Annotated in this window: 37 protein-coding genes and 1 tRNA gene (1 of these 38 running past the window's edge); 15 read left to right on the top strand and 23 right to left on the bottom strand. The window is 70.4% G+C overall.

Features of this window, described 5'->3' with window-relative positions; all coding sequences use genetic code 11:
* Positions 1–920, top strand: the 3' portion of a protein-coding gene (locus ACP93_RS06490) for a TraB/GumN family protein (protein ID WP_082143385.1). It extends 148 nt beyond the left edge of the window; 920 of the gene's 1,068 nt are visible here — the last part of the coding sequence; the start codon falls outside the window, past its left edge; it ends in the stop codon at positions 918–920.
* A 123-nt stretch (positions 921–1,043) separates the two neighbouring features.
* Here the strand turns inward: ACP93_RS06490 and dxs are convergent, their stop codons facing one another.
* From dxs to ACP93_RS06530, 8 genes are all read right to left on the bottom strand, one after another.
* Positions 1,044–2,957: a 1-deoxy-D-xylulose-5-phosphate synthase gene (dxs, locus tag ACP93_RS06495; RefSeq protein WP_048489942.1), complete on the bottom strand. Its 1,914-nt coding sequence runs from the start codon at positions 2,955–2,957 to the stop codon at positions 1,044–1,046.
* 150 nt (positions 2,958–3,107) lie between these two features.
* A complete protein-coding gene (locus tag ACP93_RS06500; RefSeq protein ID WP_026143548.1) occupies positions 3,108–3,767 on the bottom strand; it encodes an HNH endonuclease in 660 nt (219 codons plus the stop codon).
* A 112-nt stretch (positions 3,768–3,879) separates the two neighbouring features.
* Positions 3,880–5,664 carry an acyl-CoA dehydrogenase C-terminal domain-containing protein gene (locus ACP93_RS06505; RefSeq protein WP_048489943.1) on the bottom strand — a complete coding sequence of 595 codons (1,785 nt, stop codon included), beginning with the start codon at positions 5,662–5,664 and terminating at the stop codon, positions 3,880–3,882.
* A gap of 103 nt (positions 5,665–5,767) precedes the next feature.
* A complete protein-coding gene (locus tag ACP93_RS06510; protein WP_048489944.1) occupies positions 5,768–6,415 on the bottom strand; it encodes a response regulator in 648 nt (215 codons plus the stop codon).
* Between the two features lie 88 nt (positions 6,416–6,503).
* Entirely contained in the window at positions 6,504–7,223 is a 720-nt protein-coding gene (locus ACP93_RS06515) for a sensor histidine kinase (RefSeq protein WP_048489945.1), read from the bottom strand.
* Positions 7,220–10,456 carry a serine/threonine-protein kinase gene (locus ACP93_RS06520; protein ID WP_048489946.1) on the bottom strand — a complete coding sequence of 1,079 codons (3,237 nt, stop codon included), beginning with the start codon at positions 10,454–10,456 and terminating at the stop codon, positions 7,220–7,222. Before ACP93_RS06520 ends, ACP93_RS06515 begins: the two co-directional genes overlap by 4 nt.
* Positions 10,453–11,304 carry an FHA domain-containing protein gene (locus ACP93_RS06525; RefSeq protein WP_053069701.1) on the bottom strand — a complete coding sequence of 284 codons (852 nt, stop codon included), beginning with the start codon at positions 11,302–11,304 and terminating at the stop codon, positions 10,453–10,455. Before ACP93_RS06525 ends, ACP93_RS06520 begins: the two co-directional genes overlap by 4 nt.
* A 46-nt stretch (positions 11,305–11,350) precedes the next feature.
* Positions 11,351–12,187, bottom strand: coding sequence for a DUF6689 family protein (locus ACP93_RS06530; protein ID WP_048489947.1), 837 nt, complete (start codon positions 12,185–12,187; stop codon positions 11,351–11,353).
* A gap of 231 nt (positions 12,188–12,418) precedes the next feature.
* Between ACP93_RS06530 and ACP93_RS06535 the strand changes: the two genes are divergently transcribed.
* Positions 12,419–13,819 (top strand): S8 family serine peptidase, encoded by a 1,401-nt coding sequence (locus tag ACP93_RS06535; protein ID WP_048489948.1) that lies wholly within the window; start codon positions 12,419–12,421, stop codon positions 13,817–13,819.
* 869 nt (positions 13,820–14,688) lie between these two features.
* A complete protein-coding gene (locus tag ACP93_RS06540; RefSeq protein ID WP_048489949.1) occupies positions 14,689–17,169 on the top strand; it encodes a S8 family serine peptidase in 2,481 nt (826 codons plus the stop codon).
* A gap of 238 nt (positions 17,170–17,407) precedes the next feature.
* On the opposite strand, the gene ACP93_RS06545 is transcribed toward ACP93_RS06540, so the two are convergent.
* The 5 genes from ACP93_RS06545 to ACP93_RS06565 form a co-directional block, all read right to left on the bottom strand.
* Positions 17,408–18,406, bottom strand: coding sequence for an HlyD family secretion protein (locus ACP93_RS06545; RefSeq protein ID WP_048489950.1), 999 nt, complete (start codon positions 18,404–18,406; stop codon positions 17,408–17,410).
* Between the two features lie 8 nt (positions 18,407–18,414).
* Positions 18,415–18,621 carry a DUF1656 domain-containing protein gene (locus tag ACP93_RS06550; protein WP_048489951.1) on the bottom strand — a complete coding sequence of 69 codons (207 nt, stop codon included), beginning with the start codon at positions 18,619–18,621 and terminating at the stop codon, positions 18,415–18,417.
* On the bottom strand, positions 18,605–20,776 hold the full coding sequence (locus ACP93_RS06555; RefSeq protein WP_048489952.1) for an FUSC family protein: 2,172 nt from the start codon (positions 20,774–20,776) through the stop codon (positions 18,605–18,607). Before ACP93_RS06555 ends, ACP93_RS06550 begins: the two co-directional genes overlap by 17 nt.
* Positions 20,773–21,270, bottom strand: a complete 498-nt coding sequence (locus tag ACP93_RS06560) for a MarR family winged helix-turn-helix transcriptional regulator (protein WP_048489953.1) — start codon at positions 21,268–21,270, stop codon at positions 20,773–20,775. The genes ACP93_RS06555 and ACP93_RS06560 overlap by 4 nt, the downstream gene beginning before the upstream one ends.
* Positions 21,271–21,542: 272 nt before the next feature.
* Positions 21,543–22,019 carry an LEA/WHy family protein gene (locus ACP93_RS06565; RefSeq protein ID WP_048489954.1) on the bottom strand — a complete coding sequence of 159 codons (477 nt, stop codon included), beginning with the start codon at positions 22,017–22,019 and terminating at the stop codon, positions 21,543–21,545.
* Between the two features lie 834 nt (positions 22,020–22,853).
* Here ACP93_RS06565 and ACP93_RS06575 point away from each other — a divergent pair.
* From ACP93_RS06575 to ACP93_RS06585, 3 genes are all read left to right on the top strand, one after another.
* Positions 22,854–22,929 (top strand) — tRNA-Phe (locus ACP93_RS06575).
* Positions 22,930–23,274: 345 nt separating this feature from the next.
* A complete protein-coding gene (locus tag ACP93_RS06580; protein WP_048489956.1) occupies positions 23,275–23,520 on the top strand; it encodes a hypothetical protein in 246 nt (81 codons plus the stop codon).
* Positions 23,521–23,616: 96 nt separating this feature from the next.
* Positions 23,617–24,162: a lipocalin family protein gene (locus ACP93_RS06585; RefSeq protein WP_048489957.1), complete on the top strand. Its 546-nt coding sequence runs from the start codon at positions 23,617–23,619 to the stop codon at positions 24,160–24,162.
* A 244-nt stretch (positions 24,163–24,406) separates the two neighbouring features.
* Here the strand turns inward: ACP93_RS06585 and ACP93_RS06590 are convergent, their stop codons facing one another.
* From ACP93_RS06590 to queG, 3 genes are read right to left on the bottom strand one after another with little or no spacing between them, the layout of a single operon-like run.
* Positions 24,407–24,793, bottom strand: coding sequence for a hypothetical protein (locus tag ACP93_RS06590; protein WP_048489958.1), 387 nt, complete (start codon positions 24,791–24,793; stop codon positions 24,407–24,409).
* A 28-nt stretch (positions 24,794–24,821) separates the two neighbouring features.
* Positions 24,822–26,162: an exodeoxyribonuclease VII large subunit gene (gene xseA, locus ACP93_RS06595; protein ID WP_048489959.1), complete on the bottom strand. Its 1,341-nt coding sequence runs from the start codon at positions 26,160–26,162 to the stop codon at positions 24,822–24,824.
* A gap of 26 nt (positions 26,163–26,188) precedes the next feature.
* Positions 26,189–27,313, bottom strand: coding sequence for a tRNA epoxyqueuosine(34) reductase QueG (gene queG / locus ACP93_RS06600; RefSeq protein WP_048489960.1), 1,125 nt, complete (start codon positions 27,311–27,313; stop codon positions 26,189–26,191).
* A 23-nt stretch (positions 27,314–27,336) separates the two neighbouring features.
* Between queG and ACP93_RS06605 the strand changes: the two genes are divergently transcribed.
* The 6 genes from ACP93_RS06605 (at position 27,337) to ACP93_RS06630 (ending at position 34,899) form a co-directional block, all read left to right on the top strand.
* Positions 27,337–28,824 carry an NAD(P)H-hydrate dehydratase gene (locus tag ACP93_RS06605; RefSeq protein ID WP_048489961.1) on the top strand — a complete coding sequence of 496 codons (1,488 nt, stop codon included), beginning with the start codon at positions 27,337–27,339 and terminating at the stop codon, positions 28,822–28,824.
* Positions 28,821–29,303 carry a tRNA (adenosine(37)-N6)-threonylcarbamoyltransferase complex ATPase subunit type 1 TsaE gene (gene tsaE / locus ACP93_RS06610; RefSeq protein WP_082143386.1) on the top strand — a complete coding sequence of 161 codons (483 nt, stop codon included), beginning with the start codon at positions 28,821–28,823 and terminating at the stop codon, positions 29,301–29,303. Before ACP93_RS06605 ends, tsaE begins: the two co-directional genes overlap by 4 nt.
* Positions 29,304–29,383: 80 nt before the next feature.
* Positions 29,384–30,964, top strand: a complete 1,581-nt coding sequence (locus ACP93_RS06615; protein ID WP_048489962.1) for an N-acetylmuramoyl-L-alanine amidase — start codon at positions 29,384–29,386, stop codon at positions 30,962–30,964.
* A gap of 134 nt (positions 30,965–31,098) precedes the next feature.
* Positions 31,099–32,979, top strand: coding sequence for a DNA mismatch repair endonuclease MutL (gene mutL / locus ACP93_RS06620; RefSeq protein ID WP_048489963.1), 1,881 nt, complete (start codon positions 31,099–31,101; stop codon positions 32,977–32,979).
* Positions 32,979–33,908, top strand: a complete 930-nt coding sequence (locus ACP93_RS06625; RefSeq protein ID WP_048489964.1) for a DUF1684 domain-containing protein — start codon at positions 32,979–32,981, stop codon at positions 33,906–33,908. Before mutL ends, ACP93_RS06625 begins: the two co-directional genes overlap by 1 nt.
* 13 nt (positions 33,909–33,921) lie before the next feature.
* Positions 33,922–34,899 carry a TraB/GumN family protein gene (locus tag ACP93_RS06630; RefSeq protein WP_082143387.1) on the top strand — a complete coding sequence of 326 codons (978 nt, stop codon included), beginning with the start codon at positions 33,922–33,924 and terminating at the stop codon, positions 34,897–34,899.
* Positions 34,900–35,349: 450 nt separating this feature from the next.
* Here ACP93_RS06630 and phaR read toward each other — a convergent pair whose 3' ends face one another.
* From phaR to gluQRS, 3 genes are all read right to left on the bottom strand, one after another.
* On the bottom strand, positions 35,350–35,868 hold the full coding sequence (phaR, locus tag ACP93_RS06635) for a polyhydroxyalkanoate synthesis repressor PhaR (RefSeq protein ID WP_048489965.1): 519 nt from the start codon (positions 35,866–35,868) through the stop codon (positions 35,350–35,352).
* 207 nt (positions 35,869–36,075) lie between these two features.
* Positions 36,076–36,816 carry a beta-ketoacyl-ACP reductase gene (locus ACP93_RS06640; RefSeq protein ID WP_048489966.1) on the bottom strand — a complete coding sequence of 247 codons (741 nt, stop codon included), beginning with the start codon at positions 36,814–36,816 and terminating at the stop codon, positions 36,076–36,078.
* A 59-nt stretch (positions 36,817–36,875) separates the two neighbouring features.
* A complete protein-coding gene (gene gluQRS, locus ACP93_RS06645; protein ID WP_048489967.1) occupies positions 36,876–37,802 on the bottom strand; it encodes a tRNA glutamyl-Q(34) synthetase GluQRS in 927 nt (308 codons plus the stop codon).
* A gap of 104 nt (positions 37,803–37,906) precedes the next feature.
* Here gluQRS and htpX point away from each other — a divergent pair, with 104 nt between their 5' ends.
* Positions 37,907–38,791, top strand: a complete 885-nt coding sequence (gene htpX, locus ACP93_RS06650) for a protease HtpX (RefSeq protein ID WP_048489968.1) — start codon at positions 37,907–37,909, stop codon at positions 38,789–38,791.
* A gap of 83 nt (positions 38,792–38,874) precedes the next feature.
* On the opposite strand, the gene ACP93_RS06655 is transcribed toward htpX, so the two are convergent.
* From ACP93_RS06655 to ACP93_RS06665, 3 genes are all read right to left on the bottom strand, one after another.
* On the bottom strand, positions 38,875–40,947 hold the full coding sequence (locus tag ACP93_RS06655; protein WP_048489969.1) for a GGDEF/EAL domain-containing response regulator: 2,073 nt from the start codon (positions 40,945–40,947) through the stop codon (positions 38,875–38,877).
* Positions 40,948–41,128: 181 nt separating this feature from the next.
* Positions 41,129–42,325, bottom strand: coding sequence for a BaiN/RdsA family NAD(P)/FAD-dependent oxidoreductase (locus ACP93_RS06660; protein ID WP_048489970.1), 1,197 nt, complete (start codon positions 42,323–42,325; stop codon positions 41,129–41,131).
* A complete protein-coding gene (locus ACP93_RS06665) occupies positions 42,322–42,867 on the bottom strand; it encodes a YaeQ family protein (protein ID WP_048489971.1) in 546 nt (181 codons plus the stop codon). Before ACP93_RS06665 ends, ACP93_RS06660 begins: the two co-directional genes overlap by 4 nt.
* Positions 42,868–43,349: 482 nt before the next feature.
* On the opposite strand from ACP93_RS06665, the gene ACP93_RS06670 reads away from it, so the two are divergent.
* A complete protein-coding gene (locus ACP93_RS06670; RefSeq protein WP_017909327.1) occupies positions 43,350–43,559 on the top strand; it encodes a cold-shock protein in 210 nt (69 codons plus the stop codon).
* 200 nt (positions 43,560–43,759) lie between these two features.
* Entirely contained in the window at positions 43,760–44,452 is a 693-nt protein-coding gene (locus ACP93_RS06675; RefSeq protein WP_048489972.1) for a glutathione S-transferase family protein, read from the top strand.
* A gap of 30 nt (positions 44,453–44,482) precedes the next feature.
* Here ACP93_RS06675 and ACP93_RS06680 read toward each other — a convergent pair whose 3' ends face one another.
* A complete protein-coding gene (locus ACP93_RS06680; RefSeq protein ID WP_048489973.1) occupies positions 44,483–45,376 on the bottom strand; it encodes an alpha/beta hydrolase in 894 nt (297 codons plus the stop codon).
* Positions 45,377–45,443 lie beyond the last annotated feature (67 nt).

Below are 45,443 nucleotides of genomic sequence, written 5' to 3' on the forward strand. Positions count from 1 at the left end.
ATCCGCCGGTGGTCGACCTGGAGGCGGTGCTGGTGAGCGGGCGCCAGCCCGGCCCGGGGCTGTGGCAGGTCCGCCGCGGCGATCACGTGCTGTGGATCCTCGGCACGGTGTCGCCGCTGCCCAAGCGCATGCAGTGGGAGTCGGGCGAAGTGGAGCGGGTGATCGCCCAATCGCAACAGGTGATCGCGGCGCCGACCCTCACCCTGGATTCGGGCCTGGGCATGTTCCGCAGCCTGATGCTGCTGCCGTCCTTGCTCAAGGCGCGGCGCAATCCCGACGACCGCACCCTGCAGCAGGTGCTGCCGCCGGAGCTGTATGCGCGTTGGCTGCCGCTGAAGGCGCGCTACCTGGGCCGCGACGGCAGCGTGGAACGCTGGCGGCCGGTGTTCGCGGCGCAGGAGCTGTACGAAGCGGCGATGCGCACCTCCGGCCTGAGCCTGGGCAGCGTCGTGCAGCCGGTGATCGAGCGTGCCGCCAAGCGCGCCAAGGTGCCGATCGTGCCGGTGGTGGTGGAGGTCAAGGTGCCCGATGCCAAGCGCGCGCTGCAGGAGTTCCGGGCGACCTCGCTCAACGACAGCGCCTGTTTCGCGCGCACCCTGCAGGTCATCGATCGCGACCTGGAGACGATGCGCCAGCGCGCCAATGCCTGGTCCGAAGGCGATCTGGACACGCTGGCCAGGCTGCCCGCCAACGATCAGTACCGGGTCTGCCTGGACGCGGTCGGCGAAGCGGCGATCGCGCGCAAGCTGGGCCTGGGCGATGTACGCCAGCGCGCGCAGGCGGCCTGGTTGCAGGCGGCCGAGCGGGCGCTGGCGCAAAACCGTTCCAGTTTCGCGGCGTTGCCGATGCAGACCCTGCAGGAGCCGGGCGGGCCGCTGGATCGGCTACGCGCCAGCGGCGCCGAGGTGATCGCGCCTTAGGTCACGCGCTGGAGACGCCCGGGCAATCAGAAGCGGCATGAGGCACATCAAGCATCGTGCGCAATGCCGCAAGCAGGCACGGCATGCGCCAACCGCCGTGCCGTTACCCGCAATCGCGGCGGGTCAGCCCGCCGCGGTACGCGGTGCGCTGGTGCTGGTGTCCAGTTGCGGCCAGCGCTTCAGCACCGCGGCGCGGATGCCGGCGGCGTCGATGCCGGCTTCGGCCAGCAGTTGCTCGCGGCTGGCGTGGTGCTGGAACGCATCGGGCAGGCCCAGGTGCAGCACCGGGCGCAGCACGCCTTCGGCGTTGAGCAACTCGGCCACGCCGGAACCGGCGCCACCAGCCACCACGTTGTCCTCGATGGTCACGAAGCCTTCGTGGCTCTGCGCAAGCTCCAGCAGCAGGGCGCGGTCCAGCGGCTTGACGAAGCGCATGTTGACCACGCTCAGGCCCAGCTCGCGGCCGACCTGTTCGGCCGCCGCCAGGGTCGCGCCGAACGCCAGCAGCGCCACCGTGTGGCCCTGCGCGCGCACTTGCGCCTTGCCGATCGGCAGGGGTTCCAGCGTGGTCCCGGGGGCGACCCCGGGGCCGGTGCCGCGCGGGTAGCGCACCGCGGCCGGGCCGGCATGGCGCAGGCCGGTGCTGAGCAGTTGCCGGCACTCGGCTTCGTCGGCCGGCGCCATCACCACCAAGTGCGGCACGCAGCGCAGGAAACTCAGGTCCAGGTTGCCGGCATGGGTGGCGCCATCCGGGCCGACCACACCGCCGCGGTCGATCGCGAACAGCACGTCGAGCTGCTGCACCGCCACGTCGTGCACCAACTGGTCGTAGCCGCGCTGCAGGAAGGTGGAATAGATCGCCACCACGGGCTTGGCGCCGTGCACGGCCATGCCCGCGGCCAGGGTCACCGCGTGCTGCTCGGCGATGGCCACGTCGAAGTAGCGCTGCGGGTATTCCTTGCTGAAGCGCACCAGGCCCGAGCCCTCGCGCATCGCCGGGGTGATCGCCAGCAGCGCCGGCTCGGCCGCGGCCATGTCGCAGATCCAGTCGCCGAACACGTCGGTGTAGGTCGGCGCCTTGGCGCCCGGCTTGGCCACCAGGCCCTTGCTCGGGTCGAACGGGCCCACGGCGTGGTAGCCGATCTGGTCGCCCTCGGCCAGTTCGTAGCCCTTGCCCTTGGTGGTGATGACGTGCAGCAGCTGCGGACCCTTCAGGGTCTTGAGCGTCTTCAGCGCGCCGAGCAGCGCCGGCAGGTCGTGGCCGTCGATCGGGCCGGTGTAGTGGAAGCCCATTTCCTCGAACAGCGTGGACGGCACGAACATGCCCTTCCAGTGCTCTTCCCAGCGCCGCACGAAGCGCGCGGTGGGGTTGCTCTTCTTGTCGCCGAGGATCTTCTTGCCGCCTTCGCGGATGGCGTTGAGGGTCTTGCTGCCGCTCATCCGCCCCAGCATCTTGGTGACCCCGCCGACCGCCTCGGAGATCGACATGCGGTTGTCGTTGAGGATCACCAGCAGGTTCGGTTCCGGGTCCATGCCGCCGGCGTGGTTCAGCGCCTCGTAGGCCATGCCGGCGGTCATCGCGCCGTCGCCGATCACCGCCACCACCTTGCGCTCGTCGCCCATGCGCTGCAGCGCCACCGCCATGCCCAGCGCGGCCGAGATCGAGGTGGAGGAATGGCCGACGCCGAAGGTGTCGTACTCGCTTTCTTCGCGCTTGGGGAACGGCGCCACGCCGTCGGCCTGCTTGACCGTGTGGATGCGGTCGCGGCGCCCGGTGAGGATCTTGTGCGGGTAGGTCTGGTGGCCGACGTCCCACACCAACTGATCGACCGGCGTGTCGTAGAGGTAGTGCAGGGCGACGGTGAGTTCGATCACGCCCAGCCCGGCGCCGAAATGGCCACCGCTCTTGCCGACGCACTCGATCAGAAAGGCGCGCAGTTCCTCAGCGATGGCCGGCAGCTCCGATTCATCGAAGCGACGCAGTTCTTCGGGGACCTGGATGCGCGAGAGGCGCGGATAGCGGGTGGGGTCGATCATCGGAATGGAGGTTCAGCGGACCTGTCATTTTCCTCTCCATTCCGGGCACGCGCAATCAACCCGTTCATCCGCGGGCGCGTGGATGGCCGGTTTCGGCCGGGGTGCGGCAATCCGTCGCAGCGGGCGTGAGGGCGGCGTGAGGCCGCGCGGCTACAACGAGAGCTTGGAGCGCTTCGGCAACTGCGCCTTCAGGAACGACATCTGGTCGGCCAGGATGTTGCGGTTGGACAGGATCAGGTGCTCGATCCAGCTCGGCCGGTACGGCACCGCCAGCAGCGGCATCGACGCCTGCTGCGGGGTGCGGTTGCCCTTGCGCGAATTGCAGTGGAAGCAGGCGGTGACCACGTTCTCCCAGATGTCGCGGCCGCCCTTGGACACCGGCAGCACATGGTCGCGGGTCAGTTGCGGGCGGCTGAACTGCTGGCCGCAGTACAGGCACAGCTGCGCGTCGCGGGCGAACAGCGCGGTGTTGGTCAGGGTCGGGGTGGGGTCGAGCGCACGCGCATGCGCGTGGCCGCGCGCGGCGATGATCGGATGCAGCTCCAGCACGCTGCGCTCGCCGCTGGCGCGGCAGATGCCGCCGTGGATGTGCAGGCACGGCTCGCCCAGGGTCCAGGCCACCGCGCCGCGTGCGTACAGGCAGGCGGCGTCCTGCCAGTTGATCCAGTCCAGTACGCGGCCATGCGCGTCCAGCGACAGCAGCCGGACCGAAGGCAGGTGGGAAGGGGACGCCGCAGGCGACGGGACCGCGGCCGAGGCGCCGCAGGCCCCGGTATCGATCAGACCAAGCGTTGTTGTGTCTGTCTCCATCGGGAAGACAGCTTATACCCGATTGGTGACGGTTTGTGTATCGGCCGCGGCGGGCCGTGCAACCCCGGCACGGCGTCCATGCCGGGGCTGCGTCCGGACCTGGATGTGCGACTCAGAACTGCGCGTCGGCCAGCGTCATCAGCGGTGCGGCGCCGCTGTCGATGGCCGCGGCGTGGGTCAGCGTGCGCGGCAGCAGGCGGGCGTAGTAGAAGCGCGCGGTCTCGCGCTTGGACTGCTTGAACGCCTCGCCATGCGCCGAGGCCTCGGCCGCGGCGACGCTGCGCGCCCACCAGTAGGCAAGCACCACGTAGCCGGAATAGAACACGTAGTCGTAGCTGGCCGCGCCCAGTTCCTCGGGATTGCCGGCGGCGCGCTGCAGGATGCGCTTGGTCAGCGCCGCCCACTCGGCGGCCTTCTCGCGCAGCGGCGCGACGAATTCGGCCACCGCCGGGTTGTCGGCGTGCTCGGCCAGGAAGGCCTCGATCTGCGCCAGGAACAGCTTCAGCCCCGCGCCCTGGCTGGACGCGGTCTTGCGACCGATCAGGTCCAGCGCCTGGATGCCGGTGGTGCCTTCGTACAGGGTGGTGATGCGCGCGTCGCGCGCCAGTTGCTCCATGCCGTGTTCGTGGATGTAGCCGTGGCCGCCGAAGCACTGCAGCGCGTGATAGGTGTTCTCCACCGCCCACTCGGTCTGGCAGGCCTTGGAGATCGGGGTGAGGAAGCTGACCAGCACGTCGGCCTGCTCGCGCTCGGCCGGGTCCTGCGCGCTGTGCGCGATGTCGATCAGGGTGGCGGCATGCAGCGCCAGCAGGCGGCTGCCTTCGGTCAGCGCCTTCACCGTCAGCAGCATGCGGCGCACGTCCGGGTGCACCAGGATCGGGTCGGCCGGCTTCTCCGGCAGCTTGGCGCCGCTCAGCGAACGTGACTGCAGGCGCTCGCGGGCGTAATGCAGCGCGTTCTGGTAGGCGCGTTCGGACAGGCCGATGCCCTGCAGGCCGACGCCCAGGCGCGCGGTGTTCATCATGGTGAACATGGCCTGCAGGCCCTTGTGCGGTTGCCCGACCAGGTAGCCCTCGGCGCCGTCGAAGTTCATCACGCAGGTGGCCGAGCCGTGGATGCCCATCTTGTGCTCTAGCGAGCCGCAGCGCAGCGCGTTGCGCTCGCCGACGCTGCCGTCGCGGGCGACCTTGAACTTCGGCACCACCAGCAGCGAGATACCCTTGGCGCCGGCCGGCGCGTCCGGCAGCCGCGCCAGCACCAGGTGCACGATGTTGTCGGTGAAGTCGTGCTCGCCGGCGGTGATGAAGATCTTGGTGCCGCTGACCGACCAACTGCCGTCGGCGTTGGGCTCGGCGCGGGTCTTGAGCAGGCCCAGGTCGGTGCCGCAGTGCGGCTCGGTCAGGCACATGGTGCCGGTCCAGCGGCCATTCACCAGCGGCTTCAGGAACACCTCCTGCTGCCAGGCCTCGCCGTGCTGCTTGAGCGCCTCGACCGCGCCGTGCGACAGCAGCGGGAAGTTGCCCCAGGCCAGGTTGGCGGCGTTGACCATTTCGTTGAGCGGCACGCCGAGGGTGTGCGGCAGGCCCTGGCCGCCGAACTCGGCGGCGGCGGTCAGCCCGGTCCAGCCGCCCTCGGCGAACTGCCGATAGGCCTCGCGGAAGCCGGGCGCGGTGGTCACCGCGCCGGTGGCCTTGTCCAGGGTGCAGCCGTGCTCGTCGCCGACCCGGTTCAGCGGCGCCAGCACGGTGCCGGTGAAGCGCGCCGCTTCCTCCAGCACCGCGTCGATCAGTTCGGCATTGGCGTCGGCATGGCCGAGGCGGGCGAACAAGGCCTCCACCTGCAGCACGTCGTGCAGCGCGAAGCGGAGATCGGTCAACGGGGCTTGATAGGTGCTCATGCGATCGCTCGTGACGAGGGCCGCGGTGCGGCCGAGGCGCCCAGGATACTATGGCGTATGGAGTATGCGCAGCCGCGCCGAACCCGCCGGTGCGCGGTGCCGTTCAGTCGAGCAGGCCGTGGCGGACCGCGTAGCGCACCAGTTCGGCGGTATTGCGCATGCCCAGCTTGTTGAGCACACGGAAGCGGTGGTTCTCGGCGGTCTTGACGCTGATCTGCAGCACCCGCGCGATTTCCTTGGTGGTGCGGCCCTCCACGATCAGGTGGAACACCTCGCGTTCGCGCGCGGTCAGGCTGCGGTAGGGATCGGGCGGCAGCGCCTGCGGCTGCTGCATCTGCGCCACCAGCGCCTGTGCGGCCTGCGGCGAGAAGTGGCCGCGGCCGGCGTGCAGGTTGCGCACCGCGGCGATCAGGTCGGCGCTGGCGCTGTCCTTGAGCAGATAGCCGGAGGCGCCGGCGCGCACCGCGTGCAGCACGTATTCGTGTTCCTCGTGCATGGTCAGCACCAGGATCCGCGCCAGCGGCACGGTCTCGCACAGCCGCCGGACCACGTCGATGCCGTTGAGCCGCGGCATCGAGATGTCCACGATCGCCACGTCCGGGCTGGTCGCCTCGGCCTTGGCCAGCGCTTCGATGCCGTCGGCGGCCTGCACCACCACCTGGATGCCGTCGATCGCGTCGAGCACGGCGACCAGGCTTTCGCGCACCAGGGTGTGGTCGTCGGCGATGAGGACTCGGATCGGCGCGCTCATGCCGGTGCGCTCCCGTCGCGCCGACAGGCGGGATCTCGCGGCGCGTGCAGCGCCGCGCGGGTGTCGGGGCGGGGCAGGGCGATCACCTTCAATCGGCCTCCAGCGGGACCCGGATCTGCACGCAGCAACCCTCGCCCGGGGACGATTGCAGGCGCAGGCTGCCGCCGCTCAGGCGCAGGCGTTCGCGCAGGCCGCTCAGGCCGCTGCCGCCGGCCACCAGCGCCTGCTGCGGGTCGCAACCGCGGCCGTCGTCGAGCACCTGCAGATGCGCCCAGCCGTCGCGGGCCACCAGCCGCAGCAGCACCGACTGCGCGCCGGCGTGCTTGAGCGCATTGGTCAGCGCTTCCTGCGCGCTGCGGAACAGCAGGGTCTGCAGCGCTTCGTCCAGCGTTGGCAGCGGGCCGATCTCGACACTGACCGGGGTGGCGCCGGCGGCGGACTGGCTGCGGCCCAGCCAGCCCAGCGCGGCTTCCAGTCCCAGGTCGTCGAGGATCGGCGGGCGCAGCAAGCGCGACATCTGCCGGGTGTCTTCCAGCGCCTGCGTGCACAGCTGGATGGCGTCCTCGAGCGGCGCGCGCAACGCGGCGTCGGCCGCGCCGAGCGCCGCGCCCAGTTGCGCCAGCCGGTGCTTGAGCACGGTGAGGTTCTGGCCGACGCCGTCGTGCAGCTCGCGCGCCAGGCGCCGGCGTTCGTCCTCCTGCACCTTGACCACGGCGCGGCCGAGGCGGCGGAACTCGCGTTCGTTCGCTTCCAGCCGCTGCAGCAGCAGGCGGTAGCGTTCGGCGGCGGTCGTGGCGGCGTCGTTCATGGCGTGGTCTGTGCGCGCGCGACAGCGGAACCGTCGGTGGCCTGCGCCGCGGCGCGGCGGGCGCGTTGCGCGGCGGCGTGGTCGCCGAGCGCGTCCAGGCGCTGCGCGGCCTGCGTGTGCAGGGCCGCGGCGAACAGCGGGCTGCCGCGCAGCAGCAGGGTCTGCACCTGCGCATAGCGCGCCGCGACCTGGTCGGCCGCGCCGTAGCGCAGCGCCTGCTGCAGATAGCGCAGGCGCAGCCCGGCATTGCCCAGGCGGGCGACGTCGGTTTCCAGCGCGGCCAGGGCGGGTTCGTCGTGCGCCGCCTGCACCTGCACCTGCAGTTGCAGCAGGCGAGTGCCGCTGGCGCGCGCCAGTGCTTCGGCCTGGCGAAGCGCGGCGGCGGCCGCGGTGTCATCGCCGTCGCGTTCGGCCAGTTGCGCCTGCAGCAGCGCCGCACTCGCGCGCTGTTCGCTGGACACCGAGGCGGGCGCTTGCCGCTGCACCTGCTGCAGCGCCAGCCGCGCCTGCGCCGAGTCACCCAACGCCAGCCACACCTGCGCGCGCAGCAGGGCGATGTCGGTCTGGCCGCGCTGGTCGCGGCTCTGCTGGAACAGCCGTTGCGCCTGGTCCAGTTCGGTCAGCGCCACCGCGCGCTGGCCTTGCCAGAACGCCAGTTCGGCCAGGTTGCGCCGGCTCACCGCCACCTCCTCGAGCATCTGGTGGCGCTCGGCCTCGCGCAGCGCTTGGCTCAGCAGGGTCTGCGCCTGGGTCCAGTGGCCGCGTGCGGTGGCCAGCAGGCCGAGGTTCTGCGCGGTGCGCACGCGGCCGGTGGCGTCGTTGAGGTCGGCATAGGCGCGCGCGGCCTGTTCCCAGAACGCCTGCGCGCTGTCCAGGTCGCCCAGCTGGAAATGCGCGAAGCCGATGTTGTTGAGCGTCTCGGCGACGCCGTGCGCATCGCCGATCGCGCGCCATGCGGTCAGCGCGCCGCGGAACGCCTGCAGCGCCTGCGGGTAGTCGCCGCGCTCCTCGGCCAGCAGGCCGAGTTCGTTGGCGGCGGCGGCCTGGCCGTCACGGTCGCCGAGTTCGACGTACAGCGCCTGCGCCTGCTGCAGTTTCTGTTCGGCCTCGGCGAAGGCGCCGCCGATGCTCAGCGTGCCGGCCAGGTTGCGCAGGCTGGTGGCGACGCCGCGGCGATTGCCGACCTGGCGGCGCAGTTCCACCGCGCGCAGGTACTGCGCCTGTGCCTGCTGGGCCAGGCCGAGCCGGCCGTAGCCCACGCCCAGTGCGTTCACCGTCTCCGCTTCGCCATAGAGGTCGCGGCCGCGGCGGAACAGCAGTTGCGCGCGCAGCAGGTCGTCGTCCACCGCGGTGGCGGCGTTGCCGCTGAGGATCGCCAGCTTGCCCAGCGCCAGCCACAGCCGCGGGTCGTCGGGATCGCGCTGCGCCAGCGCGCGCAGGCGATCGCGTGCCGCGTCCAGGTGGCCGGCCTGCGCCTGGATGCGCGCGACCTGCAGCTGCACCTCGCTGTCGTCGGGCCGGGCCGTGGCCAACGCCTGCCAGGCGCGGTCGGCAGCGGCGAGATCGTCTTCGGCTTCCAGGCGCAGCGCCGCCAGCAGCGCCAGGGTGCGCGGCCGCGCCGGCGCCGCGGGCGCGCGCGCATCCAGCGCTTCGCGCGCCTTCTGTTCTTCGCCGATGGCTTGCGCCGCGACCACCTCGGCCAGGCGCAACGGTGCGGACTGCGGCGCCTGCGCGCTGGACTCGGCGAACTGCTGCAGTGCCTGCGCGCTGTCGTCGTGCTGCTGCGCTGCCAGGCCGCGCGCATACGCCTGCAGCGCGGCGGGCGGGGGCAGGTCGTCGGGCAGGGTGGCGCCTTCGCCGAGCAGCGCCCTGGACGCGATCGGCAGCCAGGCGGCGTAGGCCGCGGCCGGATCGGCGGCGGTCGGTCCGTCGATGTGTTGCGCCGCGCCGCTGGCAGGGTGCAGCAGCGCCTGCAGGCGCCAGCCGGCGCCCTGGTGTTGCAGGCTCGGCTGCAGCACGCGCTGCGCCGAAGCGAGCCGGCGCAGCGCCGCCACGTCCAGCGGCGCCTGGCCGGTGGGGTCGTACTGGCGCAACGCCTGCCGGGTGCGCGTGTCATCGACCACGGTCAGCGTTTCGCCGAGGCTGCCGCGCAGGCAGGTGCCGAGCGCCAGGCGTTGCTCGGCGCTGCCCGGGTCGCCGGCCAGCGGCAGGACCAGCAGGCGCGGCAGCGGTTGCGCGGCGACCACCGGCGGCGGGGCGCTGGCGCGTTGCGCCTGCCACTGCCAGGCACCGACGCCAAGCAGGGCAACACCGGCGAGCGTCGCGGCAAAGCCCAGGCCGAGCCGGCGCCAGCGCCGCCGATCGCGCGGCAGCTGCCGGCGCTCGATCGCCACGATGACTTCGCCGGCGTGCTGCAAGCGGTCGCGCGGCTGCGGGCGCAACAGCCGCTGCAGCAGCCGCACCAGCCAGCCCGGCACGTCCGCGCGCAGCCGGTCCACCGGCGGCGGCTCGCGCAGCATGCGCTGGGCCAGGGTCTCGGACAGGGTGCCGCCGGCGAACGGCACCTGCCCGGCGAGCATTTCGTAGAGGATCAGGCCCAGCGCGTAGAGGTCGCTGCGCGGGTCGAGCGCGTCGCCGCGCGCCTGTTCCGGCGACAGGTAGGCGGGCGTACCGATGACATTGCCCAGGGTCGCGCCGAGACCGCTGCTGGCCATCGAGCAGGCCACGCCGAAGTCGCTGATCAGCGCATCGCCGCCGCGCTGCAGCAGGATGTTGGCCGGCTTGAGGTCGCGGTGCACGACGCCGCGCGCATGCGCCGCCTGCAGGCCGCGGGCGATGTCGCCGGCGATGCGCAAGGCGGTGTCGACGTCCAGCCGTTCCTCGCGCTGCAGCCGCGCCTCCAGCGACTCGCCGTCCACGTAGTCCATGCTGATCAGCCAGCGCCCGGCGTGTTCGGCCAGATCGTGGATCCGCACCACGTGCGGGCTGGACACCTGCCGCGCCAGCAGCAGTTCCTGGCGGAAGCGGGCGAACGCCTGCGGCCGCTGCGCCAGTTCCGGGCGCAGCAGCTTGACCGCGACGTCGATGCCCAGCGCCTGGTCGTGGGCCAGGTACACCAGGCCCATGCCGCCGATGCCGAGCAGACGCTCGATGCGGAAGCGGCCGGCCAGCACGTCGCCCGGGGTCAGGCTCTCCTGCGCGTACAGGCCGGTGGCAGTGGCCGCGTCGCTCATGCCGGCCCAGCACCCTGTTCCGCCCCGGTGTCGCGCAGCGCCTGGCGTGCGGCGATCCACAGCGCAGCGCGCTCGCAGAAGGCCTCCAGCAACTGCATGTCCAGCGCACCGATGGCGCTGCCGGCGCGGCGGCTGTCCGCATAGATCGCGCCGAGCACGTGGGCGCCGTCGCGCAGCGGCAGGCACAGCAGGGTGCGCAGGCCGGCGGCGCAGACCGAGGCGCGCTCGGCCAGCCACGGCACGCCACCGACGTCGTGGGCCACGGTGGCCTGGCCGTCGCGCAGGGCGCGGTGCAGGGCGCCCTCGCTGCCGGGGAGGCTGTGCTGCAGCGGCAGCGGCCCGGTGCCGTGGCTGGCCGCGATGCGCGGGCCCTGCGGTTCGGCGAGGACCAGCAGGCCACGCTCGGCCTGGGCCAGTTCGACCACCGCGTCGAGGCTGGCGCCGAGCAGATCGTCGAGTCCGCCGACCTGGGCGAGCCCCTGGGTCAGCGCGGTGGCGCGGTCGCAGCGGGCGCGCTGGCGGCGTTCGGCCAGTTCCGCATCGGCCACGCTGAGCGGGGCGAACTCGGCGTAGATGTCGCCGAAGCGCAGCCAGGTCGCCGTGTCCAGGGCGATCGGCGCGGCCACGCGCACCCCGTCGCGGAAACTGCCGTTCTTGCTGCCCAGGTCGTGCAGCTGCCAGTGGCCGTCGGCCTGCGGCTGCAGCCGTGCGTGCCAGCGCGACACCGACGGGTGTTCCAGCGCCAGCGTGTTGTCCGCCGCGCGGCCGATCGCCAGGGTCTGCCCGGTAGCGAGCAGCAGCGTCGGCGCCGGTGCGTCGGGCAGGTAGGCGGTCAGGCGCGCGGGCATCGCGGCGCGTCCTCCGTCGCGCTGCGGGTGACCGGTCCCGCAGCGCTCAAGGCGCGTAGAGACGTTGGTAGTCGATGGAGAAGCGCAGGGTCGCCGCGCCGGCCAGCAGTTCGCCGGCGGGGTTGCCCGTGCTCATGCCGGCGTTCCAGGTCTGCGCGATGCCGTGGCCGGCCCGCGCCGATACCTGCTCGCGGAACCCGTCCAGCGCCACCGTGGCGGCAGTGTAGTCGGCGTTGGCCAGGGCACTCTGCACGCTGTTCAGCATGCTCGCCAGCGGCGCCGCCTCATTGGCGGGCAACTGCGCCACCAGCGCCTGCAGTCGGCTCAGCTTGGCGGTCACCACGGTGGCGGTCGGGCGCAGGTCGTGGAGCACGATGAACTGCGAGAAGCCGCCGGTGGTGCCGCGTGCGCGGACGCTGCCAGGGGCGATCTCGTCGGTGATGTCGCGGAAATCGCCGCCTTCCGGAGCCTTGAACAGGCGCAGGGTGCTGTCGGCGGTGTAGGCCAGGGCATGCGTATGCAGTTCCACATGCACCACCCGCCGGAACGTCAGGCCGCCGCTCGGCGGCGGCGTCACCGTGATCAGCAGCGGCAACTGCGATGGCACCTGGCTGGCCTGCGTGCTGGGAAGGCGTGGCAGCAGGGCGGCGACCTGGGCCGGGGTCAGCAGTTCTGCGCTCAGGCCCAGGTTGCCCGGGCTGAGGTCGGTGACGTCGTCGAACTCCAGCGTCAGCTCCGCCAGCGGGTGCGGACCGGCACCGATCGCCGCCGTCGCCACATTGCCGCTCACGTCCACCTGCACCGGCAGCGGTTGCGCGGCGAGCCCGCCGGACGCCGCCATGGCGCAGAACAGCAGGCAAACCCTTGCGAACATCGTATGCATCTGAAACCCCCTGTTGCATGTGCCGGCATCGCGCACCGCACCCGCGTTCCGCCCGGCACCACGGCGCGGTAGCTGCCTTCGGCCCGATCATACCGCTCCGTACGGGCGATGCACGCGGCCCTGAGTGTTTCCACCCACGTGCGCTAGGGGCGATCCCGGATAGGCGCCGCCGCGCCGCCGCGTCAGGCTGCATTCACCCGCCCGTCCCGGGCCACCAACCGGAGATTCCAGATGCCCATCCGTCGTCCCGCACTCGCCATCGGCATTTGCGCCGTCCTCGCCAGCGGCGTCTTCGCCGGCGGCAAGGCCGAAGCCGCCGCGCATCTGGACAGCCTGCTGGAGTCCAAGCTGGTCAACACCCCGCTGACCGACGAGCTGCAGATCGTCATCACCTACAAGCAGTCCAAGCCGGTCTCGGCAGCGCAGCTGACCGCCTTGCACGACCTGGGCATCAACCGCGGCGTCATCATGCAGACCCTGCCGATCGCCGGTGCGCTGGCCACGCCGGAAGAGATCCTGGCGCTGGCAGAGCGCGACGACGTCGCCTCGATCTACTACAACGCACCGCTGCGCTACTTCAACCAGGACGCGCGCCAGGCGACCGGCGTCGACCGCGCGCAGAGCAACCCGGGCGACTTCGGCCGCACCGTGCCGTACACCGGCCGCGGCGTCGGCGTGCTGATCAACGACTCCGGCATCGACGCCACCCACCGCGACCTGGCCTACGGCGACCGCGTGGTGCAGAACGTGCTGGCCAACACCAATCTCAACAATCTGAACAAAATGCTGCCGGTCACCTACACCGAAGGCGTGCCCAACACCGACGCCGGCTCCGGCCACGGCACCCACTGCGCCGGTACGGTCGGCGGCAACGGCGCACAATCCGGCGGCAAGTACCGCGGCGTGGCCACCGGCGCCAGCCTGGTCGGCTACGGTTCCAGCGGCGTGCTGCTGGTGCTGGATGCGGTGGGCGGCCTGGACTACGCGGCCTCGCACCAGCACAGCTTCAAGGATCCGATCCGCGTCGTCAGCAACTCCTGGGGCACGTCCGGCAAGTTCGACCCGGCCGACCCGGTCAACGTCGCCACCTACGAGCTGTACAAGCGCGGCATCGTCAGCGTGTTCGCCGCCGGCAACGACGGTCCCAAGGAAGACACCCACAACCCGTACGCGCAGGCACCGTGGGTGATCTCGGTCGCCGCCGGCAACGTCGACGGCACGCTGGCCGACTTCTCCTCGCGCGGCAAGGCCGGCGAGCGCGATACCTTCACTACCGCCGACGGCAAGAGCTGGACCCACATCAACGAGCCCAGCATCACCGCGCCGGGCGTGGACATCATCTCCACCCGCGCCTCCACCGGCCTGTTGCCGCCGCTGGCGGCGCAGAAGGACGAAAAGCTGATCGCGCCGGCGCAACTGCCGTTCTACACCACCATGAGCGGCACCTCGATGGCCACGCCGCATGTGGCGGGTGTGGTGGCGCTGGTGCTGGAGGCCAATCCGAACCTGACCCCGGACCAGGTCAAGGACCTGATCGAGCGCACCGCCACGCCGATGGCCGGACGCGCGTCCTGGGAAGTGGGCGCCGGCTACCTCAACGCCTACTCGGCGCTGCGCGCTGCCAGCAAGTAGTCCCCGTCTCGGGCGGACCTCGACGTCCGCCCGAGAGGCCGTAGGCGTCGCCGGCCGTGGTGCCGGTGCCTGCGGTGCAGTCAGCCTGTCTTCGCGGTTGCCTTCGATCACCCTGTCGCCGTTCGACAGTGGGATCGGCAGCCTCCGCGATCCCCCCGTGCCGGGACGTGCGGGGTTCCACCGCTCCCGGAATGGCGTCCGGGAATCGGAAGGGCCCCGCACGTCCCGCACTCGTTTCGGCGCATGGTGCGCCGAATGCATCGGACCGGCACGCCGTTGCCGGATCCGGTCCTTCTCGCATGGCGCTCTTCGCTGCCTGAAACCCGCCTTGTCGTCGCTGCGGACGCGTTGTTCGTAGGACGGCAAGGCGTGCCCCTGCCGCGGTTGGCCGCATACGACGCCGGATATCGTGAACGACGACGTGTGCCGCATCGAAGGATCTCGTCGCTGCCGGCCCTTGGCGGTTTGCGCCAGCGAGGGCTGGGCGAACAGGGAATGCCACGGCAGGCCTTGCCGTCGCCGAGATGGCGGTGTCATCGGTGCGATGCGTCTGCGGCGCCATCGCGTGGTGGCCGTGCGCCAAGCGGTGTGCGGACCGAGGCGGAGCACGTGCAGGCATGCGCCTCGCGCCGAGGCAGCGTGCGACGCGTGCTGGCCGTCGTGCGCCAGCGTTTCGGTCTCGGACATGGAAGCTGCCTGCGCGCGCCGCTATGTCCCCAGGCCGCTCCCATTCCCTGGTCTCTGGACGCGTCCGGCTGAGTGTTTCCACCTGGCCGGCCTGGGTGCGATGCCGGATTGGCTGCGCATCGGCGTGGCCGGCACGCTGCGGCTACCGCCCGTTCCGGGCTTTCGACGATCCGGAGATCCGCATGTCCATTCGCCGTCCCGTCCTTGCCATCGGTATCTGCGCCGTCCTTGCCGGGGGCACGTTCGCCGGCGGCGACGCCCTGGCCGCCGCGCATCTCGACCAACTGCTGGAGGCCAAGCTCGCCGCGGCACCGGCGGGCGACGCACTGCAGATCGTGATCACCTACGACCAGTCCGGGCCGGTCTCCGCCTCGCAACTCACCGCGCTGCACGCGCTGGGCATCACCCGCGGGATCACCATGCGCACGCTGCCGATCGCCGGCGCGCTGGCCACACCGGCGGAAATCCGGGCGCTGGCGCAGCGCGACGACGTCGCCTCGATCTACTACAACGCGCCGCTGCGCTACTTCAACAAGGAAGCGCGCGCGCTGACCGGCGTGGACCGCGCACAGGGCAATCCCGGCGATTTCGGCCGCGCGCTGCCGTACAGCGGCCGCGGCGTCGGGGTGATGATCAACGACTCCGGCATCGATGCCACCCATCGCGATCTCGCCTACGGCACGCGCGTCGTACAGAACGTGCTGGGCACCACCAACCTGTCCAACGTCGATGCGATGTTGCCGATCACCTATGCCGAAGGCGTGCCCAACACCGACCTCGGTTCCGGCCACGGCACGCATTGCGCGGGCACGGTGGGCGGCACCGGTGCACAGTCCAACGGCGACTATCGCGGCGTGGCGACCGGCGCCAGCCTGGTCGGCTACGGATCCGGCGCGGTGCTGCTGATCCTGGACGCAGTCGGCGGCCTGGACTATGCCGCCACGCACCAGTTCAGCTTCAAGGATCCGATCCGCGTCACCAGCAACTCCTGGGGCTCGTCCGGCAAGTTCGATCCGAAGAATCCGGTCAACGTTGCCACCTACGAACTGTACAAGCGCGGCATCGTCAGTGTGTTCGCCGCCGGCAACGACGGCCCCAACGAAGACACGCACAATCCGTACGCGCAGGCGCCGTGGGTGATCTCGGTGGCTGCCGGCGAGAAGGACGGCACGCTGGCCGACTTCTCCTCGCGCGGCAAGCGTGGCGAGAGCGGCAGCTTCACCATGGCCGACGGCAAGACCTGGACCTATCTGAACGAGCCGACGATCACCGCGCCGGGCGTGGACATCGTCTCCACCCGCGATTCCACCGGCGCGCTGCCGCCGCTGGCCGCGGAGAAGGACAGCAAGCTGATCGCGCCGGCCCAGCTGCCGTTCTACACCACCATGAGCGGCACCTCGATGGCCACCCCGCACGTGGCCGGCATCGTCGCCCTGCTGCTGGAGGCGAACCCGGACCTGACCCCGGACCAGGTCAAGGACCTGCTCGAACGCACCGCCACCAACATTCCCGGGCGCACCTACTGGGAGGCCGGCGCCGGCTACGTGAATGCCTATGCCGCGCTGCTGGAAGCGAGCAAGAAGCGCAGCGGCTTCGGCAAGACGGTCAATGCACTGCAGTCCTTCAACAGCAATGCGTTGGTGATGCCAGGCGGCAGCCAGCCGTTCGAGGTGGTGTTCTCGCCGGTGGGCACACCGCAGACCCAGTCGTTCACCGTCGGCAAGGACGTCGCCTGGGTCAGCGGCAAGGCCACCATCGACGCCAACACCCAGGCGCTGGTGCTGACCGATCCGGATGGTGTCAGTCACGGCTCGCCGGTGGCGGTGCCGCTGCTGGGCAGCACGGTCAGTGTCGGTGCGCCGGGCAAGCCGGGCACCTGGACCATCAGCGCGCGCGGCATCGGATCGATCAGCGGCGTGCCGGTGGCACCCAAGGGTAGCAACGGTGTGGCGGCCCCAGGCACGGTGCGCGGCACCCTGGATTTCCTGCTCAGCGGCGGCTACACCGGCCTCAACGACGTCGCCAGCGGCGATCGCGATCGCGGCGCGGTGGAATACGCGGTCGCCAACCGGCTGGTGGATGGCTACGCCGATGGCTTGTTCCGCCCGCAGAATCCGCTCAAGCGCGCCGAGCTGGCGCGCTACCTGGTGATGGGCGCCGGGGTGCGCCAGGCGTTGCCGGCTACGCCCGGTTTCAGCGGATTGAGCCGCAACGACCCGGCTTATCCGTTCGCCGAGGCGGCGGTGGGCAAGGGCGGGGCGCTGCGCGACCTGCAGCAGAACCAGGCCGCGGTGATGGGGGTGGTCGCCGGCGATTTCCGTCCCAACGATGCCGTCAGCAAGCTGCAGCTGGCCTATTCGCTGGTACAGGCGCTGGGCCTGCAGACGCAGGCGCTGGCTTTCGACGGCACACTGTCGGTCAGCTACAACAACCAGCGCCTGCCGATCGAGGACGTGGCGGCGATCCCGAGCAACCTGCGCGGCTACGTGCAGCTGGCGCTGGATGCCGGCATCCTCAACGCGCGCTTCGCGGTGACCCAGGGGCCGCAGGACCTGTCGCCGACCCTGCATGCCTACTTCGATCCCGGCAGCACGGTGTCGCGCAGCGGCTATGCGGTGATCGCAGGGCGCTTCCTCGGCGTCAATCGGCAGGCCAAGGACTGAGGGCCGCGGTCAACGCAACTAACGCACGCGCGCAGGTGCAAGACCTGCGCCGTGTACCGGTGTCCCGCGGCAGGCGTTCGGTCGGTAACGCGCGCTCGCTGCGACTCCGCCGGAGTTGTCGGTGCGATGTGCAGAAGTGGCTTCCGCCGCGACAGGCATTTTCGGTAATGCGCGTCGCGGCTGAAGCCGCTCCTACACGTGAGCCTTCCTTGGTGACGAAAGGCTCCATGGGCGCGCATCACTCCTGCCGCGGATGCACGCTGACCGTCGCGGTCATGCCGGCCGCGAGCAGGGTGCCCTGCGGCACGCTGGCCGGATCAATGCGGATGCGCACCGGCACACGCTGCGCCAGGCGGATCCAGTTGAAGGTGGGGCTGACGTCGGCCAGCAGCGAGGTGCCGGTCGGGTTGTCGCTGTCGGAAATGCCGCGGGCGATGCCCTCGACCTGGCCGTGCAGCATCAGGCCGCCGCTCATCAGGCGGATATCGGCGCGGTCGCCGACGTGCACCCGCGGCAGCTTGGTTTCCTCGAAGTAGCCGTAGACCCACATCGCATCGTCGCGCACCAGCGCCAGGCGGGCACTACCGGCCTGGGCATAGTCGCCCACGCGCACTTCCAGATTGGTGATGTAGCCGTCGGCGGTGGCACGGACCTGGGTGCGCTGCAGATCCAGTTCGGCCAGGTCGAGCGCGGCCTGCGCCTGTTCCACCGATGCCACCGCCTGCGCCTGCGCCGCGGTGGCCTGGCCGCGCAGCGCCGCGCTGCGGTGCACGTCGGCCTGCGCCGAACGCGCGGTGGCTTCGGCGTCCGAGCGTGCCTCGGCGGAGATCACCGCGGCGGCGCGCGCACGCCGTTCGGCCTGGGCACGGCGCATCTGGAACTCGGCTTCGCTGGCTGCGTGGGTGGCCGCCGCCGCCGACAGGCTGGCGCCGGCCGCACGCGCCTGCGCCTGCGCGACCGCAAGGTTGGCGCGGGCCTTTTCCAACGCCAGTTCGTAGCGCTTGCGGTCCACGCTGAACAACAGGTCGCCACGCTTGACGTGCTGGTTGTCGCGCACCGCCACCGCATCGACCAGGCCGGACACGTCCGGTGCGATGCGCACCACCTCGGCGCGCACGCGGCCATCGCGGGTCCAGGGCGAAAGCATGTAATGGCGCCACAGCGCATGCGCCAACAGGGCGGCGACCAGCACCACGATGGCGGTCAGGGCGAAACGGATCAGGGCAGGGGTCTTCATGGCGGGACTCACGGCAAAAGGAGCAGGCCAAGCGCGGCGAACGCGCCGACGTAGATGGCCAGACGGAACAGGGAGGGGTGCCAGGCATAGCGGTACAGGCCGGCGCGGCCGGCAACCGCGTCCAGCGCCCAGGCCACCAGCAGCAGGGCCAGGCCCAGCACCAGCAGGCCGGGCACGTACACCCCGGCGATTGAGACTTCAGCGGGCAGCAGCATCGTCGGCTCCTGGCGTGGCGGTGGTCGGCGCAGGCGTGTCGGCCAGCGCGGCGAGAACGGAATCGGCGTCGAGCAGCGCGCCGCGCAGCAGCAACAGGTGTTCGCGGGTGGGCTTCCAGCGCAGCGGTGTCGCGCCTTCCACCTGGCTGGCGGCCAGCGCTGCCTCCACCCGCTGCAGGGCGTGGCGGTGCCGTTGCGGGCTGGGGTCGAGATACAGATCAGCCAGCGCCTGTACGGCGTCGTCCACCGCGGTGGCCAAGGCCGGCGACAGCGTGCCTTCGGCGGCGTCGCGGCGCAGCTCGACCAGGGTGCGCCCGGTTTCGTGCACCGACAGCGCCCAGCCGAGCAGGTCGCGCAGTTCGTCGCTGCCCGGCGGGGTGTGCGCGACGATCTGCTGGAACAGGTCGCGGTTGACGCTCTCCAGTTGCAGCGCCAGCCCCGGCAGCGGCGCACGCGCCGCCAGCGTGGTCTGCCGGCGCAACCGCTCGAGCAGGCGCCGGCGCTGCCAGCGCGTGCCGATCACCGGCGGTACGAACACGAACGTCGCGCTGACCGCCAGCGTCCCCAGCAGCAGCGGCACCACGCTGTTGAAGGTGGCCGCGGCGTTGAAGCTGGGCGTCGGCTGTACCGCCAGGATCGAAACGAAGGCCAGGTTGGCGCCGGTGGCGAAGCCGTACAGCGCCGGTTTCGAGGCCAGGTATAGGGTCACCAGCAGGAACGGCAGGGTGCCGGCGACGAACAGGACGTAGCCGTCCATTTGCGGCAGCACCAGCAACTGGCAGATCACGCCCAGCACGATGCCGAACACGAAGCCCTTGAACAGCGAGCGCGCGGCGGCCGGCGCATTGGCGCTGGACGACAGGATCGCGCTCAGCGCTACCGCCTGGAACACCGCGGTGGCGCCGCTGATCCAGCCGGCCTGGATCCACAGCCAGCACATCGCCGCCACCAGCAGCGCGCTGCGCAGCGCGGTCAGCGCCGCCGCGGCGTAGTCGTTGCCGCGCAGGAACACCGCGGTGTCGCCGCGGTCCTGCGGCGTGCGCCACTGCTGCGGCGCGACCAGGGTCGCCTCGGTGGCGACGTAGTCGTGCAGGTCGGCGAAGAAGCGCCGGAGCAGCGAGACGCCAGTGTCGAACGCCTCGTGTTGCGGGACGGCCAGTGGCGCACGCGCCTCGGCCGCCCGTGTCGCCAGCGCATCGCGGCATACGGCCAGCTTGCGCGCCGTCGCCGCGGCACCCTCGCGCCCGCTACGCTCGCTGAGCGCGGCCTTGAGCGGCCGGTACAGGCCGATCAGCGCCTCGGCCACGTCGGCATCGCCGCTGCGCAGCAGCCGGTTGATGTAGTGGTGCAGCGCCTGGAAGCTGGTTGACACCGCCATGAAGCGCTGGTTGAGCAGACGCAGGCGGCCGCTGCGGACCCGCGCCTCCGGATCCTCGAACACCACCGAACTGCGCAGGTCCTCGATGGTCACCGCGTCGCGCACGAAGCGCAGGTGCGCCTGCTCCATCGCCTCCCGTGGCAGCTTGCCGCCGGTGGCGTCGCGGACGAAGTCCAGGAAGCCGTCGGAAGCGCGGCGCACGGTGTCGCGCAGGGTCTGGCGCAGCCGGCTGGGAAACACCACGTCGCTGACGATGCCGGTCACCAGCAGGCCCAGCACCACCTCGGTCACCCGCGCCACCACCAGGTTGAACACGTTCTGTGGCTGGTTCACCGCCGGCAATGCGATCAGTGCCACCGTGTAGCCGGACAGCACGAAGGCATAGGCCTTGAAGTTGCGGTACAGCAGCGCGCCGCCGGTACACGCGCCGATCCACAGCGACAGCACCAGCACGAACAGCACCGGCTCCTGCGGGAACAGGGCCACCATGGTCAGCGCGGCGACGCTGCCGATCAGCGTACCCAGGATCCGGTAGAAGCCTTTCGCGAAGACCATGCCGGTCTGCCGGTGCATCACCACCACCACGGTGATCATCGCGGTCATCGGCGAGGCCAGGTCCAGGCGTAGTGCGATCCAGCCGGCCAGATAGATCGACAGCAGCGTGCGCAGCACGAACAGCCAGGCTTCGCCTTCGCCGCGCAGCGCGTCGGCCAGCACGGTGCGCAGGCCCGGCGCGGGCTCGGCGGTTGCGGCGGCGTTGGGCTGCGGCGTGCTCATGCGGCGTCCTCGACTCCGCGCAGCAGGGTTTTCAGCAGCGCCTGCAACTGCGCCAGAGCCGCCGGATCCAGATGCTGCACATAGGTGTCGAGCTGGGCGCAGAGGTCGGGGATCAGCGCCTCGATCAGGCGCTCGCCGGCCTCGGTCAGGCGCAGCAGCAACATGCGCCGGTCCTCGGCGCTGGGCATGCGCTGGATCAGGCCCTTGTCGACCAACTGACTGGTCAGGCGGGTGATGTTGGCCGACTTCTCGCCGGCCGCGTCGCCGAGCTGGGACGGGTTCAAGGTCCCGTCGGGGCTGGCGTCGATCATCATCAGCACGTTGTATTCGGCATAGCTCAGGCCGTAGGGCCGCAGCACCTCGTTGCTCTGGTCCAGGCTCAGCTTGTGCAGCAGCTTGATCAGCCGCAGCACCAGCGCGGCTTCGCGCGGGAACTGCGGGTGCTTGCGGGCGGTCACGTCCAGGCGCTGCTCGGTGGCGGCGAAACGGCTCATGTTCGGCTCGAGATTTTATACATATGTAAATAATACATTTGTGTATTAATTTTGCAGTAACGCCGGCTGAACGCGCTGCGGCGGAAGATTGGCTGGACGCACGCACGTGCATGCCGGAAGGCGCAGGCCGAGCAGCGTGCCGGGGACTGGATCGAGGACGCGCGTGAGTCCGGTGAAGCGCAGGTCGACGCGCAAGCGCGCACGCGTCCCGGAAGCCGGGACGGTGCGTTCAAGAAAGGAGGGCAGAGCGGCGCGTCAGCGCCACCGCACGGTCAACGCAGCACGCCGTCCAGGCCGGGCGCCGGCGAGAGCATGTTGCGGGTGTCGATGTCGAAGCTGCGCTGCTTCTTCTCTTCCGGCGTCGCGGCAATGCTGCCCTTGAGGGTGTACTCCAGGCTGCGGTGGCCGGCCAGGGCGTCGGCGACGGCCATGCGCGCACTCGAGCTGGGCCGCAGCGCAACGCTGACGACGTCCGCCGTCTCCGGGCCGATCGAGATTCCAGGGGCCGCCTGCAGGCTGCCGGCGGCTTCGCCCCCCACGCCCAGATCCAGGCGCAGGGTGTCGTAGCGCATCGGGATGCTGCTGTAGTTCTGCAGGCGCAGTTCCACCTTCCAACTGCCGTCCATGTTGACCGTCAGTTGCTGCACGCTTGCGGCCGGGTCGGACACGCGCCGCACCATGCCGTCGCTGCAGGCGCCGAGCAGCGCGGTGCACAACACGAGCAAGCCGAGGCGGAGCGGGTGACGCATGGGCGGAATCCACGGAAGGGAAGACCGGCGAAGACTACACCACACCCTTGTCTGCCGTGGTGGCGGTGCTGGTGGAACCCGCTGCGCTGGCGCAAGCGTCTGGCGCCGCGGGGTGGCGGCTGGTGTCGCCATGGCTGGCGATATGAATAGGCATCGTCGCGACCAATGCAGGGGAGGCGCACTTCATCATCCTTGCGCGTGTCGTGCGCCGCGGTCACCTGCCGCCTGCCGCAATTGCAAGCACTGTTTGCCGACCGCCCGATCCAATGCAGCCTGCGAGCGCGCCGTTGCATCAGCTATCGTTCCTGTCCTCAGCCTCGACGCGACGGCGGCCATCGCAGTTGCGGCTGGAGCTGGAGCCGGCGCCGGAGCGGCTGGCGCGCATGCAGGGTGTCGAGCAGCACGGGTCTGCTGCGCCTGGATGGTCGATGAAGCTGCAGCTAATGCCGGCTGCCTGACCACCGATGGCCGGCGCCGGTCACCCCGCCAAGCGAGCTGACCGCACTGGTGCGGCAACAGGCGTTCCAGCGAGCGTATTGGTCACGTTGGCCGGCCTGTGTCCGAAAGTGTTCGGATTGCGGTGCGATGACTCCCGTGAGGGGCCGGTGTGGGGGCAGTGTCCACGGCGATCCGGCCGGCGGCCATCATCAAGGCGTCCCTGCCGTGCGCCGGCCGGATGCCGGGGACGCATCCAGCATCGCGTCGTCCCGGGTCGGACACCGTCGGTGCAGGCCGCGGCGGTCGGTAGGAAAATTCTGCAACATTGCGCTTGCCCAATTCCGATCACCTCGCTATGATGCGCGTCCTCGCACCGGTCCTGCCGCGTTGCGCAGTGGCCGAGTAGCTCAGTTGGTAGAGCAGGGGATTGAAAATCCCCGTGTCGGCGGTTCGATTCCGTCCTCGGCCACCATATTTATCAAGGCTCTACAGCGATGTAGAGCCTTTCTTTTTTCCGGTTTGCACCAGTCTTGGACCACTGAGGCTGACAGGCAGGCGCGTCGTGTCGTCCCCATGTGCCCGGAGACCATGCCGACCTCCTGCGCTGTGCAGACTTCCGCATGCGCGATGCCTGTTTTGACGGCCTCTGTACCGAGAGCGCGTGAAGAAAGTGTGTGCACGCTCGTAGACAAGTTCACCCAATTCACGGTTTTTCGGGATATTGCGCTCAATCAATGGCGCTGCCTGTCGTAATCATAGGCACGGGCAATCGGGGAACCTGCCAATGACCAGCGGCGTCGGACGGATATGTGGTGGCATGGCGCTGCTGCTGGCCATGACTGGCGCGGCGGTGGCGGCCCCTGACGACCGTGCGGAGCATGCGGGCGACCGGGGCGGTCCGGGTGCGGAAGCGCCCTATATCGAGCAGGTCGGCTCCGAGTGCGTGATGGTCAATACCTATCTGCAGCGACATGATGGCGTGGTCGAGCGCGTGGTGTTGCGCGAGCCGGTGCAATGCGCCGGCCAGCCTGACCAGCGCTCCATGGCCGATCTGAGCAACTGACCGGCCGCGCCATCGCCGCCGGCATTCCGCGCGGCGCTTTACATCGCTGCGCAGCTCCTGCATAAGCTGCTGCTTCCCGTCCATCGGAACCTGCGCATGCGCTTCTCGCCGATCGCGCTGCTGTTGCTGGCGTGCCTGTTGTGCCTCGCATCGCCGCTGCGCGCCGCGCAACCGGTGACCTCGGTCGCCGAGTTCGATCTCGGCCGCTATGCCGGGCAGTGGCACGAGATCGCGCATCTGCCGGTCTCCTTCCAGAAGAAATGCATCGGCGACGTCACCGCGTCCTACGTGCTGCGCGACGACGGCCAGATTGGCGTGCGCAACGCCTGCCGCATTGCCGGCGGCGACGTGCTGGCGGCCGAAGGCGTGGCACGGCGGGTGGAAGGCCATCCCGGGCGGCTGCAGGTGCGCTTCGCGCCGGACTGGCTGGGCTGGGTACCGTTGGTGTGGGCCGATTACTGGGTGATCGCGCTCGATCCTGACTATCAGTGGGCGTTGATCGGCGAACCCGGGCGCAAGTACCTGTGGGTGCTGTCGCGCTCGCCGCGCATGCAGCGCAGCGTGTTCGAGGCGATCAAGGCCAAGGCCGTGGCGATGGGGTACGACCTCGACCCGTTGCTGGTGGTCGCGCCGCTGGACTGAACGCGGCGGCGCCGCGTCCTGCGCGCGCCGGAGTGCCGCATCGGCAACAAAGACGGAAGATCGAGCGGTCGCTGCGCATTCCCCGCACGCCGCTCGGCAGTGCGGGTGAGCTATCGGCTGCCTCGCGCCAGCAGTGGCCGGTGCCCCGGAGCGACGCGCATTGCCGCCTGTCTGACAGCGCTCGTGCGCGCCAACGCGCCGCTTCGCGGGCCATTCGTGCGCCCGGCGGTGTGACCGCTCGGCGTCAGCCGGGGAATGCCGCCAGTGCCGCTGCCAGCAGTTCCGCGCTGTCGCCGTCGCGCAGGGCCTTCAGCGCGCTGCGGCCGTCGGCGAGGCGCAGCTCCCGCAGCCACTGCGACAGTGTCGCCAGGTCGCTGCCGCAGCCGTTCCAGGCCACGCAGATGGTGTCGCCGACATCCTGCAGGTCGGCGTGGTTCAGGTACTCCAGCGTGCCGTCGTGCGCCAGCCAGGCGAGCGCGCGCTGCGCGTCCTCCGGTGCGCCATAGGCGGCGCCGTCGATCAGGGACAGCAGGTCGCTGCTGTCGGCGCGGCGCTCGGCCCGGCGCCGTTCGGCGCGACGCATGCCCTGCAGGATCGCCTTGATCCTGTCTTCGTGGAGGCTGTCGGTCATCGGCGGTGAGGGCGATACGGAGGAGGGATCACTCTGCGGGCTCGGCACGCAGCTGCAGTTCGCCATCGGCCAGGCGTGCGCGCAGCCGATCGCCAGGCGCGACCTGGGCCGCCGAGCGCACCACGCTGCCGTCGTCGGCGCGGGTGAGGATGCTGTAGCCGCGCGTTACGGTGGCCAGCGGGCTGACCGTCTCCAGGGCGCGCGCCAACGCGCGCAGGCGCTGCGCGTCGGCCTGCAGTTGCCGTGCCATCGCGGCCTGCGGGCGCCGGCCCAGCGCCAGCAGGCGTACGCGCAGCATCGCCAGCCGACGCTGCGGTTGGGAGGCGCGCAGCACCGCGGCGGCGTGGCGCAACTGGGCGTGGCGGCGTTCCTGCTGTTGCCGCCACACCGTCTTCAGCCGTCGTCCGAGCTCGTGCTGGCGGCGCTGCAGCAACTGCAGGCGCGCCTGCGGACTCTGCGCCTGCAGGCGCAGCAGGGCGCGGTCGGCGCGTTGCTGCGCTTGCCGTAGCCGGTGCTGCTGCCAGCGCAGCAGTGCGGCATGCTGGGCATGCAGGCGCGCGCCGAGATCGCGTTGGTCGGGGACCAGCAATTCGGCAGCGACCGACGGCGTGGGCGCGCGCAGGTCGGCGGCGAAATCGGCCAGGGTCACGTCGGTTTCGTGGCCGACCGCCGACACCACCGGGGTGACCGCCGCGGCGATGGTGCGTGCCAGCTGTTCGTCGTTGAAGGCCCAAAGATCCTCGAGCGAGCCGCCACCGCGGGTCAGCAGGATCGCGTCGTAGCGGCCGCTGGCGTCGGCCTGGCGCAGCAAGGCGGCGATCTGTGCCGCCGCGCTGTCGCCCTGGACCAGGCTCGGCAGGATGTCCACCTGCAGCAGCGGCATGCGCCGGCCGAGCACGCTCAGCACATCCCGCACGGCGGCGCCGCTGGGCGAGGTGATGACCGCCAGACGGCGCACGAATCCGGGCAGGGCGCGCTTGCGCTCGCTGGCGAACAGGCCTTCGGCGGCGAGCCTGGCCTTGAGATCCTCGAACGCGCGGCGCAACGCGCCTTCGCCGGCTTCCTCCAGATGGTCCAGTACCAGCTGGTAGTCGCCGCGCGCTTCGTACAGGGTCAGGCGCCCGCGTGCCAGCACCCGCAGGCCTTCGCGCGGCACGAACCGCAGCCACTGGCTCTTGGGTTTGAACATGGCGCAGCGCACCTGCGCGCGCGCGTCCTTCAAGGTGAAGTACAGATGGCCGGACGAGGGGCGGGTGACGTTGCCCAGTTCGCCCTCCACCCAGGCCAGCGGGAACGCGCTTTCCAGCAGGTCGCGGGCCAGCGTGTTGAGCTGGCTGGGGCTGAGGATCTGGTCGGCGCGATCGGACATGCGGGCAATGCTGGGCGTACGGGCGCCTATCCTCGCACGTTCGCTTTCGGCATCGGCGATGCTGGTGTCGCCGTGGCGGCTGACTTGTCGGCGTGTTGGGCCAGCGCCCATCGCACGTGCTCGCGCACCAGGGGCGAGGGGTGCTCTGCGCGCGCGCCGAGCGCGTCCAACACCTGCGGCGTGGTCGGCGCGTTGCCCAGCGCCACCGCCAGATTGCGCAGCCAGCGTTCGTGGCCGCTGCGGCGGAGCGCGCTGCCTTCGGTGCGGCGCAGGAACTCGTCTTCCTCCCAGGCGAACAACTGCGCCAGCGTGGCCTTGTCCAGGTCGTTGCGCGCGCGGAAGTCCGGCTCGTCGCTGCGCTTGGCGAACTTGTTCCAGGGACAGATCAGCTGGCAGTCGTCGCAGCCGAAGATGCGGTTGCCGATCGCCGGGCGCAGTTCCTCGGGAATCGCGCCGTCGTGTTCGATGGTCAGGTAGGCGATGCAGCGGCGCGCATCGAGCCGGTACGGCGCGACGATCGCCTGGGTCGGGCACACGTCGATGCAGCGCGTGCAGGTGCCGCAGTGCGCGCTGGCGGGCGGATCGATCGGCAGCGGCAGATCGACGTAGATCTCGCCGAGGAAGAACCAGGATCCGCCGTTGCGGTCGATCAGGCAGGTGTGCTTGCCGATCCAGCCCAGGCCGGCGTCGCGCGCCAGGGCGCGTTCGAGCACCGGCGCCGAATCGACGAACACGCGGTGGCCGAACGGGCCGATCTCGTCCTGGATGCGCTCGGCCAGCTTCTGCAGGCGGTTGCGCATCAGCTTGTGGTAGTCGCGGCCCAGTGCATAGCGCGCCACGTAGGCGCGTTCGCCGTCGCGCAGCGTGTCCCAGGCCGAGTCGTCGTCGTTGCGGCCGTAGTCCAGGCCCACCGAGATCACCCGCAGCGTGCCGGGGATGAGTTCGGCCGGGCGGGAACGCTTGTCGCCGTGCTGGGCCATCCAGTGCATCGTGCCGTACAGGCCCTGCTCCAGCCAGTCGCGCAAATGCGCCTCGTCCTGCTGCAGTTCGATGCCGGCGATGCCGCAGCGCTGGAAGCCGAACGTGCGCGCCAGCGCGCGGATGCGCGCGGCCGCGGCGTGGGGATCGGCGATGTCGAGACGGGCGGACATCGCGCAAGTATAGAATCCCGTGCATGTACGACTGCTTCGACCTCTACGCCACCGCGGACGCGCGCCGCATCGATGCGCAGGCCACCGCGTTGCTCGGCGGCGACGGCTATACGTTGATGCAGCGTGCCGGCCAGGCCGCCTGGCAGACGCTGCTGCAGCGCTGGCCGCAGGCGCAGCGCATCTTGGTGGCCTGTGGCAGCGGCAACAACGGCGGCGATGGCTACGTGCTGGCGCGGCTGGCGCATCGCGCCGGGCGCCAGGTGCGCGTGCTGCAGTTGCCTGGACGTGGCCCGCAATCGCCGCTGGCGCAGCGTGCCTGCACCGACTACATCGGCGTCGGTGGGCGCATCGAGGAGTTCGACGCGGCGCTGGCGCCGGCCGATGTGGTGGTGGATGCGCTGCTCGGCATCGGCCTCAATCGCGCGCCGGATGCCGAACTGGCGGCGCTGCTCGGCGCGCTGGACGGGCTCGGTGCGCCGGTGCTTGCGCTTGACGTGCCCAGTGGCGTGGATGCCGAGTCCGGCAGCGTGCCCGGTGCCGTCCTGACGGCGACGCTGACGCTGCAATTCATCGTCGCTCACGCTGGTCTGCATACCGGTGCGGCCTTGAACCATGTCGGCGAGCGGGCGCTGGCGACGCTGGAGGTGCCGCTGGCCGCGTTCGCCGGTTGCGCGCCGCGCGCGCAAGCCTGGACCGTCGGCGCTTTGCGCCGCCGTCTGGCGCCGCGTCGGCAGGACAGCCACAAGGGCGATTCCGGCCATGTGCTGTGCGTCGGCGGCAATCTCGGCAGCGGCGGTGCGGTGATGCTCAGCGCCGAGTCGGCCCTTCGCAGCGGCGCTGGCCTGGTCAGCGTGGCCACCCGTGGCGCGCACGTGGCGCCGCTGTTGGCGCGCTGTCCGGAGGCGATGGCGCATGCGCTCGACGACGCGGCGGCACTGGCGCCATTGCTGCGCAAGGCGAGCGTCGTCGCGCTTGGTCCTGGGCTGGGCCAGGACGACTGGGCGCAGGCGTTGTGGCAGGCGGTCCTGGCCGACCAGGATCGCGCGCTGGTGCTGGATGCCGATGCATTGAATCTTCTGGCGCAGGCGCCGCGTGCCGTGCCGCAGGCGGTGCTGACCCCGCATCCGGGCGAGGCCGGGCGCCTGCTCGGCATTGCCACTGCCGAGGTGCAGCGCGATCGCTTCGCCGCTGCCGCGGCCTTGGCCGAACGCTACCAGGCCGCGGTGGTGCTGAAGGGCGCCGGCAGCCTGGTCGCCGCGCCTGGGCAGACGCCGCGGGTGATCGCCGCCGGCAATCCCGGCATGGCGGTCGGCGGCATGGGCGATCTGTTGACCGGGGTGATCGCCGCGCTGCGCGCACAAGGCCTGCCGGCGTTCGAGGCGGCCAGCGTCGGCGCCCTGTTGCATGCCGGCGCTGGCGACAACGCCGCGGCCGCGGGCCAGCGCGGGTTGCTGCCCACCGATCTGTTGCCGGCGCTGCGGCGCCTGTCCAATCCGGAATTCGCATCATGAGCATCCCCTTGTTCCTGCCCGACAGCGAGGCCACCGAACGCCTCGGTCGCGCACTGGCCGCGACCCGTCCGGCGCAGGCGTCGGTGCATCTGCACGGCGATCTGGGCGCCGGCAAATCGACCCTGGCGCGGGCGCTGCTGCGCGCACTCGGGGTGCAGGGGGCGATCCGCAGCCCCACCTACACCTTGGTGGAGCGCTACCCGTTGGCCGATGGCGAGGCCTGGCACCTGGATCTGTACCGCATCGGCGCGGCCGGCGAGCTGGATTTCCTGGGGTTGGACGAGGCCGGGGCCACGCTGTGGCTGGTGGAATGGCCCGAGCGCGGTGGCGACGTGCTGGCGCCCGCCGATCTGGATGTGCGGCTGGCGGTACGTGGCGACGGGCGCAGCGTTGCCCTGCAGGCGCGCACCGAGGCAGGGACCGCGTGGCTGGCGCGGGTGGTTGGCCAAGCCGACTTGCAGGGACTTTTTGCCGACTGACGCTAGGAAGTGAAGGCAGGTTATGGATTATTAAGGGAAAACCGCTTGCCTTTGGCTCCCGGCGATGTTTGAATCGCGTTATGCGCCCGGGGACCCGTTTTTTCGCCAGTTTCGCCACTGCCGCAGGCTGGTGCCTGGCGGCGCAGACGGCGTTTGCCGGACAGGTGCAGTCGGTCTCCCTCGACAACGGCGCCACCGGCACCCGCGCCGAGATCCGCCTGCAGGGCAGTGGCGGCTTCAGCACGCTGTCGCTGGCCAATCCGAATCGCCTGGTCGTCGATCTTCCCGATTCCTCCGCTGCCAAGGGCCTGAAGCTGCCGGCCGGCGGCGGCGTGGTCAGCGCGGTGCGCACCGGGCATCCGGTGCCGGGCACCTTGCGCATCGTGTTCGATCTGAGCAGCTCGGTGGTGGCATTCAAGCCGCAGATGCAGACCGTCGGCGGCAGTTCGGTGCTGGTGATCGAGTGGCCGGGCGAGGCGCCGGCGGGCAAGGCGGTCGCCGGCGACGCGCCGGCAGCCGTGGCACCGATGCCGCAGGCCGCGCCCGTCCCCGCGCAGAAGCCGGTGGTGGATGCGCGCGCCGAAGCGGCGCGTGCGACCGCGGCGTTGACCTCGTCGGTGGTGCAGCGCGCCAGCCAGCCCGCGCCGGCTCCGGTACCGCCGCCAATGGCGAGCACGCTCGCGCCGACCGTGGTCGCTTCCGCACCCAGCGTTGCTGCGGCGGTGCCCGGTCGTCCTGCGCCTGGCGCCGTGCCGACGCCGGCACCCGCGGCCGTGGCGCCGCCGGCGAACGAGCCTTCCGGGCGTGACGACGCTGACGATGATGCGGCGGTGGCTGCTGCCGCCGAAGCACGGCCGGTGATGCCGAGCGCGGCGTCGCGGGTGAAGATGGCGCCGGGCATGCGTCCGCTGATCGTCGCCATCGATCCCGGCCATGGCGGCCAGGATCCTGGCGCGAGCGGCCCGAGCGGCAAGCACGAGAAGGACGTGACGCTGGCGATCGGCCGCGAACTGGCGCGCCAGATCAATGCCACGCCGGGCATGAAGGCCTACATGACCCGCACCACGGACGTGTTCATTCCTCTGCCGATGCGCGCGCAGAAGGCGCGTGCGGCCAAGGCCGACATCTTCATCTCGATCCATGCCGATGCGGCCGAGAACCGCAGCGCGACCGGTTCTTCGGTGTATGTGCTGTCGACCAAGGGCGCGTCGTCGCAGCGCGCGCGCTGGCTGGCGGACAAGGAAAACGCCGCCGACCTGATCGGCGGCGTGCGCCTGCAGAAGACCGACAGCACGTTGGCCAATGTCTTGCTGGACCTGGCCCAGAGCGGCCACATGAAGGCCTCCGAGGACGCGGCCGGGCACGTGCTGGGTGGGCTGAAGCGGATCGGCAACAACCACAAGCCGGACATCGAGCGCGCCAACTTCGCGGTGCTGCGCACCTCGGACATGCCGGCGATGCTGGTCGAGACCGCCTTCATCTCCAATCCGGACGAAGAGCGCCGGCTGACCGATCCGGCCTACCAGCGCCGCATCGCCGGCGCCGTGCTCGACGGCGTCAGCACCTTCTTCACTCGGCAGCCGCCGCCGGGCACGCTGTTCGCCGCGCGCGCGCAGGCCGAGGCGGAAGCGGCCAGCACCGTGGCCGGCGGCAGCCGCTGAGGCGCTATCATTAACGGCTGATCCTCGATGACGGCGTCCGCGCCGCGAGCCGTGCCGATGTCCTTTCCCTGCTGTGGTTTTCGTCCTGTCGCCAAGACCGGCGCGCGCCCCTGCGTGCGTGGAGCGGAGACCGCATGAGCATCCGCCAGCTGCCCGAGATCCTGATCAATCAGATCGCCGCTGGCGAAGTGGTCGAGCGCCCTGCCTCTGTCGTCAAAGAACTGGTGGAGAACGCGCTGGACGCCGGCGCGCACCGCGTCGACATCGATCTGGAAGAAGGCGGCGTGCGCCTGATCCGCATCCGCGATGACGGCGGCGGTATCGCGCCGGAGGAACTGCCGCTGGCGGTATCGCGGCACGCGACCAGCAAGATCGCCTCGCTGGACGACCTGGAATCGGTCGGCACGCTTGGTTTCCGCGGCGAGGCGTTGCCATCGATCGCCTCGGTCAGCCGCTTCACCCTGGCCTCCCGCCGTGCCGGCGACGAGCACGGCGCGGCCCTGCAGGTTGAAGGCGGCAAGGTCGGCGAGGTGCAACCGCGCGCGCTGCCGCCGGGCACCCTGGTCGAGGTGCGCGAGCTGTTCTACAACGTGCCGGCGCGGCGCAAGTTCCTGCGCGCCGAACGCACCGAGCTCGGTCACATCGAGGAGTGGCTGCGTTCGCTGGCGCTGGCGCGTCCGGACGTGGAATTGCGCGTCTCGCACAACGGCAAGCCGTCGCGGCGCTACAAACCGGGCGATCTTTACTCGGATGCGCGGTTGGGCGAGACCCTGGGCGAGGATTTCGCGCGGCAGGCCTTGCGCGTGGACCACAGCGGCGCCGGCCTGCGCCTGCACGGGTGGATTGCGCAGCCGCATTACTCGCGCGCCAGCGCCGACCAGCAATACCTCTACGTCAACGGCCGCTCGGTGCGTGATCGCAGCGTCGCCCACGCGGTGAAGATGGCCTACGGCGACGTGCTGTTCCATGGCCGCCAGCCGGCCTATGTGCTGTTCCTGGAACTGGAACCGGCGCGGGTGGACGTCAACGTGCATCCGGCCAAGCACGAGGTGCGTTTCCGCGATGCGCGGCTGATCCACGACTTCGTCTATCGCACGCTGCAGGACGCGCTGGCGCAGACGCGTGCCGGCAGTCTGCCCGGAGCACTCGGCGCCGAAGCGATGCCAGCGGCGCCTGCCGCGGGCGCCGCGGCCTGGGCACCTGCAGGCGCCGCGAACAGCGGCAGTGGCGCGGGTGGTGGCGGGCAGGGCTACGGTTACGGCGCGCAGTGGCGCCCGGCGCAATCGCCGCTCGGCTTGCGCGTGGAAGAGGCGCCGGCGGCGTATGCGGCGCTGTACGCGCCCGCCGCCGAGGCGGGAAGTGCCACCGGCCTGCCGCGGCAGACTCAGGACCCGGCCGGCGGCTTGCCGCCGACCGCCGCCGACAGCGGCGTGCCGCCGCTCGGCTACGCCATCGCGCAGTTGCACGGCATCTACATCCTGGCCGAGAACGCCGACGGCCTGATTGTGGTCGACATGCACGCCGCGCACGAACGCATCGGCTACGAGCGCTTGAAGACCGCGCACGACGGCATCGGCCTGCACGCACAGCCGCTGCTGGTGCCGATCACCCTGGCGGTCGGCGAGCGCGATGCCGACACCGCCGAGCGCGAGGCGGAGACACTGGCCGCGCTGGGCTTCGAGATCACCCGCAGCGGGCCGCAATCGCTGCACGTGCGCAGCATCCCAGCGCTGCTGGCGCAGGCCGAACCGGAGGCTTTGCTACGCGATGTGCTCACCGACCTGCGCGAACACGGGCACAGCGGCCGTGTCGCCGGCGCCCGCGATGCGCTGCTGTCGACCATGGCCTGCCATGGCGCGGTGCGCGCCAACCGTCGCCTCACCGTGCCGGAAATGAACGCCTTGCTGCGCGACATGGAAGCCACCGAGCGCTCCGGACAATGCAATCATGGGCGTCCGACCTGGGCGCGGTTCACCCTGGGCGAGATCGATCGTTGGTTCCTACGGGGGCGGTGATGGACAAGCGGGTGTGGACGACGGCGCTGCTGGCGGCGCTTGTCGCCTTGGGTGGCTGCGGCAAACAGGCGCCGGCGCCGGCCGCGCCGAAGGCGATGGACGCGCGCTTTGTGGCCGATGAACAGGGCTGGCGCGCGCAGCGCCAGCGCGAACTGCAGGCGCCGGATGGCTGGACCAGCCTGGTCGGCCTGCACTGGCTGGAACTGAAGGAGCACTACATCGGCAGCGGCGCGGACAGCGGCATCCGCCTGGCGGTGGGGCCGGCGCGGATGGCGCTGGTGTCGCAGGTGCAGCGCGAGGTGTACCTGACGCCCGAACGTGGCGCCGCCCTCAGCGTCGCTGATGCGCCGGTGCAGGGGCGGATCCGCCTGTACAGCGACCACGATCCGCAGCCGATCATCGTCGACTTCGACGACGGCAAGGGCAAGCTCAGCCTGATCGAACGCGGCGGCCGCTACGCGCTGCGGATCAAGCACGCCGATGCGCCGACCCGGCTCAGTTTCACTGGCGTGCCCTACTGGCCGCTGGCCGAAGCCTGGCGCGTGCATGGGCGCTTCGTGCCCAATCCGCCGGGCACGACCCTGCCCATCGTCGACATCATCGGCGTCACCACGCCATCGCCCAATCCCGGCGCGCTGGAGTTCGAGCGTGGCGGCAAGCGCTATCGTCTGCAGGCGATCGGCGAGCCTGACGGGAAGCTGTTCGTGGTGTTCGCCGATCGCACCAGCGGCCACGGCAGCTATCCTGCCGGGCGCTTCCTGGACGTGGACGCCCCCGCGGCCGACGGCAGCGTGGTACTGGATTTCAACCGTGCCTACGATCCGCCGTGCGCGTTCACCCCGTTCGCCACCTGTCCGCTGCCGCCCCCCGAGAACCGCCTGGACCTGGCGGTGGATGCCGGCGAGAAGGCCTACGCCGCTGCCCATTGAACCGAGGATGCCGATGACCCCGTTCCTGCGCCTGGTGCGCCGCCTGCTGTTTGGCCTTTCGCTGTGCCTGGCGTTGCCGGTGCTGGCCCGCACGCCGCCGCCGGTGGCCGCAACGCCCGTCGCCCCTGCCGCCGCGGCTGCGGTGGCGCCGCCCACGCCGCTGTTGTGGAAGGTCAGCGGCCCGCGCTGCACGGTGTATCTGCTGGGCTCGTTCCATATGCTCAAGGCCGACGACTATCCGCTGGCGCGCGAGGTCGATGCAGCGTACGCGGCCTCGCCACGGCTGCTGTTCGAACTGGCACCGAAGGACGTGGACGCACCACAACTGGGCGCGCAGATGCTGCAGGCGGCGCAGCGCCGTGACGGCAAGCGGCTGCAGGACGATCTGGACCCGGCCACCTGGGAGCGGCTGCGTCGCTATGCCGCTGGCCATGGCTTGCCGCTGGCGCAGATGAGCGGTTTCGAACCGTGGTTCGTCGGCCTCAGCATCAGCATCGCCGACATGAAGGCGCAGGGCCTGCAGGCCGATGCTGGGCTGGACCGCCACTTCATGACGCTGGCCCTGCAGGATGGCAAGACCGCCGAGGGCCTGGAGACCGCACAGTCGCAGATCGACCTGCTCGACGGCATGGACCCGGTGGAGCAGAAGCAGATGCTGGTCGAGGCGCTGGACGATGCCGAGCGGGGCGCGGCGCAGACCCTGCGCCTGCACGACGCCTGGCGCCGTGGCGACGAGCGCCAGTTGTGGCAGGAGATCGGCGCACAGATGAAGCGCGACTACCCGCGGCTCTACCAGCGCATTGATGTGGAGCGCAACCAAGCCTGGCTGCCGCGCCTGGAGCAGCGTCTGAAGGACGGTGGCGGCGACACCCTGGTGGTGGTCGGCGCGCTGCACCTGTTGGGGCCGGACGGCGTGGTCGACGGCCTGCGCGCGCGCGGCTACAAGGTCGAGCGGCTCTGCGGGAACTGCAAGCCGGCGCGGTCGCGCTGAGCGGACCGCGCGTCGCAGGCGTGGTCGGCGTGCGGCCGTACCCTCATCCGCCCCTTCGGGGCACCTTCTCCCGATGGGAGAAGGGAGAAGCTAGAGCCCCGCTCCCATCGGGAGAGGGGTTGGGGTGAGGGTAAGGGCGCGAAGCGCTCCATCGAATCAAATCCACGAGGCTTCGCCCGTACCCCCATCCGCCCCTGCGGGCACCTTCTCCCGAGGGGAGAAGAGAGAAGCTAGAGCCCCTCTCCCATCGGGAGAGGGGTTGGGGTGAGGGTAAGGGCGCGAAGCGCTCCATCGAATCAAATCCACGAGGCTTCGCCCGTACCCTCATCCGCCCCTGCGGGGCACCTTCTCCCAATGGGAGAAGGGAAAAGCTAGGGCCCCTCCCATCGGGAGAGGGGTTGGGGTGAGGGTAGGGCGCGAAGCGCCCGCCGACCCCACCCATCGCAGTCTTCAGCGCGGACGCGACTTCGGCGCCGCACCTGCCGGCGGTTCGCCGGGCTTGGCGCTGCCGGCACCGGCGGCGGGGCGGCCGAAGCCGGCGCCGAGGTTGCGCTGGAATTCCTGCCACAGCTCCAGGTTGCGCTCGGTGAGCTGGTTCATCATGGTCCACGGGGTCTGCCCCAACAGATTGCCCATCTGCTGGCGGAACTGCTGCTGCTGGTCGAGGAACACCTGCATGCTGCGCTCCAGGTAGTTGCCCATGAAGCCCTGTAGCGAGTCGCCGTAGAAGCGGATGATCTGGCTGAGCAACTGTGTGGACAGCATCGGTTCGCCGTCCTGTTCCTGGTCGGCGATGATCTGCAGCAGGACCGCGCGGCTGAGGTCTTCGCCGGTCTTGGCGTCGCGGACTTCGAATTCCTCGCCGTCGATGATCAACTGGCGGACGTCTTCGATGGTGATGTAACTGGAGATCTCGGTGTCGTAGAGGCGGCGATTGGGATACTTCTTGATGATGCGAATCTCAGCCATGAAGCGGTCGCTCTGTGACGGTAGGCGCGCAGCATGGCGCAGCGCAGCAGGGCTTGCAACCGCCGTCAGTACCTGAACGCGCGGGTGCAGCAAAAAAATCATGCTGCGCAACATTCGCGGCGCAGCACAGGTCGCCGGAATGCCCGTCGCGGTCGATGGGGGTAGCGTTACCTCGCGCGCAAGTCGCCGGCGGAGCGGTTCCGCCCCTCACCACCCCATGTGATGGCCGCCGTTGATGTCCAGGTTCGAACCGGTGATCCATGCCGCTTCTTCGGCGACCAGAAACGCCACGGCGTAGGCGATCTCCTCCGGCTTGCCGAGACGCCCGGTGGGAATGTCGGCGGCGATCTTGGCGCGCACTTCCTCCGGCACCGCCATCACCATGTCGGTGGCGACGTAGCCGGGCGAGACCGTGTTGACGGTGATGCCGTAGCTGGCGTTCTCGCGCGCCAGGGAAATGGTGAAACCGTGCATGCCGGCCTTGGCCGCGGCGTAGTTGGCCTGGCCGTACTGGCCCTTGAGGCCGTTGATCGAGCTGATCTGGATGACCCGGCCCCAGCGCTGCTGGCGCATGCCTTCGATCACCGGGCGGGTGACGTTGAACACCGAGTTGAGGTTGGTGTTGATGACCTCGTGCCACTGCTCGGCGGTCATCTTGTGGAAGGTGGTGTCACGGGTGATGCCGGCGTTGTTGACCAGGATCTCGACCGGGCCGAGCTGGCGTTCGACCTCGCGGATGAGGCTCTGCGCATGCTCGGGCGAGGCGACGTCGCCGGGGACGATGGCGACGTCATGGCCGCGCTCGCGCATGCGCTGCTGCCAGGCCAGGGCCTTGGCCTGGTCGCGGTAGTTGCTGGCCACGCGGTGGCCCTGCGCGGCCAGCCGCTCGCAGATCGCGGTTCCGATGCCGCCGGTGCCGCCGGTGACCAGCGCAACGCGTGATGTCATGGATGTCGCTCCGGATAGAGAATGGAAAGGGTGGCCGCGACGCGGCCGAAACACCGATTCTAGTCAGCCTTCGTGTCGCTGGGGATATCGGCGGCGACGGGCGTTGCCGCGTCCACGCTCCGGTCCTGCGCCGGCAGCCGCGCCGGGTCGAAGGCCCGCAGCGCCGCGGCCAGCAAGGCCGGCACCGAACCGGCGCCTGCCAGCGCTGCCGGCGGCTGGCCCAGTGCGGCCCAGGTCAGGCGCAGCGCCGGCAGTGGATCGGCGTCGTCCAGCGGCAGCGCCGCATGCGACTTGGACAGCTTGCGGCCGTCGGCGCCGAGCAGCAGCGGCAGGTGCAGGTAGCGTGGCGTCGGCACGCCCAGCGCACGCTGCAGCAGGATCTGCCGCGGCGTGGAGTCCAGCAGGTCGGCGCCGCGGACCACGTCGGTGATGCCTTGCGCGGCATCGTCGACCACTACCGCCAGTTGGTAGGCCCAGCAGCCATCGGCACGCAGCAGCACCACATCGCCGACCTCGGCATTGACGTCCTGGGTCAGCCGGCCGCGCACGCCGTCGTCGAAGGCGACCACGCTGGCCGCGCCCGGCGGCACGTGCAGGCGGAGGGCCGGCTGCGCGCGTGGCGTGTCGGTGACGCAGGCATGGTGCACGCCGCCCTGCGCCGCCAGCGCGCTGCGGCTGCAACTGCAGGGAAAGGCGAGGCCGGCCCGCAGCAGCCGCTGCGCCGCCTCGCGGTAGACCGGATCGCGCTCGCTCTGTCGCAGCACCGGGCCGTCGGCCTCCAGGCCGCAGGCGCGCAAACTGGCCAGTTGCCGTTCGGCGGCGCCGGGCACGCTGCGCGGGCGGTCCACGTCCTCGATGCGCAGCAGCCATTGGCCGCCGGCGTGGCGGGCCAGCAGCCAACTGCCGAAGGCGGAGAGCAGCGAACCCAGGTGCAGCGGGCCGGTGGGCGAGGGCGCGAAGCGGCCGCGGTAGGGAGGCGGGGACATGGACAAGCTGAATCCTCGGTCAGGTACGCGCTTGAATTCAAGCGGCCGACACCGCAGATTTCGAGCCAATCCTTCCATTTAATCCGTGCGGAGCGCACGCTCACATGTTCAATCGTATCGCCCTGTTCCTCATCACCAACCTGGCGGTGCTGGTGCTGGCCGGCATTGTCATGTCCGTGTTCGGGGTCAACCCCAACCAGATGGGCGGCCTGCTGGTGATGGCCGCGATCTTCGGCTTCGGCGGCTCGCTGGCGTCGCTGCTGCTGTCCAAGTTCATGGCCAAGCGCGCCACCGGTGCGCAGGTCATCACCGAACCGCGCAACCACACCGAGCGCTGGCTGCTGCAGACCGTGCAGCGCCAGGCGCAGGCCGCCGGCATCGGCATGCCCGAGGTCGCGGTGTACGACGGCCCGGAGATCAACGCCTTCGCCACCGGCGCCAACCGCAACAACGCCCTGGTGGCGGTCTCCACCGGTCTGCTGCAGAACATGACCGAGGACGAAGCCGAGGCGGTGCTGGGCCATGAGATCAGCCACATCGCCAACGGCGACATGGTGACCATGGCGCTGCTGCAGGGCGTGCTCAACACCTTCGTGATCGTGCTGGCGCGTGTGGTCGGCGGCGTGATCGACAGTTATCTGTCGGGCAACCGCGACGGACGCCGCGGGTTGGCCTACTTCGCCATCGTGATGGTGCTGGAACTGGTGTTCGGCTTGTTCGCGACGATGATCGCGATGTGGTTCTCGCGCTATCGCGAGTTCCGCGCCGACGCTGGCGGCGCCAGCCTGGCCGGCCGCGCCAAGATGATCGCAGCGCTGCAGCGCCTGGAACTCAACCACGGCCAGAGCACCTTGCCGTCGCAGGTGCAGGCGTTCGGCATCGCCGGTGGTCTGGGCCAGGGCCTGCGCAAGCTGTTCATGAGCCACCCGCCGCTGGCCGAGCGCATCGCCACCCTGCGCGCCTCGCACGTCAACGCCACGGTCAGCTGAGGTACCGCGGGATCGAGACGCCGACCGGTGAGCCGGTCGGCGCCTTTGCAAATCCCCAATCCCAAATCCCCAATCCCGGCCCCTCAGGCAAAATCGAAGTTCATCCCCGGCGCGGCCAAGCCAACGAACTCGCCCTGCACGTAGTCGACGCCGGCGCTGAACAGCAGGCTCATCGAGGTCGCGTCGGTGACGAACTCGGCGATGGTGCGGATGCTCGCCGACTGCGCGCGTGCGGTGATCTCGCGGATCTTGTCCTGGTGTTCGCGGGTCTGGGTCAGGTCCTGGGTGAAGCCGCGATCCAGCTTCAGGAACGAGGGCTGGAAGTGCGCCAGCAACTGGAACGAGTCCAGGCCGGAGCCGAACTGTTCCAGCCCGACCTTGCAGCCCAATGCGGTGGCGTCGGCCAGGAACTGCTGTGCGTTGCGCAGGTGGGTGAATACCTTGGCCTCCGGCGTCTGCAGCCACAGGCGCTCGCCAGGCACGCCGTGCGCGGCCAGTTCGCGCCGGATCAGGTCGACCATCTGGCTGTCGGCGAAGGCTTCCGGGCTGACCTTGACCAGCAGGCTGGTGGCATGGCCGGCGCGCTGGCGTTCGCCGATCACGGCGATCGCGCGGGCGACCACCCAGCGGTCGATCTCGGCGGTCAGGCCATGCTCGGCGGCGATGCCGAGGAAGGTCGACGGACCTATCAGCTCGTCGTTGCGCTCCAGGCGCAGGTAGGCCTCGTACAACTCGTGCGGTTCGCCCTGCAGGTTCAGCACCGGCTGGTAGTGCAGCAGGAAGCCGTCGCCGGCCAGGGCCTCGCGCAGGTGCTGGACCCAGCGCTGCACACGCTCTTCCTCGAGGCGGTCGGCCGCGCCCGGATCGAAGATCTTGCAGGCGTTGCCGCCGAGTTCGACGGTCGCCTGGACGTTCTCGCTGGCGCGCGCCAGAACCTGGCCGACGCTGGCGATCTTCTCGCCGATCTGCACGCCGCCGATGCTGACGGTGACCGTGGCCGAGCGCTCGCCGACGCTGAACACGTGGCTGGCGTAGGCCTGCAGCAGGCGCTCGGCCAGCGCCGCGGTGCGCGCGTAGTCGCCTTCCAGCAACAGTGCGAAGTTGTGCTCGCCGAAGCGCGCCGCCTGCACGTCGCCGTCGATGGCCGCGGCCAGGTGCTGGGCCAGCGCCGCGACCAGTGCGTCGGCCGAATCCAGGCCGATGTCGGCCAGCAACCGCGCGTAATGATCCGGCTCGACCAGCAGGAAGCCGTACTGGCCCTCGCCACGGCCGACCTGGGCCACCGCGGTCTCCAGCGCCAGCATGAAGGTCGGGCGGTTGAGCAGGCCGGTGACCTGGTCGCGCTGGCGCAGGTCCTCGACCTCGCGCGCCAGTTCCGGGTCGAACTCCTCGCGGCGGCGGAACACCACCTGCACGCAGGCCTCGCCCTCGTAGCTGGCGGTGGCGAACTCCATCGTCGCCGGAAAGCTGTCGCCCTCCAGGGTGCGTGCGTCCACCTGGTACTGCGCCGGCGGCGGCTCGCCCTTGCTCAGCGACTTCAGCAACTGCTTGAAGCCTTCCACGTGTTGCGGAGCGACCATGTCCAGCAGCGACACGCCCTCGACGTCATCGAACGAGTCGAACCCGAACATCTCCAGGTAGGCATCGTTGGCACGGATGTGCATGCCTTCGTGGATGTAGGCGATCGGGTCGCGCGAGGAGGCGATCAGCGCATCGCAGCGGCGCTCGGTCTCGCGCATCTGCGCCTCGATCCGGCGCAGCCCGCGCCGCGCCTGCAGGTCGGCCCAGGTGGTACGGACCACCGCCAGCAGATGTTCGGGGCGCTGCCGCAGCGCGATCGCGCGCGCGCCGCCGGCCACCGCCTCCAGCCATTCCTGTTCGTCGATGCGTTCGGCCAGCACGATGACCGGGATGTCCTTGCCGCTGGCCGCGACCCGTTGCAGCACCTGCGGCAGCGGGATCGACTGCGCCTGCGCGCTGAGCACCAGATCGATCGGCTGGGCGGCCAGCATGGCCGACAACTCCTCGGCGTGCTGCGGCCGCGACGGGCGCACGGCGATGCCGCTGTTGCGCAGGCTGCTGACGATCGCCTCGGCGTCTTCGCCGCTGTCGTCGACGATCATCAGGCGGAGGGTGATGTCTTTGCCTGTGTGCATGAAGCCTCCCGGGGACGGGGTTTAATACACGATGCCCGCTGTCGCGTCCATGTCGGTCGGGAATGGGGAATCGGGAATTGGGAATCGCAAGAGCGGGCTGTCGTGTCTGAACGTTCGCGGGCGGACCGAGACGCGCGCGCAACGAGCGGTGTTTCGAGTCCCCATTCCCCATTCCCGGCCGCTAGGCCGCCAAACCAGCGGCGTGGCCCGAGGCCCAGGCCCACTGGAAGTTGTAGCCGCCCAGCCAGCCGGTGACGTCGAGCACTTCGCCGACGAAGTACAGGCCGGGCACGCGCCGCGATTCCATGGTCGAGGACGACACCTGGTCGGTGTCCACGCCGCCCAGGGTGACTTCGGCGGTGCGGTAGCCCTCGGTGCCGCTGGCCACCAGCGGCCAGGCGCCGAGCAGCTCGGCGACGGCGCGCAGCTGCGGCTCGTCCAGCTGGCGCACCGGCTTGTCCGGCAGCCACACCTCGCACAGGCGTTGCGCGAAGCGGCGCGGCAGGGCATCGCCGAGCACCGTGCGCAGCTCGGCGGCGCCGCGCAGACGCTTCTGTTCGCGCAGCCAGGCCGCCGCGTCCTGCCCCGGCAGCAGATCCAGGCGCAGGTCGTCGCCCGGCTGCCAATACGAGGAGATCTGCAGGATCGCCGGGCCGCTGACCCCGCGGTGGGTGATCAGCATGAAGTTGTGGAAGCGCGCGCCGTTGCAACGGGCCTCCACCGGCAGCGCCAGGCCGGACAGGTCGTGCAGGCGTTCCTGGTGCTTGCCGCTCAGGGTCAGCGGCACCAGCCCGGCGCGGGTCGGCAACACCGCGTGGCCGAACTGCCGCGCCAGTTCGTAGCCGAACCCGCTGGCGCCGAGGCTGGGGATCGACAGGCCGCCGGTGGCCACCACCAGCGAGTCCGCGTGCACCGGGCCATCGTCGGTGTCCAGGCGGAAGCCTTCGCTGCCGCGTTCCACCGCGCGCACGCTGCAGCCGGTGCGCACCGTCACCGCGGCCGCGGCGCACTCGTCCACCAGCATGCGCACGATCTGCTTGGAGGACACGTCGCAGAACAGCTGTCCCAGTTCCTTCTCGTGGTAGGCGATGTGATGGCGCTCGACCAGGTCGATGAAGTCGGTGGGGCGGTAGCGGGCCAGCGCCGACTTGCAGAAGTGCGGGTTGGCCGACAGGAAGTTGCCCGGCGCGGTGCCGGTATTGGTGAAATTGCAGCGGCCGCCGCCGGACATCAGGATCTTCTTGCCGACCTTGTTGGCATGATCGATCACCCGCACCTGGCGTCCGCGCTGGCCGGCGGCGATCGCGCACATCAGCCCGGCGGCGCCGGCGCCGATCACCACGACATCGGTGCGGAGGGGGGCGTTGCCGGCGCTCATGCCGCGGCTTTGCGCACCGTGGGCACGAACACGACGTTGCCGCTGTCGCCCAGCCACTGCACTTCGCCGTCCTGGATCATCACGTCGAAGCGCATGCTGCGCTGGATCAGCTCGGCCGCCGCGGCGACGGCGTCGGCCGGCAGGTCGATCACCTGCACCTGCTTGAGCTTGCCCAGGGCGGAGGCATTCTTGTCCCACCAGATGTCCGCGGCGCGGCCGCCGTAGTTGGCGACCACCACCGAGCGCGCCCGGCCGCAGGCCTTGCGCACCCGCGATTCGTCGGGCTGGCCGACCTCGATCCATTGCTCGATCGCGCCGGTGTAGTCCATCCGCCACAGGTCGGGCTCGTCGTCGCTGCTCAGGCCCTTGCCGAACAGCAGGCGCTCCTCGGCGTACAGGCCGAAGGTCAGCAGGCGCGCCATCAGCCGCTGGTCGGTCTCGGACGGGTGTTGTGCCAGGGTCAGGGAATGGGCGGCGTAATAGCCGCGGTCCATGTCGGAAATCTGCAGCTCCGCCTTGCGGAGGGTGGCGGTGAGGGCCATGCGGCTACCGGGATCGAAGGGCGCATAGGATACGGCGTGCGGCGGCACTGTCGGTCCGGACCCTGCTGGAAGATAAGGTTTGGGGGCGGGCGTGGCCGAGGCGGGCGAGGAGGCGGCAGGCCGGTATGGTGGCATCCGCCGTGGTCGCGGGCTTCTGCGTCGTTGTCGGGCACGCCCGCCGATTTGCGCAGTTTCCGCGGATCGGCAGGCGGATCGGCCGCGCCGGCGCTAACTTTAGGGTTAGGTTCAGCTTCCTTGTGGTGGATCCCGGTTTGTCTACACAAACATGTCGCTTTTTGATCGCGACCCGCGTATGGTGGCCCCACTGTGTTTGCTAGAGTCACCGTGAATCGTGGCTTGGTGCAGTAGATCTCACGATCCACTTCATCGTTCCGCTCGCTTTACTAACGCCTGCAACTCAGTCTCGGCCTCGATTTCCGATGGCTGCGATTTCTTCAATTCAATGTTTCAGGAGTTAGCAAATGTCTGAGCGTCAGAACGGTACCGTGAAGTGGTTCAACGATGCCAAGGGCTTCGGCTTCATCACCCCGGAAAGCGGCCCGGACCTGTTCGTGCACTTCCGCGCGATCCAGGGCACCGGCTTCAAGTCGCTGCAGGAAGGCCAGAAGGTGACCTTCGTCGCCGTGCAGGGCCAGAAGGGTATGCAGGCTGACCAGGTGCAGGCCGTCTAAGGACGTCCCCCACCGCAAGGTGCCGAACGCCGGGAGCGCAAGCTTCCGGCGTTTTTGTTTGGGTGATGATTTTTTTAGGCAGTGCGTTCCCCCTGATGTGGCGTAGCCATCGCGCCAGGTGCAGTGGCGATGGCCTGCATGCGCGGGTTCACACCTGCATCCGGCTACCATGGCGGCCCCCGAGTTCCGGAGCCGTCGCCATGATCACCGTGCATCACCTCAACCAGTCCAGGTCTCAGCGGGTGCTGTGGTTGCTGGAGGAACTGGCGCTGCCGTACCAGGTGATCAAGTACAAGCGCGACCCCAAGACCATGCTGGCGCCGCCGGAACTACGCGCGATCCATCCGCTGGGCAAGTCGCCGGTGCTGGTGGACGACGGTCACGTCCTCGCCGAGTCCGGGGCGATCCTCGATTATCTGGTGGATCGCTACGACACCGGTTGCACGCTGTCGCCGGCGCCGCAGCCGCTGGATTCGCCCGAGCGCCTGCGTTATCGCTACTGGATGCACTACGCCGAGGGCTCGGCGATGCCGCCGCTGCTGATGAGCCTGGTGTTCGGGCGGATCCGATCGGCGAAGATGCCGTTCTTCGCGCGGCCGATCGCCAAGGCCATCGTCGACAAGGCGATGCGCGGCTTCGTCGGGCCGCAGGTGCGCCTGCACCTGGACTGGATGGAACGCGAGCTGGCCGAGACCGGCTGGTTCGCCGGCGACCGCTTCACTGCGGCGGACGTGCAGATGAGCTTCCCGGTGCAGGCCGCGGCGGCGCGCATCGGCCTGCAGACACATCCGAACCTGGCCGGGTTCGTACAGCGGGTCGAGCAGCGCCCCGCCTACCAGCGCGCGTTGCAGCAGGGCGGCCCGTTCGAGCTGCTGGAAAGCGCGGACGTCTGAGCCAGGCTCGCTGCGCGCGGCGCTTGCTGCTCAGGGCGCGGCGGGACGCACAGGGCAGGCGCGCACGAAGGCGATGCTGTCGGCCATGACCGGCAGCGCCGGGTCGTCCTTGCGCAGCGCCAGCACCAGGCGCATGTGGCCGACGCCGGGATAGGTCTTCAATTCGGCCGGCACCCCGGCGCGTTGCAGTGCGGCCTGCAGCGACTGGCTGTTGTGCGGTTCCACCACCGTGTCGGCGTCGCCGTGCAGCAGCAGCGCCGGCGGCTCGTCGCCGTCGACGAAGTTCACCGGCTGCGAGCGCCGCTGCTGCGCCGGGTTCTGGCCGAACATGCCGATCAGGTCCGGGTCGGTCAGCGGCAGGAAGTCGTAGGGGCCGGCCAGCCCGACCAGGCCGCACAGCTGTCGCGGCGACAGGCCCTGCGCCTGCAGCCAGTGGCTATCGGTGGCCAGCAGCGCGGCGATGTGCGCGCCGGCGGAGTGGCCCATCAGCACCAGCCGCTGCGGATCGCCGCCGTACTCGGCGGCATGCCGCTGGCTCCAGGCCACCGCGACGGCGGCGTCGCGCATGAAGCCGTCCAGGGTCACCTGCGGATACTTGCGGTAGTCCGGCACGATCGCGACCACGCCGTGCCGCGCCAGCGCTTCGCCGGCCCAGCGGTAGCTCTGGCGGTTACCGGTCTTCCAGGTGCCGCCGTGGAAGAACACCACCACCGGCGCGTGCTGCACTCCGGCCGGGCGGTACACGTCCAGTGCCAGGCCATGCGCCGCGTCGTAGACGATCCCGCGTTGCTCGTTGAGGCCATGCCGCGAGGAGCTGGCGTTGAGGCCGCCGAAGAACAGGCTGCTGCAGGCCGAGACCAGCAGCGAGGACAGGGCGATCAGGGCGTTGCGGGGCCAGCGGGGCGGAGGCGGACGGTCGGACATGGGCGATCCCGGAGAGGAGCGCGGAGCATGCCGGATGCAGGTGTCGGCGGCGAGTGGAGGTGGGGCG

This window comes from Xanthomonas sp. NCPPB 1128 (assembly GCF_001043115.1).
GTDB lineage: Bacteria > Pseudomonadota > Gammaproteobacteria > Xanthomonadales > Xanthomonadaceae > Xanthomonas_A.

Coding starts and splice junctions, on each gene's coding strand:
- phaR (WP_048489965.1), bottom strand. CDS start 35,868: ATGGCTGAGATTCGCATCATCAAGAAGTATCCCAATCGCCGCCTCTAC.
- ACP93_RS06535 (WP_048489948.1), top strand. CDS start 12,419: ATGCCCATCCGTCGTCCCGCACTCGCCATCGGCATTTGCGCCGTCCTC.
- ACP93_RS06560 (WP_048489953.1), bottom strand. CDS start 21,270: ATGAGCCGTTTCGCCGCCACCGAGCAGCGCCTGGACGTGACCGCCCGC.
- ACP93_RS06530 (WP_048489947.1), bottom strand. CDS start 12,187: ATGCATACGATGTTCGCAAGGGTTTGCCTGCTGTTCTGCGCCATGGCG.
- ACP93_RS06505 (WP_048489943.1), bottom strand. CDS start 5,664: ATGAGCACCTATCAAGCCCCGTTGACCGATCTCCGCTTCGCGCTGCAC.
- htpX (WP_048489968.1), top strand. CDS start 37,907: ATGTTCAATCGTATCGCCCTGTTCCTCATCACCAACCTGGCGGTGCTG.
- ACP93_RS06615 (WP_048489962.1), top strand. CDS start 29,384: ATGCGCCCGGGGACCCGTTTTTTCGCCAGTTTCGCCACTGCCGCAGGC.
- ACP93_RS06580 (WP_048489956.1), top strand. CDS start 23,275: ATGGCGCTGCTGCTGGCCATGACTGGCGCGGCGGTGGCGGCCCCTGAC.
- ACP93_RS06590 (WP_048489958.1), bottom strand. CDS start 24,793: ATGACCGACAGCCTCCACGAAGACAGGATCAAGGCGATCCTGCAGGGC.
- ACP93_RS06630 (WP_082143387.1), top strand. CDS start 33,922: ATGACCCCGTTCCTGCGCCTGGTGCGCCGCCTGCTGTTTGGCCTTTCG.
- ACP93_RS06605 (WP_048489961.1), top strand. CDS start 27,337: ATGTACGACTGCTTCGACCTCTACGCCACCGCGGACGCGCGCCGCATC.
- dxs (WP_048489942.1), bottom strand. CDS start 2,957: ATGATCGACCCCACCCGCTATCCGCGCCTCTCGCGCATCCAGGTCCCC.
- ACP93_RS06545 (WP_048489950.1), bottom strand. CDS start 18,406: ATGAAGACCCCTGCCCTGATCCGTTTCGCCCTGACCGCCATCGTGGTG.
- ACP93_RS06680 (WP_048489973.1), bottom strand. CDS start 45,376: ATGTCCGACCGTCCGCCTCCGCCCCGCTGGCCCCGCAACGCCCTGATC.
- gluQRS (WP_048489967.1), bottom strand. CDS start 37,802: ATGTCCCCGCCTCCCTACCGCGGCCGCTTCGCGCCCTCGCCCACCGGC.
- mutL (WP_048489963.1), top strand. CDS start 31,099: ATGAGCATCCGCCAGCTGCCCGAGATCCTGATCAATCAGATCGCCGCT.
- ACP93_RS06515 (WP_048489945.1), bottom strand. CDS start 7,223: ATGAACGACGCCGCCACGACCGCCGCCGAACGCTACCGCCTGCTGCTG.
- ACP93_RS06510 (WP_048489944.1), bottom strand. CDS start 6,415: ATGAGCGCGCCGATCCGAGTCCTCATCGCCGACGACCACACCCTGGTG.
- ACP93_RS06520 (WP_048489946.1), bottom strand. CDS start 10,456: ATGAGCGACGCGGCCACTGCCACCGGCCTGTACGCGCAGGAGAGCCTG.
- ACP93_RS06655 (WP_048489969.1), bottom strand. CDS start 40,947: ATGCACACAGGCAAAGACATCACCCTCCGCCTGATGATCGTCGACGAC.
- ACP93_RS06500 (WP_026143548.1), bottom strand. CDS start 3,767: ATGGAGACAGACACAACAACGCTTGGTCTGATCGATACCGGGGCCTGC.
- ACP93_RS06585 (WP_048489957.1), top strand. CDS start 23,617: ATGCGCTTCTCGCCGATCGCGCTGCTGTTGCTGGCGTGCCTGTTGTGC.
- ACP93_RS06550 (WP_048489951.1), bottom strand. CDS start 18,621: ATGCTGCTGCCCGCTGAAGTCTCAATCGCCGGGGTGTACGTGCCCGGC.
- ACP93_RS06565 (WP_048489954.1), bottom strand. CDS start 22,019: ATGCGTCACCCGCTCCGCCTCGGCTTGCTCGTGTTGTGCACCGCGCTG.
- ACP93_RS06670 (WP_017909327.1), top strand. CDS start 43,350: ATGTCTGAGCGTCAGAACGGTACCGTGAAGTGGTTCAACGATGCCAAG.
- ACP93_RS06665 (WP_048489971.1), bottom strand. CDS start 42,867: ATGGCCCTCACCGCCACCCTCCGCAAGGCGGAGCTGCAGATTTCCGAC.
- ACP93_RS06625 (WP_048489964.1), top strand. CDS start 32,979: ATGGACAAGCGGGTGTGGACGACGGCGCTGCTGGCGGCGCTTGTCGCC.
- xseA (WP_048489959.1), bottom strand. CDS start 26,162: ATGTCCGATCGCGCCGACCAGATCCTCAGCCCCAGCCAGCTCAACACG.
- ACP93_RS06540 (WP_048489949.1), top strand. CDS start 14,689: ATGTCCATTCGCCGTCCCGTCCTTGCCATCGGTATCTGCGCCGTCCTT.
- queG (WP_048489960.1), bottom strand. CDS start 27,313: ATGTCCGCCCGTCTCGACATCGCCGATCCCCACGCCGCGGCCGCGCGC.
- ACP93_RS06675 (WP_048489972.1), top strand. CDS start 43,760: ATGATCACCGTGCATCACCTCAACCAGTCCAGGTCTCAGCGGGTGCTG.
- tsaE (WP_082143386.1), top strand. CDS start 28,821: ATGAGCATCCCCTTGTTCCTGCCCGACAGCGAGGCCACCGAACGCCTC.
- ACP93_RS06555 (WP_048489952.1), bottom strand. CDS start 20,776: ATGAGCACGCCGCAGCCCAACGCCGCCGCAACCGCCGAGCCCGCGCCG.
- ACP93_RS06640 (WP_048489966.1), bottom strand. CDS start 36,816: ATGACATCACGCGTTGCGCTGGTCACCGGCGGCACCGGCGGCATCGGA.
- ACP93_RS06525 (WP_053069701.1), bottom strand. CDS start 11,304: ATGCCCGCGCGCCTGACCGCCTACCTGCCCGACGCACCGGCGCCGACG.
- ACP93_RS06660 (WP_048489970.1), bottom strand. CDS start 42,325: ATGAGCGCCGGCAACGCCCCCCTCCGCACCGATGTCGTGGTGATCGGC.